This window comes from Pseudomonas sp. RC2C2, from assembly GCF_018390435.1.
GTDB classification, from domain to species: Bacteria; Pseudomonadota; Gammaproteobacteria; order Pseudomonadales; family Pseudomonadaceae; genus Aquipseudomonas; species Aquipseudomonas donghuensis.
The window spans coordinates 1,259,353-1,317,023 of sequence record NZ_JAHBAX010000002.1 but is presented as its reverse complement, the minus strand read 5'-3'; the positions used below and the strand labels follow the sequence as shown (position 1 = coordinate 1,317,023).

Sequence of the window (57,671 nt, the reverse complement as noted above, 5' to 3'; positions counted from 1 at the left end):
ACGGCTTCGGCCAGCCAGGCGGTGCTCTGGCGCAGGTCGTCATTCTGCGCGGCGGTCACCGAGGCGGCGTAGTAGTGGTCGGGGCGCGGCTGGCGCTTGAGGGCCTCGCGCTGGTAGTTCATGGCGGCGTCGATCTGGCTTTGGCGCCGGGCAATGGCCGCGCCCAGCGCCCAGTCGTCGGCCGTTACATGCGGTGCCTGGTTCCAGTACTTTTCGGCCTGATACGGATCGTTGGCATTGAATGCACTGCGTGCGGCGGTGAGGCGCGCGTTGTCGGTCCACTCGCTGTCGGCCAGGTGCTTCCAGATTGGTTGCGCAGCGTAGGAATCGCCCGAGGCTTCCAGGGCGTAGGCCAGCGGCAGGCGGCTGCCGCTGTCGCCCAGGCTTTCGGCGGCCTGGTAGTAGACCACCGCCGCACCAGGGCGCTCGGGCATGGCGCAGTGGCCCAGGGCGCGCAGTTGGTCGACTTGGGTGGGGTTGGCGGGCGTTGCCTGACGCAGGCGCTCGCACTGGCCGATATCGGCTACGCCGGGGGCGGCGTAAAACCACAGCAAGACCGTGGCCAGTTGCATCGGCCCACGCAGGTGCTGGTTGATCGAGTGATGACTGACCCGCTTAGGTAGCGCGGCATCGTCCTGATGCAAGTCGAGAGCCGCGAGCATGAGCCGGGTCTCCTCCTTCTGCCAAGGGGCTGGGATAGGGGTGTTGCAAGCCGAGGGGCATGCCCTGCTGGTGCGATTGGCGGCACTCTGCAGTGCACGGCCAGGCGGCGGGGCAGCAGGGTAATCAATTTGTGCGCGAGTTTGAACGGATTTAATTCGCTCCAGCGCAAATAGCGCTGCCCAGCCAGTCCAGGAAGGCCCGCAACGCAGGTTCGCGCTCACGCCCCGGCAACCACACTGCGCTGTACTGTGCGGCCGGCAGACGCACTTCATCGCGCCACGGCTGCAGCAAGCCCTGGCGCACGCTGTCGGCGACCAGCACATTGCTCGCCAGCACCAGCCCATAGCCGGCAGCGGCCGCCTGCAGGGCATAGTGTTCATCGTCGTAGCGATGAAAGCGCGCCCGCTGCAGCCAGTCTTCACAGCCGGCCAATGCGCACCAGCGGGCCCAGTCGATGACCACGCCACTGACCGAACTCCACGGTACCTCAAGCAGCGACAGGGGCTGATCCGCAGGTGGCTCCTGCCAACCGGGCGGGGTATAGACCGAGAAATGCTCGGCCAGCAACGGCATCCGTTGCAGCCCGGGGTCGGGATTGAATTCGGCACGCAGGGCCAGGTCGAAACGCTGGTCGCGCTGCAGGTCGACCACCTCGCTGCCGGTCAGCACCCGGACCTGAATGTCGCCATGGCGATGATGGAAATCGCCCAGCCGGGGGATCAGCCACAAGCTGGCAAACGCCGCGGTGGTGGTCAGGGTCAGTTGCTGGCGATCGCCGGGTGGTTGCAACGCTTCGAGGCTGCGCTGCAGGTTTGCCAGGCTCTGGTGCACCTGCAGGTACAAGCGCTCACCGGCTTCGCTGAGCCTGACCCCCTGCGCGCTGCGCTCAAACAACAGCAGGCCAAGGTGCGACTCCAGGCGCTTGATCTGGTGCGAGACCGCCGCCGGGGTGACCGCCAGTTCGTCGCTGGCAGCCTTGAAGCCGCCCAGGCGGGCCGCCGATTCGAACGTGCGCAGGGCAGTCAGGGGCAGTTTGGCGAACACGGTGCTCAAGCCAATTGAGGGAGGCTCAATTTAGCTCAATTGAACCGCCGTCTCAACGCGGCTAGGGTGGGGCTTCATTGACGTTCAGGGAGGCAGACATGCAAGGCAAGGCGCGCAAGATCGTTCAGGCCATACTCTACGAAACCATCGCCGTGCTGTGTGTGGCGCCGGTATTGTCCTGGGCCTTCGATGCCGGCATGGCCCATTCCACTGTGCTGTCGCTGATCCTCTCGGCGGTGGCCCTGGCCTGGAACATGTTCTACAACTGGGCCTTCGAGTATTGGGAGGCGCGTCAGGCACAGCGTCGGCGTACCCTGTGGCGGCGTTTTGTGCATGCGTTGGGCTTTGAAGGCGGGCTGGTGTTGATCCTCTTGCCGGTGGTCGCCGGCTGGTTGCAGATCAGCCTGTGGGCGGCGCTGTTGACCAACCTGGCGCTGTTCCTGTTCTTCTTCGTCTATGCCTTCGTGTTCCAGTGGGCCTTCGACCGGCTCTTCGATGTGCCGGACTCCGCCCGCGAGCCTGCTTGACTTTGTCTGCGCGGCTGCGCTAGTTTCGCTGCCATGAATACATTCCTGCAGTTGCCTCAGCACAGCATTATTACCGCCATTATCGTTTTGGCGGGCTAGCTGGCACTTGCACCGAACCCGCCCTGGAGGCGGGTTCTTTCTCTCTCTCCTGGGCACTTTAAAACACCAGGAGTCACTGATGACCAGCCTTGCCGTAAGCCCCCGTACACCGTCCGCACCGCTGAACCTGCTGTCTGACTACGTGCGGCGCATTCTTGCGGCACCCGTGTACGACCTGGCGATCGAAACGCCCCTGCAAGCGGCGCCGGCCTTGTCGCGCAGCCTCGGCAACCAGGTGTTGCTCAAGCGCGAAGACCTGCAACCGACCTTTTCCTTCAAGATCCGCGGTGCCTATACCCGTCTCAGCCGCCTGAGCCCGGCCCAGCGCCAGCGCGGGGTGATCACCGCGTCGGCCGGCAACCATGCCCAGGGGGTCGCCCTGGCCGCCCGCGAGCTGGGCATGCGCGCGACCATCGTGATGCCAACCACCACCCCTGAGCTCAAGGTTGAAGGCGTGCGTTCGCGCGGCGGCCAGGTGGTGCTGCACGGCGAGAGCTTCCCGCACGCGCTGGCCCATGCCTTGAAACTGGCCGACAGCGAAGGCGCGACCTTCGTGCCGCCGTTCGACGACCCGGACGTGATCGCCGGGCAAGGTACCGTGGCCATGGAAATCCTCCGCCAGCAACCGGGCGAGCTGGATGCAATCTTCGTCCCGGTCGGTGGTGGCGGCCTGATCGCCGGCATCGCGGCCTACGTCAAATACCTGCGCCCCGAGGTCAAGGTGATCGGTGTCGAGCCGCACGACTCCAATTGCCTGCAAGCGGCCATGGCCGCCGGCGAGCGGGTGGTGCTGGCTCAGGTCGGCAGCTTTGCCGAGGGGGTGGCGGTGGCGCAGATCGGTGCCCATTGCTTTGAACTGTGCCGCCACTATGTCGACGAGGTGATCACTGTCAGCAGCGACGAGTTGTGCGCGGCGATCAAGGACATCTACGACGACACCCGCTCGATCACCGAGCCGTCCGGCGCCCTGGCGGTGGCCGGAATCAAGAAGTACGTGGCCCGCGAAGGCGTGCAGGGGCAGACTCTGGTGGCCATCGATTCCGGCGCCAACGTCAACTTCGACCGCCTGCGCCATGTGGCCGAGCGTGCCGAACTTGGCGAACAGCGCGAAGCGATCATCGCCGTGACCATCCCCGAGCAGCCGGGCAGTTTCCGCGCCTTTTGCCAGGCCCTGGGCAAGCGCCAGATCACCGAGTTCAACTACCGCTACTATCCGGGCAAGGAAGCGCGGCTGTTCGTGGGCGTGCAGACCCACCCGCAGACCGATCCCCGCGAGCAGTTGCTGGCCAGCCTGCGCGAGCAGGGCTACACGGTGCTGGACCTGACCGACAACGAACTGGCCAAGCTGCACGTGCGCCATACCGTCGGTGGCCACGCCGGGCCGGGTGCGGACGAGCGCGTGCTGCGCTTTGAATTCCCCGAGCGCCCGGGGGCCTTGCTGGGCTTTCTGGAGCGCCTGGGCAAACGCTGGAACATCAGCCTGTTCCACTACCGCAACCACGGCGCCGCCGAGGCGCGGGTGTTCGCCGCCCTGGAAGTGCCGCAGGACGAACAGGCCAGCCTGCCCGAGGCGCTGGACGCCATGGGCTACCGCTACTGGGACGAAAGCGACAACCCGGCCTACCGGCTGTTCCTCGGCTGAGCCAGGCCTTGCCCCAGATCAACACGGGGCAGGGCCGACAGGTGGATCCTCAAGGCAAAGGTACATTGCATGAGGATCTCGCCATGAGCAGCACGTTTTTCATCCCCGCCGTCAATATCATGGGCATCGATTGCCTCGAAGAGGCGATGGCTGCCATTGCCGGGTATGGCCTGCGCAAGGCCTTGATCGTCACTGACGCGGGCCTGGCCAAAGCCGGCGTTGCCGAGCGCATGGCCGAAATGCTGGCGATGCGCGACATCGACTCGGCGATCTTCGATGGCGCCAAGCCCAACCCGAGCATTGCCAACGTCGAGCAGGGCCTGGCGCTGTTGCAGCGCGAGCGTTGCGACTGTGTGATTTCCCTGGGCGGCGGCTCGCCCCATGACTGTGCCAAGGGCATCGCCCTGTGCGCCACCAACGGCGGGCACATCCGTGACTACGAAGGCGTCGACCGGTCGGCCAAGCCGCAACTGCCGCTGATTGCCATCAATACCACGGCCGGTACGGCCAGCGAGATGACCCGCTTCTGCATCATCACTGACGAAGCGCGCCACGTGAAAATGGCCATCGTCGACCGCAACGTCACGCCGCTGCTGTCGGTCAACGACCCGGCGCTGATGGTCGGCATGCCCAAAGGCCTGACGGCGGCCACCGGCATGGATGCCTTGACCCACGCCATTGAAGCCTATGTATCGACGGCGGCCACGCCGATCACCGATGCCTGCGCCATCAAGGCCATCGAGCTGATCAGCGACAACCTGCGCCAGGCCGTAGCCGACGGCAGCGACCTTCAGGCCCGGGAGAACATGGCCTACGCCCAGTTCCTCGCCGGCATGGCATTCAACAACGCTTCCCTGGGATACGTGCATGCCATGGCTCACCAGCTCGGTGGCTTCTATGACTTGCCCCATGGTGTCTGCAATGCGGTGCTGTTGCCCCATGTACAGCGCTTCAACGCCAGCGTCAGTGCCGCGCGCCTGCGTGATGTGGCCAAGGCCATGGGCGTGGAGGTCAGCGCCATGAACGCCGAGCAGGGCAGCGATGCGGCCCTGGCGGCGATCGAGAACCTGTCGCGGGCCATTGATATCCCGGCCGGGTTGGCGCTGCTGGGGGCGAAGGAGGCGGATATTCCGACCCTGGCCAGCAATGCCTTGAAGGATGCTTGCGGCCTGACCAACCCGCGGGTGGCCAGCCAGGAGGAGATCGAGGCGATCTTCAAGGCAGCTTTTTGATCTGATGTGCTAGCAAGCCAGCTCCCACAAGGTCCTGTGTACACCGAACCTGTGGGAGCTGGCTTGCCAGCGATGGGCTGCGCAGCAGCCCGCAGGTCTTCAGACCACCAACGACAGCAGCATGATAAAGATGATGCCGACCACCGACAGGATGGTCTCCATCATGCTCCAGGTCTTGAAGGTCTCGGCCACGGTCATGTTGAAGTACTGCTTCACCAGCCAGAAGCCGGCATCGTTGACGTGGGACAGAATCAACGACCCCGCGCCGGTCGCCAGCACCAGCAGCTCGCGGTTGACCCCCGGAATCATGCCGATCACCGGCGCGACGATCCCGGCCCCGGTAATGGTCGCCACCGTCGCGGAACCGGTGGCGATGCGAATCACCGCCGCCACCAGCCAGGCCAGCATGATTGGCGATATCTGCGCCTGTACGGCCATCTGCCCGATCACATTACCCACGCCGGTATCCACCAGCATCTGCTTGAAGCCACCACCGGCACCGACGATCAGGACGATTGCCGCCGTTGGCGCCAGGCTCTGGTCGAGCAGCTTCATGATCTGCTGGCGGGAAAAACCGCGCGCCGCGCCAAAGGTGTAGAAGGCCAGGAGCAGGGCGGCAAGCAGGGCGCTGATCGGGTGGCCAATCAGGTCCATCCACTGACGGACGATATGCTCGGCCGGCAGTACCACGTCAGCGAAGGTTTTCAGCAGCATCAGGAACACCGGCAGCAGCACGGTGATCAGGGTGATGCTGAAGCTAGGCAGGTTGTGCTGGTCGGACTCGCGGGCGATCTGGTCCATCAGCTCCTTGTTCGGGTTGCCCGGGATGTACTTGGAGATGAAGTTGCCGTACAGGGGGCCGGCGATGATCGCCGTGGGCAGGGCGACGATCAGCCCGTAGAAGATGGTCTTGCCGATGTCGGCATTGAAGATGCCAATCGCCAGCAGCGGCCCCGGGTGGGGCGGCACCAGGCCGTGGACCACCGACAACCCGGCCAGCAGCGGAATGCCGATCTTGATCAGCGACACCCCGGAGCGCCGGGCGACGATGAACACCAGCGGAATCAGCAATACGAAGCCGATTTCAAAGAACAGCGGAATACCCACCAGAAAGGCGGCGAACATCATCGCCCAGTGCACCTTCTGTTTACCGAAGGCACGAATCAGCGTCTGGGCGATCTGGTCGGCACCGCCGGAATCGGCCATCAGCTTGCCGAGCATGGTGCCCAGGGCCAGGACGATGCCGACAAAGCCGAGCACGCCACCGAAGCCGTCCTGGAATGATTTCATCACCTTGGCCACCGGCATGCCGGAGGTCAGGCCAAGAAAGCCTGCGGCCAGGGTCAGGGCGACAAAGGGGTGGACCTTGAAGTGGGTGATCAGCAGCACCAGGCCGATGATGGTGATCACCGCGTCGAGCAGCAGGTAGGTATCAGTTGCCAAACCGAACATGGTTCAGTGCCTCATCTTGTCATTTTTGTGGGCGTAACGTTTGCAGCGTTTACGGGGCGAGACAGCGCTATCTTTGGTGAGCCGAGAAAACAGCCAGGGTCAGGCCGTTCGCGCCAGCAACGGTTCACCGCAGGGCTTTAGCCACTGGTCTACCTCGATGGCCAGCTTGTCCACCGGCAGGGTGGCGTCCAGTGGCAGGGTCAGTGGCTCGCCATGGGGCGGTTCGAGGGCGGCGAACTGGCTTTCGATCAGGCTGGCGGGCATGAAGTGGCCGGGGCGGGCCAGTACCCGGCGTTCGGCTTCTTCGGGGCTGAGTTCGAGGAACACGAAGCCCAGGTCCGGCACCGCGTGGCGCAGGGCATCGCGGTAGCGTTTTTTCAGCGCCGAGCAGGTGAGGATCGGCCGTGCGCCGCTTTTGAGGGTACGTTGCAGTTCTTCACCCAGAAGGATCAACCAACCCGCACGGTCGTCGTCATCCAGGGGAATGCCGGCGCTCATCTTCTGGATGTTGGCGGCAGGGTGAAAGGCATCGCCTTCGATCAGGCGGCCGCCGCTATGGCTGGCGATGGCGGCACCGACGCAGCTCTTGCCGCAGCCAGCTACGCCCATTACCACGATTGCGGACAAGGGGGGATTCATCGGTACCTCCTGCAGGGCAAGATAGCGCTATCTTGAAGTGAGACCGCTAAAGTCTCGGGCGCTTCCCACCCAGATGTTATTGATCTTGTAAAAGCAGTCTGGATGCTCATTCCTGGCCTCATGCAGTTTTGCATTGCCTGTGGTCTGAGACAGCGCTACCTTAGTGCCCGTTCCCCATTCTTTGCAAGTCGAAAATAAAACCTGTCATGACCCGCATTGGCTCCCGTACTACCGGTCGTCCCACCTTGGCTGAAGTGGCCAGGCTTTCCGGGGTTTCCCCGATCACTGCTTCGCGGGCGCTGCGCGGGGTCAGCACGGTTGCCCCGGAGCTGGTCGAGAAGGTCCAGGTGGCCGCTGCCAGCCTTGGCTACGTGGCCAATCCGGCGGCCCGGGCGTTGGCGTCGGCGCAAAGCCAGTCGATCGTGGTGTTGATCCCGTCGCTGTCCAACCACCTGTTCATCGACACCCTGGAAGCCATCCATGAGGTGATGCGACCGCGTGGGCTTGAGGTGCTGATTGGTAACTATCACTACGATATTGCCGAAGAAGAGAACCTGATCCGCAACTACCTGGCCTACCAGCCACGCGGCATCCTGCTCACCGGCTTTGATCGCAGCGACGCGGCCAAGCAGCTGCTGGCAGCCAGCGGCATACCTTGCGTGCACATGATGGAGCTGGGCGGCGATGCCCAGGCCATGTCGGTAGGTTTCTCCCAACAGGAAGCGGGCAGGGCGGCTGCGCGGCATCTGCTTGAGCGCGGCTGCAAACGCCCGGGATTTATTGCCGCACAACTCGACCCGCGGGTGATGCAGCGCGCCGAAGGCTTTCGCCAGGCCCTGGCCGAGGCGGGCCTGGATGCCCATGCGCGGGAAGTGCTCGCCCCGCAGCCGTCGTCGATCGGCCTGGGGGGCGAACTGTTCGCCCAGTTGCTGCAACGTCATGCGGATGTCGACGGCATCTTCTTCTGCAACGACGACCTGGCCCAGGGCGCCATTCTCGAAGCGCTGCGCCAGGGCATCAAGGTGCCGCAGCAAGTGGCCATGGTCGGTTTCAACGACCTGCCCGCCTCAGCGTACATGGTCCCGCGCCTGACCTCGATTCGCACCCCGCGCGCGGCCATTGGCCGTTGCGCCGCCCAGGCGCTGCTGGGCCTGCTCGACGGCAAACGCGCGCAGGTGCAAAGCCAGGACCTGGGCTTTGAACTGATGGTCCGCGAAAGCAGCTGAAACCGCCAGTCGGCGGGCGTTGCACGGTGATGTCATAGTGCTTGCACGGTGCTAATCGCGATCTATGCTCAGCACATCCCGAGCATGGAGTGTTGCAAAATGTTTGATTTGCATCGTAAGTCCGATCTGGCTGAAATCGAGCGTTGCACCCAGGCCTTGGGGCACATGAGTGGCAAACTTGCGGCGATCAGCCGCTCGATGGCGATGATTGAATTCAGCCCCGACGGGGTGATCCTCGACGCCAACGAAAACTTCTGCAAAACCCTCGGTTATAGCGTCGAGGAGATTCGCGGCAAGCATCACCGCATGTTCTGCGAAGAAGCCTTCACCAAGAGCGAGGAATATCACCAGTTATGGCGTGACCTGGGCCGCGGTGAACCGCGCAGCGGCACCTTTGCCCGTGTCGACAAGCAGGGCCGCGAAGTCTGGCTCGAAGCCAGCTACATGCCGGTGCTCGGCGCGCAGCAGCAAGTCACCGGCGTGATCAAGGTCGCCTCGGACATCACCCAGCGGGTGCGCCACGAACACGAGACCGAAAGCCTGATCAATGCCATCAGCCGCTCGATGGCCATGGTCGAATTCACCCCGGATGGCAAGGTCATCGAGGCCAACCAGAACTTCCTCGACACCATGCATTACCGCCTGGACGAGGTGGTGGGCAAGCACCACAGCCTGTTCTGCCACAAGAGCGAAAGCGAGTCGGCGGCCTACAAGGCCTTCTGGGCCTCGCTCAACCGCGGCGAGTACCATTCCCACCGCTTTGAACGGGTCAACAAGCTCGGGCAGATGGTCTATCTGGAGGCTTCCTACAACCCGATCTTCGACACCCGCGGGCGGCTGTACAAAGTGGTCAAGTTCGCCAGCGACATCACCCGTCAGGTCAGTACCCAGCAAACCGCCGCCGAATCGGCCCACGCCACTTCGGTGCAGAACGACGCTTGTGCGCGCAAAGGCTCACAGGTGGTGCAGCAAACCGTGCAGGTGATCGAGGAAATCTCCCAGGACCTCAATGCCGCCGCCCGCAGCATCGATGCGGTGAGCAAGCAGTCGGAGCTGATCGGGCAGATCGTCCAGACCATCCGCAGTATCGCCGACCAGACCAATCTATTGGCACTCAACGCCGCCATCGAAGCGGCGCGGGCCGGCGAGCACGGGCGCGGGTTTGCCGTGGTGGCCGATGAGGTGCGTAACCTGGCGGCACGTACCAGCAAGGCCACCCTGGAGATTGTCGAGGTGGTGCGCCAGAACCATGACTTGTCGTTGACCGCCGTGGCCAGCATGCAGTCAAGCCTCAGCCGTACCGGCCTTGGCGTGGAACTGGCTAACGAAGCCGGTGAGGTGATTCTGGAAATCCAGCAGGGGTCCCAGCATGTGGTCGATGCGATCAGCCAGATCAACTCGACCTTGCAGTTGCACTGAGCCGCTGGTTGAGCTGCCCGTCGAGGGTCTGCAGGCTGTGTTCCAGGGCCTTGGCCAGCACCTCTAGATCGGCGCTGCTGGCCTCGCCAACACAGGCTTGCTCGAGCGCTTCGCAGCGCCTTACCACGCCACGGGCCTTGAGCATCTTGGCGCCGCCCTTGATCCGGTGGGCCAGGGCGCGCAAGGCATCGCGCACAGGTTCCGGGCCCAGGGCACGCAGGGCCTTGAGGTCGTCGCTGTTGCTGTGCGCCAGTTCCCGCAGCAGGCGTTCGACCAGTTGCGGATCGCCCAGCGTCAGGTGCTTGAGGTTGTCGACATCGAAGCCGCTGGCATGCTCCGGCTCCTGCGCCTGCGCGGTAACTGCTGGCGCCGATGTCGGGCTGGTCACTGCGATCAGATGACGGCGCAACTCATTGAGACCGATCGGCTTGAACAGGCAATCGTTCATGCCGCTGGCCAGGCATCGCTCGCGCTCCTCAACCTGGGCATTAGCGGTCAAGCCGAGGATCAGGCAGGCGCGGCGTTGCTGCAGGTGTTCCTCGCTGCGCAGCCGGCGTGCCAACTGATGGCCATCCATGCCGGGCATGTGGCAATCGGTGATCACCGCATCGAACTGCCCTTGCAGCCACAGCCCCAGCGCGGCCTGGCCATCGCTGGCCTGGCTGACCTGATGGCCGAGAACACTGAGCTGGCGCTGCAGCAGCATCAGGTTGGCGGGGTAGTCGTCTACCACCAATATGTTCAAGGCACTGTCGGCCAGCGGTTGCTCGATTTCTGCCAGGGGCGCTTGCGCCAGGGTCGCAATCGGCAATTGCAACTCGATGTCGACCCGCGTGCCGACGCCCGGGGTGCTGGTCAGGCTCAGTCGGCCACCCATCAGCTCGCACAGGGTACGGCTGATCACCAGGCCCAGGCCGCTGCCCTGGCGTGCCTGTTGTTCGCCCACCCGGGTGAAGTTGTGGAACAGGCGTGCCTGGTCTTGAGCACTGATGCCGATGCCGCTGTCTTCAATGCTGAGCAAGACCCGTCGCACCTGCCCGGGCTGTTCCGCGCCCCAGCGCAGCGTGACCTTGACCTGGCCCTGCTCGGTAAACTTCAGGGCATTGCCCAGCAGGTTCGACAGCACCTGCTTGAAACGCAGCGGGTCAACCAGCACACCCTCGGTGACCGTGTGCAAGTCCGTCTGCAACATCAGGCCCTTGAGCCGGGCATTGCCTTCGAACACCCGTACGGTAGCGGCAACCAGCGCTGTCAGGTCGGTGGCGGTGGCGTTCAGTTCCATGTGTCCGGATTCGATCCGGGCGATGTCGAGAATGTCTCCGATCAGCGCCAGCAGGCCGTTGGCCGAGTCGAAGGCGACCTGCAGCGAGGCGCGATCGGCACGGCCCTGCTCGGCATCCTTGAGCGCAAGCTCGAGCAGGCCGATCACCGCGTTCATCGGCGTGCGGATTTCATGGCTCATGGTCGCCAGGAACGTACTTTTGGCCCGGCTGGCGTCGTCGGCCTGGTCCTTGGCCAGGCGCAGTTCGTCGAGCAGGCGCTTGCTGAACCCCAGTTCGTGCTGCAGCGCTTGCTGGGCCTCGCTGCGTTGGCGGATCAGGTTGCGCAGGTAGCGGTTCCAGAACACCACCACGGCGATCATCAGGCTGGCGACGATGAGAATCCGCAGGATCAGTGAGCGGTAGTTGTACCAGGGGCTGTCGCTGATCAGTGCGTTGGTGCGCCAGCGGTTGGTCAGTTGCGCCAGTTCGTCGGGCGGGATGCTGAGCAAGGCCTTGTCGATGATCGAGCGCAGCACCCTGGCGTCCTTGGGCGTTGCAAACGAGGCGGTAATCGGCCGGTCGCCATACTGGGAGGCGATACGCAACCGATCCTTGAACAGACGGCTGATGAAGTAGGCCGCGTTGATGCGCGAGCTCAGTACCAGGTCGACCTGTTTATCCTCCAGGGCTTCCATCAATGCCAGCGGGCTATCGACCTCGATCAGCGTCAGCGTCGGGTAACGCTGCAGCAATTGCGCCTTCAAGGGGGTGTCGCGAATGACCGCCACGCGCTTGCCATCCAGCTGTTCGGGGTTTTGCCCGAACTCGCTGTCGGTACGGCACACCAGCACCCAAGGGTCGGTCAGGTATGGCCGACTGAAGTTGACCAGCCTGGCGCGCTCGGGGCTATAGACCAGCGTACCGGCCAGGTCGGCTTTGCCCTGTTGCAGCAACGCGATCATGGTCGCACCGGCATCGGTCTCGATGAACTCGAACTTCAGCCCCGTGCGCAGGCTGATCTGCTCCAGGACGTCGGCGGTTATGCCGCGAACCTGCTGCTGGTCATCGTAGAAACTCAACGGCGCAAAGTATTTGTTCACCAGCACACGGGTAACCGGGTGCTGTTCGATCCAGCGCCGCTCCTCGTGGCTCAGGGTCAAGGCGCCGCGATCAAGCAACATACTGGTGCTGCCGCTGCTCCAGCGGCGCAGGATGTTCAAACGCTCGGTTTCACTGGTGACCGCCAGTGAACGGTTGAGCAGGTGCAACAGCCTGTCGTTGCCGCGGGCCAGGGCAAAGGCGAAGGTTTCCCGCTCGTGCTTGACGAAGTGGGAAATCTGCACGCTGTCCTGAAAGCTCTTGCCGATCAGGTAATCACTGCTGATCGCATCACCGAGAAAGGCGTCGGCCTGGCCCAGCGAGACGGCCGACAAGCCGGCCATGGTCGAGGTGTACAACTGCAGGCGGGCCTTGGGGAACAGATGCCGGACTTCTTCGTCCGGCAGGTAGTGATCGACCATCGCCAGGCGCAGCCCATCCAGCTCGTCATCGACGGCGCGGGTCTTGCCCTGGGGCGTGACGATCACCGGCAGATCATCGGCATAGGGCTGGCTCAGCACTAGCTGGGCATCGGCGGCTTCAAAGCCATTGGAACTGCCGAGCAGGTCGATGTCCCCGGCATGCAGGGCGGCGATCGCCTCTTTGCGGCTGGCGTAGCGGCGCACGTCGAAGGGGATGCCCAGCAGTTCGCTGATCAGCCCGGCATAGTCGGCGGTCAGGCCTTCGTATTCGCTCTGGCTGACATTGATATCGAAAGGCGGGTAGTCCGGGCTCGAGGTTCCCAGGCGCAGCACGGCTTTTTCCTTCAGCCAGCGCCGATCATCCGGCGACAGCGCTACGCCTTCGCCACCCACCACTGAGCGGGCCAGCAGCGTGCGCGGTTCACCGGGCTCATCGGCCAGGCTGCTGTTGAGCAACAACGCCGGCAGGCAGACCAGCAGCAAGAGCAGAAGAGCGGGGCGCAGGGTCATGGCCGGCTCAGATCACAAGATTGCGATTTGCCAGACCCATAAGGTCGACGAAAGATCCTACCTGAAGCTTCTCCATGATCCGGCTCTTGTAGGTGCTGATGGTCTTGGGGCTCAGCAGCATGCGAATGCCGATGTCGTTGTTGGAAAGGCCGGCGGCGAGCATGCGCAGCACTTCCATCTCGCGGTGGGAAAGGCTGGCCAGCCGCTCTTCTTCGCTGCCCAGCGGGCCGCGGCTGGCGGACATGTCAGGGAAGGTCGAGTAGCCCTTGAGCATGGCTTTCAAGGCAAACACCAGTGCGTCCAGGTCTTCGTCCTTGTGCACGAAGGCCGAGCTGCCGGCATCCAGGCAGCGACGGGCGAACAAGGCCGCGGGCTGACCGGTCAGGACCATGATTTTCGGCGGTTTTTCCAGCAGGTGCAGGCGTTTGATCACGCCCAGGCCATCCAGGCCGGGCAGGCCGATATCGAGGATGACCACATTGGGGCGCAGTTCGCGGGCCATCTGCACGGCGGCCACGCCGTCCCCGGTTTCACCCACCACTTCGTAGCGTTCGCGTTCCAGCAGAATACGCACCGCAAGACGAATTGTGGGGTGATCATCGACGATCAGTACCGTGGGCATTGGCGCAACTCCTTGACGAAGAGGGTAAGCCGTTTCCTGAATCATTCAGGAAGACGAAACGGGCCGGAGCCGGCGAGTCGCCAACGATACGTCGAATCAGGATGCAAGAGTATGGGAAGTATAGAGGCGTTGAAAATTGTGGTAGGAATTGTCGAATATTCCTACATATTGACTAGAGAGACCGCTACACGGACTGTCGCTAACCGATGTTGCCGGGATTGCGATCGCTTCGCGCTCGATCGCTGGCAAGTCAGTTCCCACAGGTCGGGTGCATGCAAGTCCACTGTGGGAGCCGGCTTGCCGGCGATGGGGCAGCAAGGCTGCCCTGCGGTCAACGCCGGGTTCAGAACGACGTGGTAAACGAGGCGAAGTACGCCCGGCCCGCCTCGTTGTAGGTCAAGGCCCCGGCTTCATCGGAGTTGCCTTCGCGGTACAGGCGCTTGTCAAACAGGTTGTTCACGCCCACGCGCATGCTCAGGTTCTTGGTGAATTCATAGCCCCCGCTGATGCCGACAATCCCGTAGGGATCGACGTCCTTCTGAACCTTCTTGTCCAGGGCTTCATTGGCCCGAGCGTTGTAGGTAGGTGCTTCCTGTTTGCCGTAGTAGGTGCCGTTGAGCTGGAACGACAGCTTGTCGGTGACGTTCCAGTCCAGGGTCGAGTTGACCGTGTACTCGGGAATGATGCTCAGCGGCTCGCCTGTTTTCTTGTCTTCGGACTCGATCATGTAGGTGAAGTTGGTGTTCCAGTCCAGCGCTGGGGTCAGCTCGACGAACAGGTTGCCCTCGACACCTTGCACCACGGCCTTGCCGGTGTTTTCCCAGCGCAGGATGCGGCGCCCGTTGGGCAGGCGGAACAAGGTCTGGTTGCCGGCTTCGATCTTGTTCTTGTAGTCGTTACGGAAGTAGGTTGCGCTGGTGCGCCAGGTGCCCTTGTCGTAGGCCAGGCCCAGTTCCTTGTTAACGCTGGTTTCCGGTTCGAGGTTGGCGTTGCCCAGCAGGTAGCAGCCGCCATTGTTGACTTCGCTGGAGTTGCAACCTGCGCCACGGCTGTACAGCAGGTAATTGGGGTTGGCCTGGTACAGGTTCGGGGTTTTGTAAGCGCGGGCGATACCGCCCTTGATGCTCAGGGCCTCGGTGATCTGGTGCGAGGCGTTCAGGCTCGGGCTCCAGTTGTTGCCGTAGTCCTCGTGGTGATCAAGACGCAGGCCAGGGGTGACAATGGTGTTTTCGCCGACTTCGATGTTGTCCTCGGCGTACAGGGCAAAACTGCGCGCGGTGGATTTGGTCTGGGTACGGTCGAAGTTCGGCAGTTCAGCGCCCGGGTCATAGCTTTGCGGGCGCAGCGAGCCCGGGTCGTTGAGCGATTCATAGAGGTATTCGCCGCCCAGGGTCAGCACCTGCTCCAGGCCGATGCTCAGTGGCAGGTTGACCTCGCCGGTGGCGCGGGTATTGCGCAGGCGCGACTCGAAGCGTCCGGCACCGCCCGATGGCGCACCTTCGCCCCAGCCGGCCAGGCCTTCATTGAGGCGGTCGTTACGGGTCAGGTCATAGGACAGCGACGCGGTGGAGGTACCCCAGTCATAGTCACCGCGATGGGTCACGGCAAAGCTTGAGCGCTGCATGACGTTGGTTTCCTTGCCCACCTGGCTTTCGACGAACTCGCCGCCGGCGTTGAGCATGGTGTCGCCGGCAAAGATGTTGCCCTGGCGGCTGTAGCTGGACTCAAAATCAAGGGTGTTGGCCGGGTCGATCTTCCAGCTCAGCAGGCCGTTGATGTCCTTGTTGCGCACGCCTTCGCGGCCGGCCATCAAGGATGAATCGAAGGCCTGGTGCGCCGAGTTGATCTTCATGTCATCGGCGTCGGTTTTGTTCAGGTTGCCATAGACGCGGAAGATCAGGCTGTCGGTAAGCGGCCCGCTCAAGCTGAAGTTGACCCGCTTGCCCGTGCCTTCGGCATCGTCCTCGGGGAGCATGGTGTACAGGGTCATGGAACCGCGCAGGTCCTGGGTCGGGCGCTTGGTGATGATGTTGACCACACCGCCCATGGCGCCGGAGCCGTAGCGCGCGGCGGCCGGGCCGCGCAGGATCTCGATGCGTTCGACTTCTTCGGCCGGTACCCAGTTGGTTTCGCCCCGGGTGTCGCGGTCGCCGCTCCAGCCATAGCGCACGGCGTTGCGTGAGGTAGAGGGCTTGCCGTCGATGAGGATCAGGGTGTTTTCCGGGCCCATGCCGCGCAGGTCGATCTGACGGTTGTTGCCGCGGGCGCCGCTGCTGCTGTTGCCGGTGAGGTTGACCCCGGGTTCGCGGCGGATGATGTCGGAGAGGTCATTGACTGGTGGGCGTTTCTTGATGTCTTCAGCGGTGATGATCGACACCCCGGGAGCTTGCTTCAGCTCCTCTTCGGCGGTGCCCAGTACCCGGGTGTTCTCCAGCTCGATCGCTTGCCGGCTGCCGTCCACTGGCAAGTCGGTCGGCTGCACCTGGACTTCGTCCGGCTGCAGTTCCAGCGGGGCTGCGGCGATTGCCGTGGAACCCAGGGTCGCCAGCAAGGCAATGCTCAAGCGGCTGAGGTTGAAGCGCGACACCATGTCAGATTTCTCCTGGAGCAAAGGGTGAGCGACCGGGACGGAAGGGCCCGGTCGCTCGGGAAGTCGAGAATGATAAGAATTACCATTCGCGTGTAAACCCTTAAGGAGAAAAATAAAATATTAACGAAGCAGGACGCACAGGCTCTGCTATACGGGGTTCAGCCCATCGCCGGCAAGGCCGGCTCCCACGGGGTTGTGGGTGCACCAATCTATTGTGGGAGCCGGCGTTGCCGGCGAAGCGATGGTCCAGACACATCAAGTTTAATTGACCTGCCACCTGAGTGTTTCGATCGAGCTAGCCTGAAAGCTCGATTTTCAGGAGACCCAACATGGACAGTCCAGCCTCCCATCGCCTGAGACGTGGGCGAGTATCGACACTTGGCGGCTTATACCTGCTGACCAGCATCACCGAAAACCGCCAACCGGTTTTTACCGATTTTCACCTGGCTCGGCTGATGGTTGAGCAACTGCAATATGCACAGCGTCAAGCGTTGGCTAAATCCTTGGCCTGGGTGATCATGCCCGATCACCTGCACTGGTTGATCGAGCTGCGCCAGGGCACCCTTGCGTCACTGGTACGCCGGGTCAAATCTCGCAGTACCTGCCTGATCAACAAGGCCAGCCGGCGCAAGGGTCGTTTATGGCAGCACGGTTTTCATGATCGGGCGTTACGCCGGGAAGAGGATGTTCAGGCGGTGGCTCGCTACATCGTTGCAAACCCGTTGCGGGCTGGTTTGGTGTCCAGCATTGGTGATTATCCGCATTGGGATGCAATCTGGCTTTAGAGGCCTGGGGCTGCTGCCGCAGCCCATCGCCGGCAAGGCCGGCTCCCACAGGGCGATGGCCGCGCAGCGGCCTGGTCGTTAGCCGTTACTCGCGTCCGCGCATGAAGAAGCCGGCGACATACTTGCGAAAGGTGTCCAGGCTCTTGAAGTCGGCATAACGCTTGAACGTCTCGCCCTCCGGCTCCGGCCCCAGCGGCTGCTCGGTCAGCGACACCGACAGCACCCGGTCCTGGTCGGAGCTGAGCACCAGCGCGTCCATGCCCTGACCACCGAGCACCGGCCGGCGCATGATCACCTTGACGCCCTTGCTGGCCATCCAGTCGATCAGCGAGATGAGCATCTTCAACGGCTCACGCTCTTCATCGCGATACACCGGGAACAGTTGCCCACGCGACAACACCGGCACGCTGGCAACATGAATCAGCTCATAGAAATGACTGCCGGCACTGGCCGGCGAGTAGATCGCCAGGGCCAGCAACGGCCCCGGGGTCTTGCTGCCGCCCCAGAGCAGGTGATGGCCCTGGAAGTCGAAGCCGTCTTCACTGCGGTCGTTGAATACCTTGCGCGCCTTGATCTGGCTGACGCAGTCGAGCAGCAGGCCATGCCGGCGATGGTTGCCAAAGGCCGTAGACTCACGCAAACGCGCCTTGAGCATCATCATGTGCTTCATGTCCAGGCGGGTTTCCAGGTAGTTGCTGGCCGGCACCCGCTCGATCAACGGATAACGGCTGGCGACCCCGCGCAATTCGGCGAACTGCCCGGTGAGGTCTTTTTTCAAGTGGGTGGCATAGACGTTCAAGCCACTGGCTTCGATCAAGGTCAGCAGCAGCGACAGCAGCCGATGCTGCTCGCGTTTGTCGCCACTGCCTGCAGACTCGCCAGCAGCGCCGCCGGCCGCTTTGAAATCACCGATCAGGCGCAAGGGGGTGTCCGGTGCGAGCCAGGCAGCCGGTGGCGAGTCGTTGTCGCTGTCGCGGCTGCCACTTTCCCGCTCATCCTTGATGAACGCGCAGTCTGGCGCGTGCTCGGCCGTGCCCGGGTTGTTCTTGAGGAACAGCGTGCCGGTGTTGCCATTGAGGTTGACGTTGAGCACCGGCATTGCTTTGGGCTGGCAGTCGCAGGCCAGCCAGTGGCCGGCGGCGCGCACCTTCATCAGCAACTGGTTGGCCTGCAACAGGCGCGGGCCTTCCAGGCCGCCCTGGACAAAACCACGCAACAGCGCGTCTTCAGCAGGGGTGAGGGTGCGCACCAGCGCGGCGTTTTTTTCGATGATTCGCATGGACAATCCTGGCCAGCCTTCCTGTGCCTGCCACCTTAATGCAAAGCCCGGCTGGCGAACATGCCCGCCAGCCGAGCCAGGTGCTGCTTACTGGCCGCCAAACAGCTTGGCGGCGCGGGCGCGGATCTCTTCCACGCTGAGGTCTTCCTTGTGGGTGGAGACGAACCACAGGTTGCCGAACGGGTCTTTCAGGGTGCCGCTACGGTCGCCGTAGAACTGGTCTTTGACTTCGGTGACCTGGGTGGCGCCGGCAGCGAGGGCCTGGGCAAACACTTTGTCGGCGTCCTCGACATACAGGTGCAGACCAATGGCGGTGCCATTGAGCGACTGGCTGCTGGTCAGCCCACCGGACTGGTCGCAGGGGTCGGCAAGCATCAGCGAGGAATCGCCGATTTTCAGCTCGGCATGGCCGACGCGCCCGTCTGGGCCGTCGAGGCGGAACATCTCGACGGCGCCGAAGGCCTTCTTGTAGAACTCGATGGCCTTGGCGGCATCCTTGATGCCCAGGTAAGGGGTAATGCTGTGCTGTCCTTCGGGGATTGGTTTGACTGCCATTTTATTGATCCTCCTTTAAGGCGCCGCAGGGAATGGCGCGAAACTGTATATTTATACAGTTTCGGCAATTGGGCAAATCAAAAGTCGCGGCGCTGGACGAGTGGCAGTCAGAAAATGTAATCGGTGGTCAGGAAACTCGACTCGCGGTTACGGATGATGTCGCTGATCAGCTGCTTGTTGCTCTCCTGGAACTTGGTCGCCACCAGCGTGCGGATGGAGAACACCCGCAAGGCGTCATGCACCGACAGGGTGCCTTCGGCGGAGTTCTTGCGGCCGTTGAACGGGTAGGTGTCCGGGCCGCGCTGGCACTGGGCATTGAGGTTGATACGGCCGACCTGATTGGCGAAGGTATCGACCAGCCTGCCGACTTCGGCCGAGTCGGTGCCGAAGATGCTCAGTTGCTGGCCGAAGTCGGAATCGAGCACATAGTCGATCACCGTCTGCAGGTCGCGATAGGGCACCACCGGCACCACCGGACCGAATTGTTCCTCCTGGTACACGCGCATCTGCGCATTCACCGGGTACAGCAGGGCCGGGTAGAAGAACGAGCCACGGCTGGCGCCACCGCCTTCGTTGATGACCTTGGCACCCTTGTCGACGGCATCGGCCACCAGGCCATTGAGGTAATCGATCTTGCCGGCCTCGGGCAGCGGCGTCAGGGCCACGCCCGGCTCCCAAGGCATGCCCGGCTTGAGCGCGGCCAGCTTGCGCTGGAATTTGTCGAGGAAATCATCGACCACGTCTTCATGGACGAAGAGGATCTTCAGCGCCGTGCAGCGCTGGCCGTTGAACGACAGGGCGCCGGTGACCGCCTCGTTCACCGCGTTGTCGAGGTCGACCTCGGGCAACACGATCCCCGGGTTCTTGGCATCCAGGCCCAGGGCTGCGCGCAGGCGGTGCGGGCGTGGGTGAAGTTTTTTCAGGTCGCTGGCGGCCTTGTTGGTGCCGATGAAGGCGAACACATCGATCTTGCCGCTGGCCATCAGCGCGCTGACGGTCTCGCGGCCGCGGCCATAAATGACGTTGATGACCCCGGCCGGGAAGCTGTCGCGAAACGCTTCAAGCAGCGGACGGATCAGCAGCACGCCGAACTTGGCCGGCTTGAACACCACGGTGTTGCCCATGATCAGCGCCGGGATCAGGGTGGTGAAGGTTTCGTTCAGCGGGTAGTTGTAGGGGCCCATGCACAAGGCCACGCCCAGCGGCGCGCGGCGGATCTGGCCAAGGGTGTCCTGCTCCAGTTCAAAGCGGCTGGAGCGGCGGTCCAGCTCCTTGAGGGCGCCGATGGTGTCGACGATGTAGTCGCAGGTGCGGTCGAACTCTTTCTCCGAGTCCTTGAGGTTCTTGCCGATTTCCCACATCAACAGCTTGACCACCGCTTCACGTTGTTCACGCATCTTGGTCAAGAAGGTCTCGACATGCTGGATGCGTTCGGCCACCCGCATCGTCGGCCAGGCGCCACGGCCTTTGTCGTAGGCATGCACGGCGGCGTCCAGGGCGGTGAGGGCGGTATCGGCGTCCAGCAGCGGGGTATTGCCGAGGATCACCTGGCGCTCCTCAACGCCTTCCTTGAGCCACACCGGGCTGCGGACCGTGGCCAGCGGCCCGTGCCATTGCTGCAACTGGCCGTTCACCAGGTACTCACGTTGCACCAGGGGTTCACCCAGGCGGTACGCCTCGGGGATCTCGTTGGCGGTGGGGAACAGCGTATCGAGCAGACGGTCCATGGGCGCAGCACCTCTTTTTCTGTAATGGGTGAAACGTTTCAGTCCGAGCATAACGCCAGGGCGCTAAAAAAAGCCAGCCTCGCTCAACATTGCGCCCAAGGCGCCGATACAGCGTTAATCCGATGTGAATTACGGACCTATGAGCACAAGAATCCTCGCCCTTGATGACAACCTGGTCCTGCCGACGAACCTGCGTACCACCCTCAATCGCCTGCTGCCGGTGGGCTTTGCCCTGATCGGCATCGGCCTGTCGGTGGTGCTCGGGCGTCTGGATGTACAGCGCCAGGAAGCTGAAGTGATCGCCAATGCCAGCGCGCGCCTGTCGGGCGTGCGGGCTAGTATCGAGGCGCAGCTGCGCTCGGCGTTCGGTGAGACCGAGGGTATTGCCCAGCTACTCAGTGCCGATGGCGAAATCAGCCCCGAGCACTTTCACGACATGGCCCGCCAGGCGATCGCCTCGGTGCCGCACATCCGCCATATTGCCCTGGCCCCGGGTGATGTGATCGCCGACGTCTACCCGCTGCACGGTAACCAGAGCGTACTGGGCATGGATTACCGCCAGATGCCGGAGCAGTACCCGCTGCTGCAGCGCGCCCGTGACAACTACAGCCCGGTGCTGGCTGGCCCGGTGCAGCTGCGCCAGGGCGGGCGTGGGTTGATTTACCGGCGTCCGGTATTCCTCAAGGGGCACAAGGGCGTGAAACTATACTGGGGCAACGTGTCGATCGTCGCCGATATCGACCGCTTGCTCAGTACCGCCGGGCTGGACCTTGACCCGGGCTTCGAGCTGGCCCTGCGCGGCGCCGACGGCCAGGGTTCGGCCGGCGGGATGATCTGGGGCGACCCGAAGCTGTTCACCCAGCACCCGGTGACGGTCAATGTCGATGTGCCGGGCGGGCTCTGGCAACTGGCGGCCAGCCCCCTGGGCGGCTGGCCGTCCATGAGCCTGTTCGTCTCGCCGTTGTTCCTCTTTGCCCTGACCTGTACCGGCCTGTTCAGCGTGTTCGTCGCCCAGCTCAATCGCAGCAACCGCCTGATCAACCTGCGCAACCTCGAACTCAAGCAGTCCCAGGCCCAGCTCGAACGCCTGGCCCATTATGACGCGATCACCGGCTTGCCCAATCGCCTGCACTTTCATCAGCAACTGCTCGAGGAGATCAACCGGGGCCAGCGCCTGGCCGTACTGGTGCTGGATATCGACGGTTTCAAGCAGGTCAACGACAGCCTTGGCCACGCCATGGGCGACCTGTTGCTGCAACAGGCCACTGCACGTTTCATGCAGATCATCGAAGTGCAGGACAGTGTGTGTCGCCTGGGCGGAGATGAGTTCGCCTTTGTGCTCAAGGGGCCGGAGGCTGATTGCATCGAGCGCATCCAGAGGTTGCTGCAGGCCCTGCAACTGCCCTTCGACCTCAAGGGCAACGCCGCCCTGGTCACCGGCAGCATTGGCCTGGCCTGGTGCCCGGAGCATGGCCAGAGCGTCGATCGCCTGCTGCGCCATGCCGACACCGCCATGTACGCGGCCAAGGAGAGTGGGCGCAACGCTTACCGCCTGTACCAGCCGGAAATGACCCAGCGCCTGCAGGCGCGCCTGGACCTGGAGCACAACCTGCGCCGGGCCCTCAAGCACAATGAGTTCGAGCTCTGGTACCAACCCAAGATCGACCTGTTCAGCGGCCGCGTCGAAGGCGCCGAAGCGCTGCTGCGCTGGCGTGATCCAGAGCACGGGCTGGTATCGCCAGCGCAGTTCATCCCCCTGGCCGAACGCACGGGGCTGATCATCCCCTTGGGTGAGAAGGTACTGGATCTGGCCTGCGCACAGATCGCTGCCTGGCGCGCCGCCGACCGCCTGCCCGGGCCGGTGGCGATCAACGTCGCAGCCTTGCAGATCGAGCGCAGCGACTACGTCGCCAGCCTCAAGCGCTCGCTCAAACGCTACGACCTGCCGCCGACCTTGCTGGAGGTGGAAATCACCGAAAGCCTGCTGATGGAAAGCCAGCAGCATGCCTGTGCGGTCCTTGCACAGCTGCAGGAATTGGGCGTGACCACGGCGGTGGACGACTTCGGCACCGGTTACTCGTCACTGGCGTACCTGAAGATGCTGCCGATCGACCACCTGAAGATCGATCGGGCGTTTATCAAGGATCTACCTGAAGACGACGATGGCGTGGCCATTACCCGGGCGATCATTGACCTGGGCCACGCCTTGGGCTTCAAGATCACCGCCGAGGGCATCGAGACCGCCGAGCAATATGCGTTTTTGCGCAATGCCGGGTGTGATCAGGGCCAGGGCTTTTGGATGGGGCGGCCGATGCCGGTGGCCGAGTTTGATAGCTGGCTGGCCGCGCGTACGGCCCGCCAGCATGGCAGTCACTCTTCGTTGGGCGAGTCGCGATAAACAAGCTGTGTCAGTTCGCTGAGCAACTGGTGCTCTTCGGCCTCATGGCGGCGACGTATGAGTTGCTCGTTTAGTAGACGCTCGCCGGGGTTGGCGATTTCTTGCTGGACGGCCTGCAAGCGTTGATTCAGTTCGTCGCCCAACTCATCAAAGCGCTCGGCAAAGTGCAATCGCAAGTAGGTAGTCCAGTCCCGGTTAAGGTACTGGTGCTGTTCATTACGGCGCAACACCGCCTCGACCCCGGCGTCGCTGTCGGGGGTGAGCGCCAGCAACTGTTGGTGCAACTGCTCGACCCAGTCGGCGGGCAGTTGTTGCAAGGTGATCTGAATCGAGTCGGTGGCCAGTGCTTCGGCCGGCAGCGGCGTTTGCGCGATGATCATCGTCGGGTCTTCGGCCAGTTGCCGCAAGGTCCAGTAGTAAAGCGCCTCGAGACGCTGGGCGCGCGGCGCGAACTGTGCGTCCTCCAGCGGTGTTTGTCGCTCGACATGCTCCTGGATGGCCTGGCGCCAGGTACGCCGCTGCATGACCTGCAGCAGGTTGCGGCCGAGTTGCCGGGGGTCGTTGCCGCTGAGGGCGAGGACGCCATCGACCATGTCTTCCAACAGCAGAATGCGTGCGCCACCGGCATACTGGGCGAGCCACTCATCGACAGGCGGCTGTGTTTCGACCACCTGCAGAATCCGCCACAGGCGCCTGCGCGTGGTGGCCGGCGCCAGCAGGTAGCTGAAGCTGTCATAGAGCTCGCGCAGGCGCCGGACGAAATCCAGGCGTTGCGGTACCTGCAGGCGCTCCCACAGTAGTACTTGATCGTCCGATGCCTGAAAAAGCAGATCGCTGTAGGCATCCTGAGACACCAGCAGATCGACCCGGTTATCGGTGAAGTAGCGTTGGATTTGCAACGCTGTCTCTTCCGTGAAAGGGTTAAGTTCCAGCTGTAACGCATGGCCGACCGCCCGGGGTGGGTCGAAGTGCTCTGGCAGGTGCGTCAATAGGTTATTCGACAGGTCGATCAGGGTTGGGGCCTGCAGGTTTTCCAGGCCGCCCGGCAGCTCCGTCAGGCCACAGCCGCTCAGCGTGAGGTGACGCAAATAGAGATGTCCGCCGAAGTTAGGGGCGGAGGCTATTGGGTTGTTATCCAGGTACAGGTGCTGCAGGTTCGGATAGGTTGCCAGCCTGGCCTGGTCGCGTGCTGTCCAGGCCAGCTGGTTGTCCCCCAGCTCGAGCGATACCAGTTGTTCACCCAGGCCTTGGGGAACTTCGCTCAATTGGCTACCGCGCACTGACAGGTTGCGCAGGCGTGGAAAGTGCTGGGTGAACCCCCCGGGCAGCTGGCCCAGCGGGTTAAAGTCGAGCGACAGCAGTTGAACGTGAGCGAAGATACCGGGCTCGAGTTGCGCCAGGCCGTCAAGGTCTGCGCCAACCAGGTTCAGCTCGTCCAGGTACAGGGCAAACACCGGTTGCCCCTGGGCCGTGGGTGATGAATGCATGCGCTGCCAGGCTTCGATCAGATTGGGTATCGCTTCCTGGCGCTGCGGGTTGTCGATGGCCCACCTCTGTAGATTGTTGCGCAGGCGTTGCAACTGCATTTCAAGCCGTTGCAACGCTGCGGTGGGTTCGACGTTGGCGGCGCGCCAGCCTTCCATTGCTGCCCGCATCTGCGCTTGGCTGCTTCGCGGATACAGTGCCCAATAGCGTGCCATCAGCGAGGTGCTCGGTGACGTTGGCCCGTAACTCATCGGCGCGCCGCCGCGCAAACCGATAGAGTCCGACCAGCCTGGCTCGTACGACCACAACCATTGAGAAAGCTGGTCGCGGTTGGCCTGGGTCAGGCCCAGGATTCGCCTGCCAAGCTGGTCGCCGTCGCCGGCCTGTAGTGCCAGGGCCTGACGATCGGCGTCGGGCAGGGCATCAAGGATCGCCTGGTAGCGATTGCTACTTGATTCTGCTAGCGGCATGCCGGTCCGATAGGCGCGCCAACCGTGGGCATGCCGGTACTCGGCGGCTTTCACCAGCACCCGGTGCTCGCTGGCCTGCCTGGGGCCGACCTGTGCAATCAGCGGGCCGTCCGGATTGCCCCGGCGCAGTTCCAGGCGCAGTGAGTCCGGCCAGCCTGGCAAGCGCTTGAGGCAGGCAAATACCAGGCGCTCGCAGTCGTCGTTGGCCAGGCGGGGCTGGTACAGGCCCTCAAGGGCCCGCGGCAAGGCCAGTTGCAAGGTGCTGACCCCGGCCGGTGGGCCGGCGTAGTGCTTGGCGAAGGCGTCATCGAACGTGATGTCGCCAAGGCGATCGACCTCCGCATTACTAGTGTTTGCCGCCTGCAAGCGCTCAAGGCAGTCGAGGAGCAGCTCAGGGGGTTGCTCGTGTTGCACATGCACACGGCGCAGGGTGTCTTCGCTGGTGCCGCTGATCCATGCCGCCTCGCTCAGTTGCTGGTCGCTGTAGGCCTCGACCGGGTGCCCCAGGCGCCGCAGCAAGGTGGCCCGCGACCATTGCAGCGGCCGTTCGTACACATGCCGCCAGGCGCCCTGATTGTTGTGTAGCAGCGGCGGGTGGTAGGCCCCGGGGTCTTGGGGGTGGACGATCCGCCATTGCCGCGAAGCGGGATCCAGCTGCTGCTCGAACAGTTCGCCATCCAGGCGGAAGTAGTATTTGCCGTCGGCTACATATTGGCCCATGGCGTTGGCCCGTAGCCCCTCAGGCAGGCGAATGTCGCTGCGGTAGCTGGCCAATGATGGCTGCCACAGGCGCGGGCTGCCGTCGGCCCGTTGCACCCTGAGCAAGGATTCCAGCCACTGGCCATTGACCAGCTTGCCGGCCACGCCACCCGCCACCGCCAGGCCACCGGCGACTGCCACATTGAGGGCGATGGACTGCAGGTGCGCCAGGGCCGTGTCGATGTCGCCATCCTCCCAGGCCTCGACGCCCTCAAAGGCGCTGTACAGCAGTTGCGCGGCGAATACCCCCATCATTACCTGGCCCAGGCCCGGGACAAAGAACGCGGCCAGGTTGAGGAAGTTCAGCCCCAGGTCTTCCAGGCCTTGCAGCAATACCTCACGGGCCTTGTCGTCGACATCGGCGGTGGGTACCGCCAGCAACCGGGCTTCGTTGCGCAGGCGATTGAGCTGGGCGGTCTGCTCATGGTTGAACAGCTCACCCTTGATCAATTGGCGCTTGACGTGCAGGTTTGCAAAGGCGGGTACTGGCCAGTGCGCATCAGCCGCTGCGTTCGCGGCCAGGGTGCGCTTGAGCACGCTGGCAAAGTGCGCGCGTTGCTCAAGGGGCACAAAGCGCATGAACACGGCGCGAAACTGCGCGTTGCACAGTTTGTCCTTGAGCGCGCGTTGCAACGCTTGCAGCGAGGGGTACTGTTGCACGGCGTGGGAAGTACCCGGCAGGCAAAGCAACACCGGGCCGACAGTCCTGAGCCTGTGGCGATCCAGTACGCCCTGACGTGGGGAAAAGATCGACAACGGATTGAACAGCGCCAGCGGCGTAGAGAGTTGCGCTGACACCTGGGCAATTCGCTCAGCCTCGGACTCGGCAGGGGCAAGCACCCAGACATCATGCAAGGCGATGCCGAACAGGCTCAGCGACCAGCAGTGCACTGGCTGTGTGCCGAGCTTCAGGGACTTGCTGCCGGCGAGCAGGTGGTCGAGGGTGCTCTTGCCGGCGTCACTGAGGCGCTTTTGCCCATGGGCCAAGAGCAGGTCCAGGCGCAGTTGGTCCTTGCTCACCTGCTCGAACGCGTTGCGTACCTGCCTGGCCTGCTCGCCATACACCAATAGCGCGTCGAGGTGATCCTGGTAGCGCCGGCCCAGGTCGAGCCGTCGGCACTCGGCAGCGAAGGCCAACCCACTGATCGCCAGGGCCTGGCCGCGCGCGTCGCGGATGGCGCTGGGTGGGTCCAGGTAAATGCCACTGAAGTTGTGCAGCGCGTATTGCAACAGGCTGGCGGTGGGCCCGGTGATATCGCGGCCGGTCAGCAGGCCACCGATGTTCGTGGTTACCGGTGTCAGCGTGCTGCGGATGACATCCATCTCCAGGCCGAAGGCGTCTTTCAGGCGTGCGCTGAGCAGGGGCTCGGCGAAGGCCATGACGCCTTGCAAAGGCTTGAGCAGGTGATGCAAGGCGTCGCGCGAACGGCGCAATTGCGCCTGGCTGGCGAGCACGGCCAGGTGCTGAGCAACGGGGGCGCCGGGGATCGCCTCGGTACTCGCCGCGTGCAGGCTCTGGCGCAGGTGCTGCCAGTTTTCCTGGTGGGCGTGGTGGGCCCAGCCGGGTAGGCGCTGGCGGAGGAAGGCGTGGTGCGGGTTGATGTCAGGCATGCGGGTGCTCCTTTGGCGAGTAAGCCATCAGCAAGCCCCCGCACGCCTGGCATCGGGTGGTAGTTATTACTCTGCGTGGGGTTCGAACTCGATATTACGCGTCAGCTGTCGCATCAGCGCATCGAGTCGCTGCAGCTGCTGGTGCTCCAGGTCCTGGGTATACACCTGCAATTGCACGGGGTCGTCAATCATGCCCGCAGCCATTTCCAGTGTGCGTGCGTACTGGGTTTCCAGCTCGATGAAGGCCGGGGCAAAGTGCTGGCGCAGCAAGGCGGCCCACTCGCCATGGACAAAAATCCGCGTGCCTGTGTAGCGCTGCAAGACGGCGTTCAAGCCTGCTTCGGTGCCCGGGTTGAGCTGTTCAACGTGCTCGCGCAGCGGCTCCAGCCAGCTGCCTGGTTGTTGCTGCAAGTAGGGCTCGATCAGCTCGATGGACACCGGCTCGCCATTCAGCGGCGTAGCTGACATGACCAGCGTCGGGTCGTTGCCCAGCTGTTGCAGCATCCAGGAGAAAAACGCTTGCCGAATCGGCTCGCGGTTCGCCGTAGCGGCGGCATCGCCAAGAATCAACGCCGTACTGGCCTGGTCGGCGGCGTTGCGCACCGCCTGCAAGCGCACCCGCTCGACCACCACCTGTAACAATCGTTCGGCACGCAGCGTAAAGGTAGGCGCCGCCATGGCAAAAGCGCTTTGCGCCTGCGGCTCAAGGGCCAACAGGTTGCGGGCAATCTCCGGCACCATCAGCGCCTGATTGGCGGGCGCCTGCTCGAGCCACGCCAGTACCCGCCACCAACGGCGCAGAGTGGCATGGGGCGCGGTTAAATAATCCAGCCGTCCGTACAGCTCGCGCAGGTGGCGAACGAAGGGCCGTGGTGCGTTCAGTTGCAGGCGCCGCCACAGTGCCAATTGCTCGGGTGTCGCCGTGAACAACAGGTCCTGGTAATTGAAGTCGGAGACCATCAGGTCGACGCCGCTGGTTTCGAAGTAGTGCTCGATGCGGGTCAGGGAGACCTCATCGAAGGGGTTGTTCTCCAGGCGCAGCGCCCGTGCCACAGGCTCCGGCACCATGAAACCGACCGGCAGGCGTTGCAGTCGATTGGCGCTCAGGTCGATCAATTGCGCCTGGTGCAAACCGGGCAGGCCGGGTGGCAGCGCGCGCAGTTGCGCGTGCGACAAATCAACCCTGCGCAGTTGCCTCAGGGCGGTCAGGTCCGGTGGGGTTGCCAGCGGGTTGGCCGACAGCTGCAATTCCTCAAGGTTGGGGTATTGCTGCAACGCCAACTGGTCGGCAGGCGACCAGGTCAGTGCGCTGTCCGACAGGTCCATCACCCGCAGCTGCGCACCCAGGCCAGCGGGTACCCGGGACAGTTGGGTGCTGCTCAACGACAGGCGCTGCAGGTTGGGAAAATGGCGGCTGAAGGCCCGTGGCAGTTCATCCAGCGGGTTATCGTCCAGCGACAGCTCGCGCACGTGGGCAAATGACGCTTCGATGGCTGGGAAACTGCTCAGGTCTGCGCGGGTCAAGCCGCTCTCGTCCATGTTCAGCTGGAACACCCGACTGCCGTCGGGCAAGTACCGAAAGCGCTCCTGCTGCCAGACGCTGATCAGCTCCCGGCGCAGGGTTTCGCGGGCTTCGTTGCCCATGGACCATTGCACCAGGTCGTGCCGCAGGCGGGTGAATTGCGCCTCCAGGCGCACCAGCTGTTCGGCGGCATTGAGGTTGACCGCCGCCCAACTGTTCAGCGCCGCTTGTGCCTGGGCGTCGCTCAGCGCCGGGTACAGCCGCCGATAGCGCGCCACCAGCGAGGCCAGGGCCTGATGGCCCTGCGGATAGCCGCGACCACTGCCGCCGCGCAGGCCGCCCCCTTCAGCCCAGGTCAAGCGCGGGTACGACCACAGCCATTGGCTGAGCTGGTCGCGGTGTTGCAAGGCCAGGCTGCGCACCTGGGTTTTTAGCGCGTTGCTGTCGGCTAACGACATCGCCTCACGGGTATCGGGGGGCATTGCATTGAAGGTGGCCTCGAACAGATCATCGACCCTTGGCCCCGGTTGCGCGCCATCGAACGCCTGATAACCGCGCGTGGTCTTTACCACCACCTGGCGCTGGGCTGCCGAGCGCCAGCTGGCGGCCATCGATGCGCACATAGGTTTTATCCGCGACAAAGTACTGGCCCAGCGCTGGTCAGCGCAGCGTCCTAGGACCTATCCTACGCATTCTGTCGACCTCACAAGCTTGCCCGAGTCAAGCCAGCACACTAGGCTCCGTCGGTCACTGACACATTCAGTGACCGGGTTTGGCGACCCGGCATTCACTCGTGAGGCTTCCAATGCTGGCTGGCGCCGTCGACAGACGTGGCCGTCTGTTTTATGGCAGCTGTGCGTGGGAGGGCTTCGGCCCTGCCGGGTTTCCGAGTGTTCCGGTTCGCCAACCCGCGTACAGCTGCCACCCATTTGTTTGGCGACGAATGCGTGGTGGCTCCATTAACACTCGGAGTTGACCATGAAAAAGCCTGTTCCTGATCCACCATCGCTGCACCTCGTTGAAACCATCGAGACGCCCGTCAAAAGCTGCCCTGAACACCCCCCTCTGTTTTGCGTACGCGCTGGCGTGAGTGCCGAAGATGCACTGGTGCACGCGTTGCTGTATTTGCGCTGTGCCAGTTCGACCATTGCTGAAGCCCTGCAGTACAGCAGTGACGCGGGGAAGGGCTTTGTGTGGTCGACGCAGCACTCGGTGGAGATGGCGGTGGCGTTGATTGATGCGGTTTTGGATGGGGTGGAGGTGGGGAAGCAATCTATTTGAGGGTGTACGGCAGAGGCTGCTTTGCCTGGCTGGTTGCATGATAAAACTATCTTTTTTGCCAGTAGCAGAGCTGCGGTAGGAAGGGCACCCTGTTTGGGCCTGTCAGATTTTCTGTGTGCGGGTCGGTAATGGCCTGCCATCAGGCAGGCCTTGATTTCACCACGTCGGCCTGATGAACCGATCTCCGTACAGAATCGCAAACTGATTCATAGCATTCTTCCAATCATGAGCCGCTTTTCCCCAATTGGCGGTGATATTTCGTAGTCCCAACCAGATCAACTTTGTCGCCGCATCGTCCGTGGGGAAGTGGCCGCGAGTATTAATGATCTTGCGTAGTTGGGTGTTGATGCTTTTGATGGCTTTGGTGGTGTAGATCACCTTTCGGATCGCTGGCAGAAATACGAAAAACGAAATCACACGATCTCAGACACGCCTTCAAGCCGCCGCTGCCAGCGCTTCTGGCATGTCCTTGAGGCCGCCAGTGACAGCGATGAGCACGTCTTCGACACCACGCGTTTTGAGCTCATTGAAGACCTTTGTCCAGAATGTCGCGTCTTTAGTCGATGGGTTTGTATCTCTGAGCATAACCCCACTACAGAGGAAAGCCGGTGCGCTAGGTTTTCCACAGTCAGCGCGTGTGTGCTTAGAGAATGCTGTTAACGCGCTGGCAGTTTCTTCTCCGGGGCTAGCCTGTACTTGGAGACTGTATAGGTTAGTCGTGATCAATAGAAAAAAAGTGGATTTGCTATGAGTTTTATAATGAAATGCTCAGCGCGAAAAGTAGGTGTGAGCGAATAGCGGCGTGAATTAGTGTTCAGTTGTTATTCCATGCTTTGAGAAGGAGCACAACTGACAAAAAATGCTAGGTGGCACGTTTCAACTAATGCCTTGATATCTATACGCCTGGCATTTTACTAGTAGATAACTCTTGATATTTCTTGATTTTTACCGAACCACCCATCTGGGTTTTCACGCTACCTTATGCCTTCCTTTGAGGGGCTGAACTCTAAAAACTCGGCGCTTACAGCGCGGCAGTTGCAGTGCTCGGGATCTTGAAAAAACTAGCACTTTTAACAGTTGACAATTCTCTTCGCAGCATGCATGTGGGCACGCCTTTCGATTAAAAACTAGCATTTTTACTAGTAGCCAGAAATGAAAACGAAAAATACATTGTCTTGGCGGTTCAAATAGGGCTTCGGGCGTTTCTGGGCACTGGGTTTGCCGGCGACTGGACTCATGGAGTATCAGACTCTCGCTTGCCGACAGTGTGTCAATTGCGGCCCTGGATAATGTAAATCAGGAGACACCAAGCATGAGTGTATTATCCCGGATAACTTCTGCTGCTAGTGCATCCCTATTCGCGGGAGCTTGCCTGGCAGCCCCAACGGCGGATGAGGTAGGGCAACGAGTTGCGACGTCGTTAACCCAGCTTTATAACAATACAACCAAAGACTGCGGCTCACTCTCTCGAGCAGCCTATCTTTGTTCAGGTGTAGTGATTCGCGCAACTTATCCTTCTAATGATTATCATACTTGGGACTACAGCCCTTTATAGGAAAAATCAGGGGCCGTATCGTTTTCTTACTTGAGGAAGGATGCTGAATTCAGAAGACTGGTGAGTAATCTTAATAGCGGATTTATTTTGTACAATACAGATATTGCCCCGCCAGGGAGGTTGGCGCTTGATTATTTGTGTTACTTCCCCGTTGATGGCGGAACTAACGGGCGAAATAACCGTGGCTGTGGGCAGAGCAATAAAGGCCCCGTGAGTGATCGGTGTGATAAGCAAGGTGTTACTACAGGGTCAGAGTGGTATAACAAATTTAACAAAGAAAATAAAGATAGACTTAGTCAGTGCAGTTTCTACCTTGCCGATGATGCAGCAAGCTACTCGGCCAGCACGTTTTGGGCGGGACTTCAAGGCGGTCGGTTGGCTGTGGACGAGACCATTACACAACAAAACGAACTGCGCATCGCTACTTGGCCAACATCCCCCCCGCGGGACGTTTCCCATTAGAGCCTTCTTTTACACCTCAGGGGGGCTGGAAAATGCGAAAGCTGCTCAGTTGGACTATCAGACAACCTCCGGTCATTTTGCACCTATTATCCAACTAACATTGCCAACCCGTTCTGCAGAAGATGCAACTTTCAAATATAACAGTGCTGATCAGGTTGCCGCGCCCAAAGATACAGACACGGCGGAACTGACCAATAAGTGCTCAAGCTATATTCAAAGTGCGAGTTGGATAAAGCGCTACGACCCAGGCACTGAACAGGATGAATGGACGCTTTCATTGGTGCCTACGCCATGCGGCCGAGAAATTAAGGCTGATCAAACACAAGCATTTTACGACGAATTAGTTCAAAAATACGGATCCGATGCAGAGTGGCAGGAAAACGATGGTGGTGGTATGCGTCGGCAATTGGTCTGCCATTTGACGACAACCCGAAGTAAAGAGATGTGGAACCTAGAGCCTTTCCGTCCTGAAGTCTCTCATCAGGATTCCGTGGCCGCAGGTTGCAATGCTATTGCAAAGTTTATTAAGTCGGCCACCTGGATCAATCGATATGATCCTGGTACACAGAAAAATGAGTGGACGCTTTCTGTAGTTCCTAGCGTTCGGGGACGCAACATCACACCAGCAGACACCGATAATTTCTATAAGGAACTGCTTGCTTTAAAAGGGCAAGATTGGCAATGGCGTGACAACGAAAAGTCCTCGGGAAGTATGCGTCGACAACTGGTGTGCCTTGTCGATAATTACCGTAGCAAGCAAGAGTGGAATCTTGAGCCTTTCCGTCCATATGTAACGCATGAGCAGGCCACGGCAAAGCATTGTAATCCTCTTTAACTAAAGAAGCTTGGTTGCCGGTCGGATCGTCAATAAGTGCCGGCTTTTGCGAAATCAAAAATCGGTACTTCGACACCAGTTGACACCTGAACAGGAGCTACAAATGAACTCTAAAATAATGACCTTGGGCGTGCTTTGTACGCTGCCCATCTTCAACGCCTATTCAGATTTACAGACCAAACCTCTGCCTCCGCAAGATACCGTGCGACGGATATTATCCAATTACAACAGTGTAAAAAATGACTGTAAAGAGTCTGATACCGGCGCTGCCCGAGGGCACTATTACTGCAGTGGTGTAAGCATACGCATGGTTAACGACGGTCCCTTCAATCCTTGGGATTATAGCAATTGGGCAATTCAGACGGGAGCCACGTCATGGACATGGTTAAGACGCGATCTAAGTATCACTATGTTGATGCACCCGGCTGGCTTCATTATGCGAAACCCGGCCGACTCGGTTGCACTGAAGCTTCCGGTCAAAGAGGACGGGTTTACCTGCATTTATTCGTTTGATGCGGGTACCGGACCTGACCGAAAATGGTACGGTTGTGGGCAGTCTGGTGCCGGCGTTCCCAGCAATGCGGGAAAGCCGCCTATTAACAACAAGAACGGGCAATGGGCTTATGGTTCTTGTAAAGATCAAGGGGTTAGAACCACTCAAGAATGGATAAATACATACACTACCGGATGGTTCCGCTCTATCCAAAAAGAGCAATGCTCTTGGAGCGCAGAGGATCCTGCTGGCTGGGATGAGATGATTAAGATCCATGAGTATAGAACCAATACGGATTTGCTTAATCCTTACGCTATTAATACCGCTACGAATGAGTTCATGTTGCGCAATGCGTCCGCGACTAACGATGGTTCGCTCAATATGCAATACATAGATGCTTTTGTGTATAACGCAAAAAGCAACTACAACTACCAAACTATGGGGGATACTGCTGCGCAGAAACCTGAGGACGGGCTTACCGTTGCCAGGAACTTTCAGAAAAAGCTTTACGCGAAGGGCTACCACGTTCCGATTATATGGGTAGACTTCACTAAACCCGCTACGGAACGTTTCGGGTATTCAGCTGCTGACCAAGCCATACCTTTCGACACCAGTACTGAAACGGGTGGCCCAGATATTCCAGCAGCTCAATCGGGGACATATATTGCGTCTACCCAATGGGTCGAGCGCTTTGACCCTGGCACGCAAAAAAACGAATGGTCCCTGCAAGTTACTCCCACTGAGCGCGGCCGGAACATTGGCCCTGAAGAGACAGAGGCAATGTACAACGAATTGTGGGTGCGGAACGGCAGCAATCAACAGTGGCAGGAGAACGAGATGGCTAAAGGAAGTATGCGTCGACAACTCGTATGTCTCTTGACGCAATACAGAACTAAAGATCAGTGGTTTCTCGAACCCTTCCGACCTTATGTCACACACGAAGAGTCTGTAGCTGCAGAATGTAACCCCGTCGCTGCTTCAAGCGCTGGCCATTATATCTCGCAAGCTAAATGGGTCCTACGTTTTGATCCCGGTACTGGTAAAGACGAGTGGAGCCTGGAAGTGACCCCAACAGAGACTGGACGGTCAATCAGAGAGGATCAGACCGAAGCAATGTACAATGAATTGGTTGCACGTAACGGCCAGGACCCTCAATGGCGTGATAATGAAAAGTCTCAAGGTAGTATGCGTCGTCAATTTGTTTGTTTGTTGACTGCATATAGATCCAAGCCGCAATGGTACCTTGAACCGTATCGTCCTTATGTCACGCATCAGGATGCCGTTGCTGCGGGGTGCAACCCCCTATAAATGGCGGCACAGGGGGCTGCGCAGGCCCCCTGTGCACTTTTACGCAGCTTCTTCTTTTGGCACTCCCACTGTGGAGTGTCTTAGTCCTCTCAGGCGAGTCTGTAACATAGGTTATATATTTTTGCAGGTTATATCGCATCGAGCCGGCTGGTCGAGCAATGCTTAGTTGCAGAAAGTGCCGGCTCTTATGAGTGCACCACGCAGCCTGCATTTATAGTGCAGTATTAGATTTTGACTTCAGAACGAAGGCTGCGTGAGCTAATTCTGGCCAGAGGAACAGTTGGGGATCTGATGAGCGGGACCTCAGGGGAGGGGTACCTATTATTTTTGTCAGGTGCGAAGGACATTTTTTAAGGCACTCTCTGTTTATCGATTTTGGCGACCCTTGATAGAGTACTAGGTAGCTAGGCGTTGAAAAAGATCAGTGAAATGCTGTGCATAAAAAACTGTAAAAAGTGAACAAGGATGGGCGGTGGCGTAATGATGGCGGGCTGGATCGACAAATGGTTGTCTATTCTTTACTGCTCGAAACGCTATCTTGCTCAATATATTCTCAATTTTTGCTACGCCTTAGGTAATTCCCAGGAGAGCATCATGAGCGAAATAACCGTTCAGTTGACTATGGTACAAGGAAGTCCGGTATTTTTGTGGGTGGGTGAACAGTATTTTGCTGTGAACACCGACAAAAGCTGGCACATTATTGAGCGCGATAAAAATTCGGTTTAGCTTTAAACCCATGCCGAATGGCCAAGGATATTCCGGATCTACGGTAAATGCCAAATTTTTCAACGACCAGCTGAACAAAGGCGTGAAAGGTGACATTGTATTCTGGAGTGCGGACGGTTCGGAATATCAAAGAATAAAAAGCGGTTAAAGCAAAAATTTCAGTTTCCAAGTAGGTGCAGAATACAAAGTAGAGTTCTTATCAGTGTTGACCGGCTTGACCGTTATCCATCTAATGGACGATGTAAATTATTGGGCGACGTGACTGGAAGTGGATACACTCAGTACGTCTACAGAGGCGCTGACCTATGCCCTTCTGTCATCAGTAAATGGCGACAAAGTTTTAACCCTTGGTGGTGTCAGGCAGGAGTTGGATAAGACGCACGGCATTCACTACACTAGCATCAGTTCACTCGCTTTTCTTAACGACAAGACAAGTGCCGCTGCAGCGAAACCTTTTTCCAGTGCGATGGATAAAGTGTATTTTGCAACCGCGTGTAGTCTCGTGGCTAATCCATCTCAACGTCAAGGGTGGTCAAACAACAATAATGGAAAGGTATTCAATGATGGCCATGTTACACCTATGCCTTTGGGGGATAAATCGCTTGCGACGTTTGGTGTGGGAGTACATGGATATATTGGTGCCCAATGGGAGTCCGGTCCACGATCGCAATGGTCAATTGACTGGGCCTCGGTATTGATTGGCATTGTATTTAGCAGAAGGGGAGGAACAGAGATGAAACCCACGTAATAGGCAATCAGCGCTATAGGAACAATGGAATAGTCTGTCGCCGACCAAGCGGATTGGCGACAGACTAAGCGCGTCCACCTACTTGCTCGTAAATATTAATGCTCCTCTAGGGTGGTGAGGTTAAAATCCTACGGCTTCAAATTGTTTCTGTCTGTAACTCACGATCGCCATTCAAAGCTTTATACCCCACCCGCGGCACCCCCGCCAACCTTAGCTCCACCAACGCCTTCAACGACTCCCCACTCCCCAAATACGCATCCCCAAAATCATGCCCCCCCAACGCACTCGGGTGCGCCACCACCTCCAGCAGCCCCTGCGCCGGCGCCAACCCCGCGCGTAAATCCGCAGGCGTGCACACATAATCCGCCGTTGCCCCCGCCAACTGCTTCAAGCGGCGATTAAGCAGCGTCTTGAACACCCGCTTGAGCGGCCCGATGTTGTGCCCCAGGTTACGCGCCAACCTCACCGCCACGCCCTCACGCGCAGCAAACCGGGCCACAATCACCCCGATCGGCCAGATGTTATGCACATGCTGGTGCGAGTCGAGGTGGCTGGGCATCAGGCCCTGGTTCAGGCAGTGCTGCCACTGCGCCTGCAGTTCCTGCTCGACCGCTTCGCGTTCGGCGCGGCTCAGGCGCAGGGTGCGCTGTTTCAGGCGCAGGTCGAATTCGCCGTTGGGCGCGCAGAAGCGTGGCTGCTGGCGAATCGCTTCGCTCAGCGGCCGGCCGTAGGTGAGGTTGAAGTGCAGGCCGATGCGCCCGCGCAAGGCCGGCAACTGCGCCAGGCTGCAGGCGGCGCTGAAGGCCGGCATGTTGGCCATGGCCGTGGCCGAGCTGATCAGCCCGGCCTGGAAGGCATGCAGGATGACCGCGTTGGTGTGGGCGCTGAGGCCGAAGTCGTCAGCGTTGACGATGACCTGTGAGGGCATCCGGGTTCTCCTGTGGTGAGTCGGGCTCGGCGGCTGTGGCCGAGGGTGTTTGGCGCAGGCGCTGCAACTGCGGCTTGAAGCGCTGCCACAGGCGCAAGGCCAGGCCCAGGGCCAGGCCGCTGGGGCGCCAGCTGTAGAAGCTTTGCCGTTGCTGTTCGAGGGTGGCGCTCATGCGTTCGTGCAGTTGGTGGCTGGAGTTGTTCAGGCTCACCCGCGAGGCGTCGACCCATTCCCAACCGTCGTCCAGGCCCCAGTGAATCCATTCCTCCAGCAGCACGCGGCCACTGCCAAGTTCGGCATGGGCGGGGACGAAGGCGAGGTTGTAGTCGTACACCCGGCCGCGCTCGAACACACCCAGGCGGTAGCTGATGCAGCGGCCATCGAGCTCCAGCAGCACCAGGCGAACCAGGCCCTGGGCCGCCAGGGCGGTGAAGGCCTGGTACATCCATTGGCGGCGCAGGCGGCCAGAGAAGATGCCGACGTCGTTGTCGCCTTTCCAGCTGAGGTCTTCGACGGCGCTGATGGCATCGAGTAGTGGCGTGATGGTGTTTGCATCCGGGACAATCCTGCGTACCTGGGCGCCGCAGGCGGCAATGCGCTTGCGCGCGCGGCGCAGTTTGTAGCGCGGGTCGCCGCTGATTTCCTGGCGATCTTCGGGCACGATGCGGTGCACCGGCACCCGGCAGTTCAGGCGCTGTTCATGGGTGGAGCTGCGCCGCGCCCAATGTCTGAGCAGGCTGTGGGCCACCGCGCCGGCGGGCACTTCGTCCAGTTGCAGCAGGGCGTGGGGCAGTTGCTTGCGGATTGCCCGTAGCACCTGCGCGGCCGCCTTGGCCGGCAGGTCGCAGAGCAGGGCGATGCGGTCGCTGAGCGGATAACCCAAATGGCGCACCACCTGCACCGTCAGTGGCCCGAAGCGCTCATGGCTGCGAATCAGCGGCAGGCACAGGCTCAATCTGCCCTGATCGCGGCCCACCAGTACCTGCAACTGTTGCCCGGCTGTCAGCGCCGCTTCCGCCGCACGCAGCCAGTCGAGGTGGTTGAACGGCGTGCTGTCGGCCAGTTGCTGGCGCAGTTGCTCGTAGTCGGCGGCGGGGAAGTCCGCCGCCGCCAACGACGGGTACCACTGCAGTTCAAGGTTCATGGGCTCAGGTCACCGTGGCCGGGGCCGCGCTGGCTTCAGGTTTGCGCAGGGCCTCCAGGCGCGATTCGCTGTAGCGCGTTTCGCGGAAGAACTTCCAGCGCCCGAACAGGCAGTACACGTGCATGATCCGCCCCTGTTCCTTATAGCCCATGCGCAGGTGCAGCTTAAGCGCCGGGATGTTGTGGCTCTCGCACACGTCCACCACGGTGTCGCAACCCTGGGCAGCCATGGCTTTCCACAGCTCCAGCTGCACGTCGACCGACAGTTGCGAGCCCCAGTAGCGGCGGATCATTTCGCCTCCAAACTCGAAGAACTGCCCAGGCTCCACCGGGAACCAGCAGCCGTAGTAGTGGCGATCGTGGTAGTGGCGCAGGCTGCCCCAGATAAACGCCACGGTGTCGCCGGCGTCATCGAGGAACATCAGCCCGGTGTGGCCTTCGCCAGCCAGCTCGCGCATGGTCTCGATGCGCTCGCCAAAGTGTTTGGCGAAGGCCCGCACGTTGTGCACGGTGATGGTTTCGACGCGCAACGCCGGGTAGGGTTTGAGCTTGTGCGGCGGCACGGGGCTGACCAGGTCACGCTCCATCCACAGCAGTTCCCAGTGGTAGAACAGGTAGCGCTTGACCCCAGCGCGAATAGTATTGCGCAGTCCTTTGCGCTTGATGCGATCCTGGATTTTGCTCAAAGCACTCATGGTGCCTCCTGTTGCTGGCAGGTGAGGTGCGCGCTTATGACGCGCTCCAGGTCAGGGCGAACAGGGTCTGCCCCGGTAGTTGAAACTGAATACGGCCGCGTTCGCAGGTAAAGCGCGCGCTGCGTGGTTGGTTGTCGGGGCCAAACAAGGTCAGGGCGCCTTGCAGGCAGCTTTGCTCGGTGGCCAGGCTCACCTGCTGCAGGCGCTCGCCCTTGTTCACCCCGAGCAGGCTGCGCTGCTTGCCGCGGGCCATGGCCAGGGCATCGACTTCGAAGGCGTCGTTGTCCAGGGCCAGCACCTGGTCGAGCCAGTGCTGCTGGATGAACTGCTGGGCCAGGCCCACGGGCTTGAGTTCAAAACCGTTCTCGCCCAGCACCCGGACCATGCCCTTGGGCCACTCGGGCTCATCGGCAACGTGGAACCAGTTGAGCATGTCGAGCAGGCCGTCCTGGGAGGCGTTGATCACCACCGACGCCCACCACAGCGCGGTGAAGTGGGTTTCCTGATCGTAAGGGCTCAAGGTCGAGCCGCTGGAGACGTTAGTCTGGTCGAGCAGCAGCGCCTTGTTCGGCCGGCCTTGGGCATCGAGGCCGACCAGGGCTGCGGCCTGGCGTACCGAGTCGCGGTAGCTGCGGGTGGCCAGCAGGTCGCGGACCATCCATTCGTGCCAGGCCAGGGCGTCGATCTGCTGGCCGTGGTCTTTGAGCAGGCGCCGCGCCCAATCGAGGCCGATGCGCGTTTCGCTGCTGCTGTGCAGGGGGCCGTTGACCAGCCGCGAGCTTGCCGGCATGGCGATGCGTACCCCGGCCTCGCGGGCCCCTGGGCTGTGTTGCACGTGCTCAGCCATGGCCTGGAAGTAGCGGCTGAAGCTCGGGTAGTCGCTGTAGTTGAGGTTCGGCTCATCGGCGAAGGCCAGGTAGTGCAGGGTGCTGCCGCCCAGGTTGCGGGTGGTGTTGAGCCAGTCGTCGAGGCCGTCGTTGCTGGTGCGGTTGGCGGCCAACACTGACTCGCGGCCGGTGCCGGCCAGCAGGGTGATGTCTTGTTTGATCGCATAGCGTTGCTGGTAGAAGCGACGGAACTCATTTTCGTAGCCGGGTTGGCGCGCCAGCAAGTCGGCAAAGCTGTAATAGCCGGCGGCTTGCGGGCGCAGGGCGTCGAGCGCGGCATAGCTGGAGGGTGGCGGCAGCACATAGGGCAGGTTGACGCCCAGGTCCGGGGTACGGCCCAGCACCTTGTGGCCCAGGGTTAGCATGACCTTGCCCTCGGCGTTGTGCAGCGGCCCCAGTTGTTCGGCCTGTTGGGCGAACAGGTTGGCGCTGCCGTCGAGCCAGAACGCTGCCTTGCCGCGGCCTTGCAACTGCAGGCGGAAGGTTTGCGCGTGACTGGACACCGGCAGCGGCAAACGATCGAACTGCCAGTAGGCCGGGTAGGGCTTGAGCGCCAGGCTCAGTTGCTGGTTATCGCCCAGGCGCTGCACCTGCAGACCGCGCACGCCGCCGTGGTATTTACCGGCCAGGGTGGCTTTTTCGCCCGCGGGCACACGAAAGTACAGCTCCACATTGGGCCCGACTTCGGCACTGAAGTGCACCTTGGCCGGGGCGAACAGGGCGCGGGTGCTGTCGGCGTGCTCGATGCGATACCGCCTGAAGCTGTAGCCGGGGATTTCCAGCTGGTAGTCGCTGGTGCTCGCCGCCAGTGGCCATTGCACCCGGCCACGGGGTTCATTGGCCTTGATCGGGCGATCGGCCTGCAAGTGGCCCTGGCCATTGAGCAGGAAGATGTGTTCGGGGTTGGCGTCGGCCTGCCAGGCCGGTTGCCAGCTGACCGTCACGGTGTCGGCCTTGGCCGCCTGCAGGTACAGGCTGCCATCGCGCAGGTCGCCCCAGTGCAAGGGCACAGCCTGCACGCTGGCGCTCAACAGCACGCCGCTCACCACCAGGGCCATGGGCTTCATGCTGGCCGCCGTTGCAGCATCTGCCGCAGTGGCGCCAGGTCGCTGGGCAGTACCAGCAAGGTTTGCCAGAACGCCACGCGACTGAGTTTGCAGTACAGCAGCAACATCGCCAGGGTCACCGCCAGGTAGGCGATGGACGAGGCCATGGCGGCGCCGACGATGCCGTAGGCGGGAATCAACAGCATGTTGAGCACCAGGTTCAGTGCCGCGCCCAGGCCCATCATCAGCGATACCGTGCCGGGGCGGTCCTTGCCCAGCAAGTCGAGGCGCAGGATGCTCGCATAGCACAGGCCGAACAGCCCCGGCAGCAAGGCCAGCAAGGCCGGGTAGGCCGGTTGGTATTCGGCGCCGAACAGGGTGACGATCAGCCACTCGCCGATCAGCGCCATGCTCAGGCAGGCGCCGAGCATCACCGTGGCGGTCAGGCGCAGGGCCAGCGGGGTGAGCTTGTCCATGCCGGCGTCCTGCTGCAGCAGGCGCTTCATCAACGGCGTGGTCACCGCTTCAGGGACGATCAGCAACAGTTCGGCCGCCGCGCTGGCCATGGCATAGTGGCCGAGGGCGGCGCTGCCGAGCATGGCGCTGATGAACAGGTAGTCCGAGCGCAGGATCACCTGCTGGAACAGCACGTCCGGGTGGCTTTTTGCGCTGTACGAGAGCAGCTCGCGCTGGCCGCTGCGATCCCAGCACAGGCGGATCGAGTGCTGCTTGCCGAGCCAGTACAGGCCCAGCAGCACCACCAGGCTCAGGCCCAGCAGCCAGCTGATCAGCGCCGCTTCCAGCGCCGCGTGCTGCCACATCCAGAACAGCCCGACAAACAGCAGCAGCGGCACCAGCGACTCGGTCAGGCGCAAGGCGTTGAAGGCGCCGACGCCGCCGGTGGCGTTGTGCAGGGTCAGCAGGCCGCTTTTGAGCACCGTCAGCGGCACCGCCAGCAGCAACAGCCAGGCCAGCAGGCCGAGCTGGGTGGTCACTTCAAGTTCGTTGCCGAACGCCCGGGCCAGGGCCACGCAGATCAGGGTCAGGGCGCCGGCCACCAGGCAGCCGTAGATCAGCACCTGGCTGAGCAGCAGGCCCATGCTGCGCTGCTTGGCCGCCTGGTAACCGACGGCGGTGTTGAGGCCGCCGCTGGTGGCGGCGCTGATCAGGTCGGGCAGGGTACTGAGCAGGGCGAACAGGCCGCGCTCGCTAGGGCCGAGAATGCGCGCCAGCAGCACGTTGCGCATCAGCCGCAGGGCGATCATCGCCAGGCGCGTGCCCATGCTCAGCAGCAGGTGGCGAACATAGTGGCTGCGGCTCATGGGCGGCCCCCGCGGCTGATCCGCCAGGCCAGCAAGGTGGGCCGGCTGGCGGTGCGCTGGCTGACGCTGATGCGTGGCAGGGCCAGGGGGTCGTCATGGCCCTGGCAGATCCCCGGGCGGGTGCTCAGGGCAAACGGGTAGCAGTGCGCCGCCAGGCGCTCGCGCACCCGTGCATCGTGGTCGCCGTTGGGGTAGCAGTACACCGGCAGCGGCTGCTTGCAGCCTTGTTGCAGGGCGTAGTGGCTGCGGCTCAGTTCCTCTTCCAGGCGCTGGTCGTCCAGGCCCGGCAGCAGCGCGTGGCTGGCACCGTGGGGGCCGAAGCTGATCAGCCCGGAGTTTTCGAGGTGGCGCACCTGGTTCCAGTCCAGGGCCTGGGGCAGGGATTCGGCCGGGCAGGCATCGGTGAGATGATGCAGGGCGATCGGGCTCAGGGTTTTCAGGCTTTGCAGGTATTTACCCAGGGCCCTGCTGCGGGCATGGGCCTGTTCGTTCATGAAGTAGGCGGCCGGCAGCGGCCTGCCGATCTTGCGCAACTGCTCGATCAGCGCCCGGCGGGAGATTTCGCCATGGGTGCCCCAGAGGGTTTCGCCCAGGCTTTCCCACCAGAAGCGCTGGCGGCTGCCGATGTAGTCGGTGGACAAAAAGATGCTCGCCGGCACCTGGTATTGCTGCAGCAGCGGGAAGGCATTCAAGGCGTTGTCGCGCCAGCCGTCGTCGAAGGTCAGGGCGACCTTGGGGCGGCCGCCGTTGCGCGGCTGCTCGTGGGTTTTGAGCAGGTCCATCAGGTGCACGCAGTCAAAGTGACGTTGCAGCCAGCGCAGCAAGCGCTCAAAGGCCTGGGGGCCGACGCACAGTTCGTTGCGATGGGGCAGGGCGGCGCTGCTGTCCTCGGCCAGCACCCGGTGCAGCATGAGGATCACCCCGGCGCCGCGCAATTGGCTGCGACCCTTGGGCGAATTGAGGTACAGCCAACCGCTGGCACGCTTGATACTGGTTTTTATCGGCATGTCAGGTGCTCATCGAGTCTGGTCGGGGGTCCATTGGTTGTAGCTGTGCCCACGCAGGAACTGCCACAGGCCGACGCTCATTCCGGCCAGGGTCACCAGCACGAAGGCCGCCAGGCGAAACGGCTTGGGCAGGCGTTGGCGCACATCCAGCAGGCCGGCGATGGCAGCGCCATAGCCGAGCAATTGCGCGGCCAGGGTCAGTTGGTAAAAACCGTGGCCGTCGAGCAACCACAGGTTGGTCAGCAACAGCGGCAACAACAGCACCGGCGCCAGACGGCGGATCAGCTTGTGGCTGATCAGGGCAATGGCGTACAGACCATGGCGCAGCGGGTTGAGCAGCTCACGACGGGCGGCCAGGCTGATCAGGCCGCCAACGGTGACGCGCTGACGGCGGCTGAACTGGCGCTCGGCCTCGTCCACGCCCTGGTCGAGCACCAGGGCCTCGTCGACGTAGACCACGCGCTTGCCGGCGACTGGCGCGCAGGTGTTGATATAGAAGTCGTCGTTGACCCGCGCCGGGATCGGCTGGTACAGCTCGCGGCGTAGCGCCTGCAGGGCGCCGTCGGCGGACACCGTGCAACCGGTGCGGCTTTCCACCCGCCGCAGCCAGGCTTCGTAGTGGCGGTACAGGCTTTCGCCCAGGCTCAGGCCCTTGCCGGGCACCGGGATGATCATCTTGCCCACCGTGCCACCGACCTGCGGGTCGGCAAAGGGCGCCAGCAACGCCGCCAGGGTGCCGTCGATCCAATGCACATCGGCGTCGGTGAACACCACGATGTCGCCCGTGCACTGGGTGACGGCGACGTTGAGCACGCTGTTCTTGCCCAGGCGCGGCAGGTCCAGGACCTGGATGCGCGGGTCGTCGAAGCCGCGCGCCAGGGCCACGGTGCGGTCAGTGGAGCCATCGCTGGCGACGACGATCTGCAAGTGTTCGGCCTGGTAGTCCTGGGCCAGCAGGTTGCGCAGCTTGTTGTCGATATTGCCTTCTTCGTTGTGGGCGGCCACCACCACGCTGACCCGTTGCGGCGCCAGCGGCGCAGGTGCATGCCGGCGGAACAGCGGCCCGACCAGGGTCAGCAGCAAGGGGTAGCCCAGCCAGGCATAAAATGGCAGTAACAGGCACAACCAAAAAATCAACTCAGCCACGGGCGGGCCTCCTGGCGTTCCAGTTGAACAGGCTGAACACGAAGGCCGCGCCGGCCAGGTGCAGGCGGATCCAGTGCAGGCCCCAGAGCTGCAGGGCAAAAAGCGGGTCGCGGTGTGTCAGGCTCTGGCGCAGGCTCAGCACCAGCGCCGGGGCACTGGCGATGAACAGCATGAACAGCGGCAGGCGCGGGTAACCAAAGAGCAGCGCCGACAAGGCCAGGGCATCTAGCATCCAGATACTCAGCGACAACAGCGGAAAGCGCAGCAGGCGCAGGCTCGGTCCGTTGCTGCGCAGCAGTTGCAGGTTGCTGCCCTGGCGCCACAGCTCCTTGCCCAGCCACTCGCTCCAACTGCCTTCGAAGCCCCAGTGCAACGCCACCGGATTGCGCAGGGCCAACAGGCGTGCGCCGGCCTTGTTCAGGTGCCAGGTGAAATCCTTGTCTTCGCCGGTGCGCAGGGTTTCGCTAAAACCTCCGACCTTGTCGAACCAGTGGCGCTGCATCAGCAGGTTGGGGGTCGGCAGCCATTGCATACGGTGCAGTGCCGGCAAGCCTGCGCGCAGGGTGCGCCGTTGCCAGGCGCGGGCGAACCAGGGCGCCTGGCGCGGGGTGTCGCAGTCCAGGGCAAATACGTCGCCACGGCCTTCGGCATGCAGGTCGAGCAGCAGGCTCAGCCAGTGCTCGGGTACTTCGATATCGGCATCGAGAAACGCCAGCCACTCGCCGCTGCTGGCCTGCACGCCGCGATTGCGCAGGGCGCCAATGGTCAGCCCGGGCAGCTCCAGCACCTGGGCACCGAGGCGGCGGGCGATCTGCGCGCCGTCGTCGCTGGAGCCGTTGTCGAGCACGATCAGCTCGCACTCTAGGCCGGCATCAGCGGCGGCGGTGAGCGCCGACTGCAGGGTTCGGCCAATATGCCGGGCCTCGTTGAACATCGGTACTATGACACTGACTTTCATGCCTTCACCTGTTTCAGGCGTGCCTGTTCAGCGTTAACGCGCAACACGCTGGACAGCGCCAGCATGATCCATAGGTACTTGTGGTTGGGCGCGCTGAGGAACATCAGGAACAGGCTGATGGCGAGCATGCTCATGCACAGGTGGGTGAGCAGGTCGGCCTGGTAGTGGTCGCCCTGTTGCAGCCACAGGCGCCGGGCATGCCAGACGTTATAGAGGGCCAGCAGCACCATGCTGGCGAACAGGATGCCCGCGGGGACGCCGACTTCGCTGAAGATCTCCAGGTAGGTGTTGTGCGCCCGGCGGTACAAATCGCCGACCTTGCGGTTGGCCGAGAAGGCCTTGGCGTAACCGGTGGTGGCATAGTGCAGGGGGAAGGTGCCGGGACCGCTGCCGAGCAGCGGATGCTCGCGGATCATCTTGCTGCCGACCACGATGTACGAGGAGCGCCTGCCCAGGGAATCATCCTTGAAGGCGTTGACCCCGGACTTGAGCAGCGCCAGCGACTGGATGCGCGCCACGTAGCTTTCCGGCATCAACGCCACCAGCGTGGGCAGCAGGATCGCCAGGCCGAGCATGGCAAAGCCCAGGTGCCGCGGGCGCAGGTGGGCGACCTGGGTGCGGTAGTGCACCAGCACGATGCCTAAGCTGATCAATAGCACCACCAGGCCCGAGCGCGAGTTGGTCTTGGTCATGCCCGCCAGCAAGAGGATGCAGCAGGCGATCCAGAGCAGCTTCTGCACCCGCCCGGGGCTGTTGAACACCAGCCACAGGGCCATGGGCACGGCGATGGCGATGAACATGGCAAACACGTTGGGGTCTTCCAACAGGCCCGCGGCGCGGCCTTCGTCCTGGTACTTGGCCGAGACCATGGCCATGATGCAGGTCAGGCCGACGCTCAGGGTCACCAGCCGGTACAGCATCGGCAGGTCGAGTTCGCGGCCGATCAACAGGGTGATGCCGAACAGCAGCAGGCCTACCGCCAACTCACGCACATGGCCCAGGGACATCTCGCTGCTGTCGCTGGCCAGAAAGCTCAGCAGGTACAACGCCAGAAAGCCCAGCAACAGGCGCCACATGGTGCTGCGCAGGCGCTCGGCCGGCAGTTGCTTGATCGCCAGTTGCAGCACCAGCACCAGCGCCAGCGCGGCGCCGATCAGCTTGGTGGCGGTCAGTTGGCTGTCCTTGAACAGGCCTTCGAGCGGCACCAGGGTGATGATCGCCAACAGCCCCCAGGCCGGGCGCCTGTACAGCGCCAGCAGGCCGGCCAGGCCGATGACCGCGCCGGGCGCGAGGAATGGGTAGGGGCTGGCCAGCAGCGCCAGGCAGGCAATGGCCAGCAAGCCGATCAGGGACAGGGGAATGATCATGCGCAGGTCTCCGTGGCCGCGCCCAGGTATATCCGGGCCCAGCGTTGCGCCAGCGTCGGCAGGTGATAACGTTCGCGTTGGGTGTGCCGCGCCCGGGTAATCAGCTCACCGGCCTGGGCCGGGTCGAGCATCAACGCCTCAAGCTGCATTGCCAGCTCATCCACCGCCAGGGGCCGGGCCAGCAGACCGCTGTGCCCGTGTTCGATCACATCAGGAATACCGCCAACGCCAAAGGCCACCACCGGTACGCCATCCTGCATGGCTTCGAGCAGGATCATCGGCGTACCTTCGGTGCGCGAGCTGATCACCAGGGCATCCAGGCGCGCCATCCAGGCGCGCATGTCGGCCTGATAACCCGGCAGGCGAATACGCTCGCTCAAGCCGGCGGCATCGATGCGTGCCTGCAGGGCTTTGCGCTCCGGGCCGTCGCCGAGCATCACCGCAGCGAGCTGCGGATGACGCTGGCACAGCGGGATCAGGGTATCGAGAAACAGGTCCGGGCCTTTTTCGCGGCTCAAGCGCCCGACATAACCGGCCAGCCAGCGACCGTCGCCATGGCGGCGTTCGGGCAGCGCTTGGGCGTCGGGCAAACCGTTGGGAATCACCTGCAACTTGGCTTCGGCAACCCCCGCCTGGCGGTGGATGCGCTTGATGCTTTCGGCCACGCAGATCACCTGGCCGATGGTGGCGGTGCGGCACAGCTGCAGGCTGATCCAGGTATACAGGTGTTGCTTGCGGCTGGTGGGGGTGAAGCCGTGCTGGGTAGCGACCATGGGCAGGCGCCACAACCTGGCCCCCAGCCAGCCGAACAGCAGGCCCTTGAAGTTGTGGCTGTTGATCAGCGGCTGCTGGTCGTGGCGCTGGCGCAATTGGCCGAGCAGCTCGCCCATACCGTCGCAGGTCTGGCAGGCCACGCCGGCGGCGCGAAAGCGCGCCACCAGTTGGTCCGGGGCTCCGAGGAACAGCACCAGGTGCTGTCCGGGGGTGGACCGGCAGTGGTCCAGCAGCATGCGCTCGACGCCGTAGAAGCCACCACTGCTGAGCAGATGCAGGATGGGCCGCATGGGCGTCAGCGCAGCGTTCAATTGCGCACCCAGTGCACCAGCCGCGGCAGCGACCAGCCCTTGTAAGGGTTGGGAGTTTCCGGGGTCTGGTCGTTGATCACCAGCAGTACCGGCAGGTCCAGTTGATGGCTGATTTGCGCCGGATGCTTGAAGCGCCGGTCAAAGAACTCTTTGACGTACACCAGGGCAATGGCCAGCAGCAGGCCGGTGAGCATGCCGAACGGCACGATCAGCAGCGGCCTGGGAAACGCCGGCTCCGCAGGCTCATACGGCGCGCTGAGGATCCGCGCGTTGGACAGACCGTTGAGCAGGTCGGCCCCACGCGACTCTTCGTAGCGCTGGGTGTAGGTAAAGTAGGCCTTGTGCAGGGCGTCGATCTCGGTGTCGAGCTGGCGCGCCTTGCTCTGGGTCTCTTGCAACTGGTGCACGCGGCCTTTGAAGTCAGCGATGCGCTGGGTCTTCTGGGCGATCACGTTCTGCACCACGGCCAGGTCCTTTTCACGCTCCTTGATGCGGTTGGCGACGATCTTGAGGAACTGCTGGCGGGTCTTGGCGATCTGTTCGCGCTGCAGCAGCATCTGCTCGCTGCCAGGCTGGAACACCGCCAGGTCGCTGACGTAGGTCAGCACCAGGGTGGTCAGCTGTTCACCGAGCTGCTTGATCTCGCGGTCCTCGAACGCCACGTTGTCGACCGTGGTGGTGAAGGTGTAGGGGAAGGCGAAATCGCGCATGCCAGCGTTGCCGGCCGCAGCCAGGCTGGTTTTCAGGTACTCCAGCCACTGCTGGCTTTGCAGCAGGCGGTCGCGGTACAGGTTCAGCGCCTGTTCTTCGGTGTTGATGGCGTTGAGGCGGAAGGTGATTTCTTCTTTGGGGTCCGAGGAGCCGATGCTCTCGAGCATCCCCAAGCGCTTGCCTTCGAGGTTATCCATGCGCACCTGGTACTGCAGTTTCTTCTGCTCGTAGAACTGCTCGGGCAGCTCGTTGGACTGCAGGTTCTGGCGGTTGTGCAGGTAGTTGTCGAGCAGGCGGCTGACGAACAGCGTACCCAGTTTCGGATCGGGGAAGCTGTAGGTCACCGAGACCACGTTGGAGCCCGGCAGGGTTTCGATTTTCAGGTCCTCGATGGCGTCATCGGTCAGGGTGTCGAGCTCGGTGTCGCGCACCGGGTCGACTTCCAGGCCGAACAGCGAGCGCAGCGGGTTGACCACGTACTCGCGCAGCGGGTTGGTAATGATGTTGCGGATCGGCCCGAGCACCATCCGTTGCATCAGGCTTGGCGGAACCTCGTACTTGCCCTCGGCGCGCAGCTGGCTGATGGTTTCGCGGATCAGGGTTGGCGAGCGCAGGATGTTGCTCTCGGTTTCCATGTCGGCCAGCGACGGTGGGATGAACTTGTCGGTCTCCTGGGCCAGGGCGGTGTTGGTATCGCTCTGGGACAGTTTTTTCGACTGCACGATCACTTGCGCCGTAATGTCGAAGCTCTGTTTGAGCACCAGCGGCAACAGCAAGGCGATCACTGCGAAGACCAGGAACACACGTTTGACCAACTGGCGGTTGGCAAAGAAGATCCTGAAGAATTCATGCAGGTAGTTTTCTTTTGTATTCATGCTCGGATACCCGCCTGGGATTAGTTGTTGTCGCTTTCTTTGTTGTCAACGCGATAACCGAAGCTGAAACCGACCCCCTGGAACAGCACCACGTCAGCCAGTTGCCGGGCCAGGTCGCCGGCGCTGGCGAGCTTGGTCTTGGGCACATAGAGCATGTCGTCCGGCTGCAGGTAGGCGACTTGCGCCGCGCTGGCGTCCAGGGCCTCGTCGACGTTGTAGGGCACGGCCTGCACCTGGTTGCCGTTGCGGCGCATGATCACCACCGAATCGAGCCGCGCCTTGACGTTCGGGCCTCGGGCCAGGGTCAGGGCTTCGAGCACTGACACCGGGCGGCGGATCGGGTAGGCGCCGGGCTGGCCGACTTCACCCAATACGTAGATTTCGTTGACGGCGGTGGACTTGAGCATCACGTCCACGGTCATCCGCCCCGGCAGGTCGGCATAGCGCTTGTTCAGGTAGGTCTGCAGCTGGGTGACGGTCATGCCCTGCAGCGGTACCGAGCCGATTTCCGGGAAGCTGGCCTGGCCGTCGCTGCCCACGGTGATCTCGCGGCTCATGCCGGTGGCGGGGTGGCTGAGGGCGCTTTTCAGCTGCTGCTCGTTGGTCAGCGGGCTGATCACCTGCACGGTGACGTTGTCACGCCCCGGCTGGAACAGGTGCTTGTTGCGGTAGGCCTGCTGGATGGTCCGCCGCGCTTCATCCGGGGTTTGCCCGGCGATGTTCACCGAGGTGTTGGCCCGTGGCAGCTCGATGGTGCCGTCCGGCAGCACCAGCTGGTTGCCGTTGAGCGAGCTGGCCGCCGGGAACTGCAGGCCCACGGTGTCACCGGGCTGGATGCGGTACGCCGCCGAACCGCTGGTACTGATGTGGAAGATCACATCGAGCACGTCCTGCGGGCGTAGCACCTGCTCGCTGCGCGGCAGTTCGGCATCCTGGGCGTTGGCCGGGTTGGCGGTCATGATCTGGACCGGCATCTGCCGGGTGTCTTGATTGGCGCAGCCGGCCAGGGTCAGCAGGCACAGCGCGAACGTCGTGTATTTCATGTGAGGCTCCTGGGCTGCTGGCCTAAAGGTTGTTGTACAGCCACTTGGGCATGTAGTACTTGCGCCGGTTGAACACGCTGCCGATCAACCTGGCGCCGGCTTGGGTCAGGCGCTGGGCGGTGGCCTGGGCCACTTCCCAGCGGGTGTCTTCGGCGCACACCACCAGGATCACGCCGTCGACCAGGGTGCCGATGATCAGGCTGTCGGCACTGGCGTAAACGGCCTCGCCGTCGATCACCACGAAGCGGTAGTGCTCGCTCATGTGCTTGAGCAGCACACGCAGCAGATCGGGGTTGAGCCGCTCCTTGCCGCGCTTGTAGGTGCCGGCCGGCAGTAGGTCGAACGGCTGGTCGGACAGGCGCACGATGCAGTCCTGCATCAGCGGCGGGGTGTCCTGGTCAAACATCAGGTCGCTGAAGCCGCGCAGTTTATGCAGGGCCAGTTGCTGGCTGAGGTTGTTGCTGCTTGGGCTGCTGTCGACCAGCAACACCGGGCCGCCACTCATCAACGCCAACTGGCTGGCGAAGGCCAGGGCGCAGGTGCTGGTGCCGCTGCCGGTGTTGGCAGCGGTGAGCAGCAGGATGCGCTGGTCTTCGTCGAGCACCGTGGAGGTCAGGTTGGTTTCGCTCGGGGTGGCGATCGTCAGACTTCTTGAAGTAGAACCGTCCATTCAACTTGCTCCGTGGCCGCTGAAGACTTTGAAGGGAGTCTTGAGGAGGATCTTCAGATCCAGCATCAAGCTCTGTTCGTTGATGTAGCTCAGGTCCAGTTCGACTCGCTGGTCGAAGTCTATGTCGCTGCGTCCGGATATCTGCCACAGGCCGGTCATGCCGGGGTGGATGCTCAGGCGAGCGAGGTGGTTGTCTTTGTAGCGATAGGCGTTGAACGAGGTGGGGCGCGGGCCGACCAGGCGCATGTCACCGCGCACCACGTTGAACAGGTTGGGCAACTCGTCCAGGCTGCTGCGCCGCAGCCACTGGCCGATCGGGGTGACGCGCGGGTCCTTGTCGATCTTGAAATCGATGGCATCGGCGCCGTGCTTGTTCAGGTGGCGCACCGAATCCTTCAGGGCTTCGGCATTGGCGACCATAGTGCGGAACTTGTACATGCCGAATGCACGGCCGCGGTAGCCGGTACGCTTCTGCACGAAGAACACCGGGCCGGGGCTGCTGAACTTGACCAGCACGGCCAGCGCCAGCAGCAACGGCGAAATCAGCAGGAGGATGCACAGGGCGCCAAAACAGGCGACCACCCGGTTGGTGCGCGACAGGGTCCAGGGACGCCCGCCAGCGCGGCCGGTCATCCAGCCACGGCCTTGCATGTGAATCGCCGCGTCGATGCGCTGGCGATGCGCGGGGTCCATGCGCTTGTCTTGATACAGTGCCTGCAGTTGCGCACTTTTAGGTTGGCCTGTCATACCGCCCTCCGCTGATGCACGGGCGCCTGCCCGTTTGCCCGCGCTACGTCCTGGTCAGGTCGCGGGTAGTACTGATGAAACCAGGCAATAAAACGCCCGAGCCCTTCATCCAGAGAAACCTGGGGGGTGAAACCGGTGACCTGCTCCAGCGTGCTGACATCGGCACAGGTGGCTAGCACATCGCCCGGTTGCAAGGGCAGCAGCTCGACCTCGGCCTTGCGCTGCAGGTGTTTTTCCAGCAGCGCCACGTAGTCGCTGAGTTCCACCGGGCGCTGGCCGCCGATATTGAACAAGCGCCATGGCGCCGGGCTGCTGGCCGGGTCCGGATGCTCGCGGTCCCAGGCCGGGTTGGCTTGTGGCGCCAGCGGGATCAGGCGCACCAGGCTTTCGACGATGTCGTCGATGTAGGTGAAGTCGCGCTGGTGCTGGCCGTAGTTGAACAGCTGGAGCGGCCGGCCCTCGGCAATCGCCCGGGCGAACTGGATCGGCGACATGTCCGGGCGGCCCCAGGGGCCGTACACGGTAAAGAAACGCAGGCCGCTGGCGGGGATGCCGAACAGGTGGCTGTAGCTGTGGGCCATGGCCTCGTTGGCCTTCTTGGTCGCGGCATACAACGACAGCGGATGGTCGACGGCATCCTCGACCCGGTACGGGATGTGTTGGTTGGCGCCGTACACCGAGCTCGACGAGGCATACAGCAGGTGCTGCACCGGATGGTGGCGGCAGCCTTCGAGAATGTTCAGGAAACCGCTGAGGTTGCTGTCGATGTAGGCCCTTGGGTTTTCCAGCGAGTAGCGCACACCGGCCTGGGCCGCCAGGTGAATCACCACCTCGGGTTGCTCGCTGGCGAACAGTTCGGCCATGCCGACGGCATCGTTCAGGTCAAGGCGTTGCAGGGTAAACGCGCCGGCTTCGGCTTCGACCCAGCGCACCCGCGCTTCTTTGAGCGCCGGGTCGTAGTAGTCGTTGAAGTTGTCTAGGCCGATCACTTGATGGCCGTCGCGCAACAGCCGCAGGCTGCAGTGAGCACCAATGAAACCGGCGGCGCCGGTGACCAGGATCTTCATGGCGCCGGTACCTCGGGCTGGACCTGGCGCAGGCCGATGCCGCTGTAGCTCAGGCCGAAGGTGGCGACCTGCTCGGGGTTGTACAGGTTGCGTCCGTCAATGATCAGGCGGCTGCGCAGCTTCTTGGCCAGCAGGGCGAAGTCGACCACGCGAAAATTCTTCCACTCAGTGCAGATCACCAGGGCGTCGGCGTCTTCCAGGGTGTCGTCGCGGGTGGCGCACAGTTGCAGGTCTTTGCGGTAGCCATAGAGGCGCCGGCATTCGGCCATGGCTTCCGGGTCGAAGGCGCACACGGTAGCGCCTTCGGCCCACAGCGCTTCCATCAGGTAGCGGCTGGGCGCTTCGCGCATGTCGTCGGTGTTGGGCTTGAAGGCCAGGCCCCAGACGGCAATCGACTTGCCGGCCAGGCTGCCGGGGAAACGCTGCTTGAGCTTGGCGAAGAGGATCTGCCGTTGGGCGTCGTTGACGTCGCTGACACTCTGCAGCAAGCGCAGGGGCATACCGCTGCGTTCGGCAGTGTGCAGCAGGGCGCGCAGGTCCTTGGGGAAGCACGAGCCGCCAAAGCCGCAACCGGGGTAGATGAAGTGGTAGCCGATGCGTGGGTCGGAGCCGATGCCCTTGCGCACGGCTTCGATATCGGCGCCCAGGTGCTCGGTGAGGTTGGCCAGTTCGTTCATGAAGCTGATGCGCGTGGCGAGCATGGCGTTGGCTGCGTACTTGGTCAGCTCGGCGCTGCGGTTGTCCATGAACATGAGCTTTTCATGGTTGCGGCAGAAGGGCGCGTAGAGTTCGGCGAGCTGGTCGTGGGCTTGGTCATCGGCAGTACCGACGATGATCCGGTCCGGGCGCATGCAGTCGGCCAGCGCGCTGCCCTCTTTAAGGAACTCGGGGTTGGACACCACCCGCACCTTGAGCGCGCCCTTGCCCAGGCGCTGCAGTTCTTCGCGGGCCAGGGCGGTGACCTTGTCGGCGGTGCCGACCGGTACGGTGGACTTGATGATCAGGGTGCGGTCGGCCTCCATCAGCCCGGCGATTTGCCGGGTCACCCCCAACACATGGGAGAGGTCGGCCGAGCCGTCTTCATCCGGCGGCGTGCCGACGGCGATGAAGATCAGTTCGGCGTGGCTGACGGCGTCACTGGCTTGCGTGCTGAACAGCAGGCGGCCTTCCTTGATGTTCTCTTCGAGCATGCTCGAGAGGCCGGGTTCGCTGATGGGCGGTACGCCTTGGCGCAGTTGATCGATCTTATGGGTATCGACATCGACGGATAAAACCCGGTGTCCCACATCTGCAAGGGCTGCAGCTTGTACAAGACCGACATAGCCGGTGCCAAACACACTCACGTCCATGTCGGCGCGCCTCGTATGGAGTAAGGAGGATGAAACAGTGGTGTGATTTCGGTATAGCCCACCCGTGGAAAACTGTGTCAATCAAATGGCATGTTTCGTCGAATTTACAGTCGTCGCGATTTGGACTTTTTGCGATCAAGCTGTTCTAAATCCGAGGGTTAGCATTGCTAAGCACTGGCCAATTGCCGCATCGCAAAACGATGAACGGTCGAAAGCCGTGATAAACAAGGTGTTCATGCATGCAGTTGCTACGCGAATGCAACGTTTTCGCGTTTTTGAATTGTCAGAATTGACGCTGCCAAGTTTGGTCAGAAAATTGACGTTGTTCCGGTTTGCGCTTTGGGGGAGCGCTGCTAACGTGTCAATGTCCACGGCAATTTCAAGGTTTCCAGGTGAGGACGAGATGCACAGATACTTCAAGGAACTGCTGCTCGCGCTCTACCTGCTGAGCAACTACCCCTATTACCTGGAACGCTTTGAGGCCATCGGCCTGAACCCGGCATTGCTGCTGTATGCCGGCGTGCTGGTGCTGCTGGTGCTGGCCTTGCTGCTGAGCGCGAACATTCGTCAGGGCTGGTTACGCTGGGGCTTTGCAGGGGTGTTCAGCGCCAGCGCGGTGTTCTTCGATGCCTACACGCGCATTACCGCCGACTACCTGACCTACAGCGGCTTTATCTCGATGGTCTATTCCGGTGGTTTTATCGGTGAGGCCATAGAGCAGTACCACAGCGTAATCCTCCGCGTGTTGGGCAGCTCGCTGCTGTTGCTGTTGGGCCTGGGGCTCAAGCCACGGCACAGCGTGCCTGGGCCCGGGGCACTGCCATGGGTGGCGCCGCTGCTAGGCATCGCCTTGCTTACCGCGATTCTGTTCGTGCGCGCCGGCGAGGGTGCGCGCGGTTTGCCGATCATGTACACGCCGCTGGCGTATTCCAACCTGATGCTCTACGAGTCGCTGCACGACAGCGTCGGCCCCCGTGAACCGGTGACCCTGGCGCGCAGCGGCCCGGCCCTGGCCCGTGACATCGTGCTGATCATCGACGAAAGCGTCTCCGGCAATTACCTGGACCTGAACACCGCCCATGGCGTACGCAGCCAGCTCAACCAGGCCCGCCCCGGGGTCAGTATCTTCAACTATGGCTATGCCGCCTCGATTGCCAATTGCAGCTCCGACACCAACGTCACCCTGCGCTATGGCGGCACCCGCGACGACTACCTGCGCATCAACTCGACCTTGCCGTCGATCTGGCAATACGCCAAGGTCGCAGGGCTTGGCACCGTGTACATCGATGCCCAGCGCACGGGCGGCAACCTGCAGAACCTGATGAATGCGGCGGAAAAACGCGATATCGACCAGTTCATCCAGTTCGACAGCACCCCGGTGCGTGACCGCGACATGGCCGCCGTGGCCAAGCTCGGTGAGCTGCTGGGCGACGGCAAGCCGCAGCTGATCGTGATCAACAAGGTCGGCGTGCACTTCCCTGTGCACGACAAATACCCCGACGACTTCTTGACCTACCGCCCGGCCTTGCCGCGCGGGCAGTACACCGACATCACCGACACCGGCCGGCGCGATGGTTTCTCCGGCCAGCCCGAAGACTGGGTGCTGTACCGCAATTCGTACATGAACAGCCTGTTGTGGAATGTCGGCGAGTTTTTCAATCGCTTGTTTGCCAACGCCGACCTCAGCCAGGCGGTACTCATCTATACCTCCGACCACGGCCAGGACCTGCACGAGCGCGGCAACCCCGGCCTGAATACGCACTGCGACAGCAACCCGGTAGAAGAAGAGGGCCTGGTGCCGCTGGTGGTGATCCAGGGCCAGGGCTTGCAGACCCTCGACTGGCAAGCGCACCTGGCGAGCAACAAGGATCGTTCCAGCCACTACAACATCTTCCCCACCTTGCTGCAGTTGCTCGGTTACGATCCGGCCGGCATCGCCCCCATCTACGGGCGTTCGCTGGTGGTACCAACGAAGGACGACTTCAGCTTCAATACCCGCTTCAATGCACGCCTGGGGGCCAAGCCGGTGTTCAGGCGTATCGATCTGAGCCAGGTGGTCGTGCCCCAGGGCGGTCCGGTAGCGACCCAGGCGCAGATGCCGGTCGGCCAGGCCGACTGATCGGCCACAGGTTTACACCGGGGGGTGCAGGGCTCTGAAACCTTCGGCTTCTTCCACCAGCCAGTCATGCACCGCGCGTGCCCCTGGATGCGCCAGGCCACCGGGCGGGTACAACAGCACATAGCGCTTGTGGTTGGCGATCGGCAGGCCGAACGGCACGATCAACGTACCGCGCTCCAGCTCGTCGTTGAGCAGGGTGCGCCGGGCAATCGCCACGCCGATGCCGGCAATCGCCGCCTCAATGGTCAGGTGGTTGCGGTTGAACGTGTGCCCACGGCGCACATCCAGGCCGCTGGCGCCAATCCCTTCCAGATAGAACTCCCACTCGGCGTACTCCGAACTGCCACGCCAGGCGGTGATGTCGTGCAGCAGCGGATAGTGCGCCAGGTCCGCCGGGCCGTGCAGCGGTGGGCGGCCGCGCAGCAGGGAGGGGGCGCAGACCGGGAAGATCTGCTCGTCGAGCAAGGGCGTTGAGTGCATGCCCGGGTAGCTGCCGTCGTTGAGGTCGATGGCCAGGTCGAAGTCGCCTTCATGCAGGGCCTGGCTGCTGTCTTCGGCCACCAGGCGCAGCTGGATGTCCGGGTAGCGTTGCTGCAAGCGCGGCAGGCGCGGGGTCAGCCATTTGGCCAGGAACGACGGGATTGAACGCAGGCGCAGGGTGCCGCGGATTTCGCCGGCATCCAGGCGGCGCAGCTCGGCATCGATGCTGCCATAGGCTTCGCTGACGGTTTGTGCCAGGCGCTGGCCCTCGGCGGTCAGCTCCACGCCGCGCGCGCGGCGCAGGAACAGGCGAAAGCCCAGGCGCTCCTCCAGCTGGCGAATCTGCTGGCTGACCGCGCCGGGGGTGATGTGCAGTTCTTCGGCGCAGCGGGTGAACGATAAGTGCCGCGCCGCACAGGCAAACACATGCAGCCAAACGTACATCTGGCCATTCATTTGTCGCTTCATTGTTTAGCTCTGCTAAAGGCTTGCTTAGAAAGTTTCGTTGGTCAAGACGGCAGTGACCGGGCAGTATCGCGCAACTTCGCGACACCCATCAATTTTTTAACAGCGCCGTTGC

The 57,671-nt window shown here is 62.2% G+C and carries 41 protein-coding genes and 3 pseudogenes (1 of these 44 running past the window's edge); 14 read left to right on the top strand and 30 right to left on the bottom strand.

What is annotated here, in order from left to right:
- A pseudogene (locus tag KHO53_RS24640) lies at window positions 1-527 on the bottom strand (NfrA family protein) (its annotated part extends 1,147 nt beyond the left edge of the window); the annotation flags it as partial.
- Between the two features lie 286 nt (window positions 528-813).
- Window positions 814-1,707: a LysR substrate-binding domain-containing protein gene (locus KHO53_RS24635; protein WP_026001433.1), complete on the bottom strand. Its 894-nt coding sequence runs from the start codon at window positions 1,705-1,707 to the stop codon at window positions 814-816.
- A 98-nt stretch (window positions 1,708-1,805) separates the two neighbouring features.
- Between KHO53_RS24635 and KHO53_RS24630 the strand changes: the two genes are divergently transcribed.
- From KHO53_RS24630 to yiaY, 3 genes are all read left to right on the top strand, one after another.
- The gene (locus KHO53_RS24630; protein WP_010225275.1) at window positions 1,806-2,234 is read left to right on the top strand and encodes a PACE efflux transporter; all 429 of its coding nucleotides are present in this window, start codon (window positions 1,806-1,808) and stop codon (window positions 2,232-2,234) included.
- A gap of 178 nt (window positions 2,235-2,412) precedes the next feature.
- A complete protein-coding gene (gene ilvA, locus KHO53_RS24625; RefSeq protein ID WP_010225277.1) occupies window positions 2,413-3,975 on the top strand; it encodes a threonine ammonia-lyase, biosynthetic in 1,563 nt (520 codons plus the stop codon).
- An 83-nt stretch (window positions 3,976-4,058) separates the two neighbouring features.
- Entirely contained in the window at window positions 4,059-5,207 is a 1,149-nt protein-coding gene (gene yiaY / locus KHO53_RS24620) for an L-threonine dehydrogenase (protein ID WP_100783405.1), read from the top strand.
- Window positions 5,208-5,306: 99 nt separating this feature from the next.
- On the opposite strand, the gene KHO53_RS24615 is transcribed toward yiaY, so the two are convergent.
- Window positions 5,307-6,659 carry a GntP family permease gene (locus KHO53_RS24615; protein ID WP_010225279.1) on the bottom strand — a complete coding sequence of 451 codons (1,353 nt, stop codon included), beginning with the start codon at window positions 6,657-6,659 and terminating at the stop codon, window positions 5,307-5,309.
- A gap of 99 nt (window positions 6,660-6,758) precedes the next feature.
- Window positions 6,759-7,298 (bottom strand): gluconokinase, encoded by a 540-nt coding sequence (locus KHO53_RS24610; RefSeq protein WP_036997074.1) that lies wholly within the window; start codon window positions 7,296-7,298, stop codon window positions 6,759-6,761.
- Between the two features lie 206 nt (window positions 7,299-7,504).
- Here KHO53_RS24610 and gntR point away from each other — a divergent pair, with 206 nt between their 5' ends.
- From gntR to KHO53_RS26090, 3 genes and pseudogenes are all read left to right on the top strand, one after another.
- Window positions 7,505-8,524, top strand: a complete 1,020-nt coding sequence (gntR, locus tag KHO53_RS24605) for an HTH-type transcriptional regulator GntR (protein ID WP_010225281.1) — start codon at window positions 7,505-7,507, stop codon at window positions 8,522-8,524.
- An 84-nt stretch (window positions 8,525-8,608) separates the two neighbouring features.
- Window positions 8,609-9,406 (top strand): annotated as a pseudogene (locus KHO53_RS26095) (PAS domain-containing protein); the annotation flags it as partial.
- A 42-nt stretch (window positions 9,407-9,448) separates the two neighbouring features.
- A complete protein-coding gene (locus tag KHO53_RS26090) occupies window positions 9,449-9,943 on the top strand; it encodes a methyl-accepting chemotaxis protein (RefSeq protein WP_371128680.1) in 495 nt (164 codons plus the stop codon).
- Here KHO53_RS26090 and KHO53_RS24595 read toward each other — a convergent pair.
- The 3 genes from KHO53_RS24595 to KHO53_RS24585 all read right to left on the bottom strand — a co-directional run bounded on the left by KHO53_RS24595 (window position 9,918) and on the right by KHO53_RS24585 (window position 16,447).
- Entirely contained in the window at window positions 9,918-13,235 is a 3,318-nt protein-coding gene (locus KHO53_RS24595; protein ID WP_036997078.1) for a transporter substrate-binding domain-containing protein, read from the bottom strand. The genes KHO53_RS26090 and KHO53_RS24595 overlap by 26 nt on opposite strands.
- A 7-nt stretch (window positions 13,236-13,242) precedes the next feature.
- A complete protein-coding gene (locus KHO53_RS24590; RefSeq protein WP_036997080.1) occupies window positions 13,243-13,857 on the bottom strand; it encodes a response regulator transcription factor in 615 nt (204 codons plus the stop codon).
- A gap of 343 nt (window positions 13,858-14,200) precedes the next feature.
- A complete protein-coding gene (locus KHO53_RS24585) occupies window positions 14,201-16,447 on the bottom strand; it encodes a FepA family TonB-dependent siderophore receptor (protein ID WP_213571140.1) in 2,247 nt (748 codons plus the stop codon).
- A 329-nt stretch (window positions 16,448-16,776) separates the two neighbouring features.
- Here KHO53_RS24585 and KHO53_RS24580 point away from each other — a divergent pair, with 329 nt between their 5' ends.
- Window positions 16,777-17,232, top strand: coding sequence for an REP-associated tyrosine transposase (locus KHO53_RS24580; RefSeq protein ID WP_010227025.1), 456 nt, complete (start codon window positions 16,777-16,779; stop codon window positions 17,230-17,232).
- 85 nt (window positions 17,233-17,317) lie between these two features.
- Here the strand turns inward: KHO53_RS24580 and KHO53_RS24575 are convergent, their stop codons facing one another.
- The 3 genes from KHO53_RS24575 to KHO53_RS24565 all read right to left on the bottom strand — a co-directional run bounded on the left by KHO53_RS24575 (window position 17,318) and on the right by KHO53_RS24565 (window position 20,793).
- Window positions 17,318-18,511, bottom strand: coding sequence for a DUF8534 domain-containing protein (locus KHO53_RS24575; RefSeq protein ID WP_010227024.1), 1,194 nt, complete (start codon window positions 18,509-18,511; stop codon window positions 17,318-17,320).
- 87 nt (window positions 18,512-18,598) lie between these two features.
- The gene (locus KHO53_RS24570) at window positions 18,599-19,066 is read right to left on the bottom strand and encodes a VOC family protein (RefSeq protein ID WP_010227023.1); all 468 of its coding nucleotides are present in this window, start codon (window positions 19,064-19,066) and stop codon (window positions 18,599-18,601) included.
- Between the two features lie 107 nt (window positions 19,067-19,173).
- Entirely contained in the window at window positions 19,174-20,793 is a 1,620-nt protein-coding gene (locus KHO53_RS24565) for an NADP-dependent glyceraldehyde-3-phosphate dehydrogenase (protein ID WP_100783473.1), read from the bottom strand.
- 139 nt (window positions 20,794-20,932) lie between these two features.
- On the opposite strand from KHO53_RS24565, the gene KHO53_RS24560 reads away from it, so the two are divergent.
- On the top strand, window positions 20,933-23,191 hold the full coding sequence (locus KHO53_RS24560) for a putative bifunctional diguanylate cyclase/phosphodiesterase (protein WP_010227021.1): 2,259 nt from the start codon (window positions 20,933-20,935) through the stop codon (window positions 23,189-23,191).
- On the opposite strand, the gene KHO53_RS24555 is transcribed toward KHO53_RS24560, so the two are convergent.
- Entirely contained in the window at window positions 23,164-27,516 is a 4,353-nt protein-coding gene (locus KHO53_RS24555; RefSeq protein WP_213571138.1) for a dermonecrotic toxin domain-containing protein, read from the bottom strand. The genes KHO53_RS24560 and KHO53_RS24555 overlap by 28 nt on opposite strands.
- Window positions 27,517-27,582: 66 nt before the next feature.
- Window positions 27,583-29,661 (bottom strand): leucine-rich repeat domain-containing protein, encoded by a 2,079-nt coding sequence (locus KHO53_RS24550; RefSeq protein ID WP_213571136.1) that lies wholly within the window; start codon window positions 29,659-29,661, stop codon window positions 27,583-27,585.
- 355 nt (window positions 29,662-30,016) lie between these two features.
- Between KHO53_RS24550 and KHO53_RS24545 the strand changes: the two genes are divergently transcribed.
- Window positions 30,017-30,319: a DUF3077 domain-containing protein gene (locus KHO53_RS24545; RefSeq protein WP_159388727.1), complete on the top strand. Its 303-nt coding sequence runs from the start codon at window positions 30,017-30,019 to the stop codon at window positions 30,317-30,319.
- A gap of 156 nt (window positions 30,320-30,475) precedes the next feature.
- Here the strand turns inward: KHO53_RS24545 and KHO53_RS24540 are convergent.
- Window positions 30,476-30,883: pseudogene (locus KHO53_RS24540) on the bottom strand (transposase); the annotation flags it as partial.
- Window positions 30,884-32,088: 1,205 nt separating this feature from the next.
- Between KHO53_RS24540 and KHO53_RS24535 the strand changes: the two are divergent.
- The 4 genes from KHO53_RS24535 to KHO53_RS24525 all read left to right on the top strand — a co-directional run bounded on the left by KHO53_RS24535 (window position 32,089) and on the right by KHO53_RS24525 (window position 36,446).
- Window positions 32,089-33,171: a DUF2599 domain-containing protein gene (locus KHO53_RS24535; RefSeq protein ID WP_213571134.1), complete on the top strand. Its 1,083-nt coding sequence runs from the start codon at window positions 32,089-32,091 to the stop codon at window positions 33,169-33,171.
- A 103-nt stretch (window positions 33,172-33,274) separates the two neighbouring features.
- Window positions 33,275-34,972, top strand: coding sequence for a DUF2599 domain-containing protein (locus KHO53_RS24530; RefSeq protein ID WP_159388725.1), 1,698 nt, complete (start codon window positions 33,275-33,277; stop codon window positions 34,970-34,972).
- Between the two features lie 594 nt (window positions 34,973-35,566).
- A complete protein-coding gene (locus KHO53_RS25825) occupies window positions 35,567-35,698 on the top strand; it encodes a hypothetical protein (protein ID WP_258701686.1) in 132 nt (43 codons plus the stop codon).
- A 268-nt stretch (window positions 35,699-35,966) separates the two neighbouring features.
- On the top strand, window positions 35,967-36,446 hold the full coding sequence (locus KHO53_RS24525) for a hypothetical protein (RefSeq protein WP_213571132.1): 480 nt from the start codon (window positions 35,967-35,969) through the stop codon (window positions 36,444-36,446).
- Window positions 36,447-36,582: 136 nt separating this feature from the next.
- On the opposite strand, the gene KHO53_RS24520 is transcribed toward KHO53_RS24525, so the two are convergent.
- Genes KHO53_RS24520 through KHO53_RS24445 form a run of 16 tightly spaced genes read right to left on the bottom strand, consistent with a single transcriptional unit; the run spans window position 36,583 to window position 54,492 of the window.
- Window positions 36,583-37,374 carry a carbohydrate deacetylase gene (locus tag KHO53_RS24520; RefSeq protein ID WP_213571130.1) on the bottom strand — a complete coding sequence of 264 codons (792 nt, stop codon included), beginning with the start codon at window positions 37,372-37,374 and terminating at the stop codon, window positions 36,583-36,585.
- A complete protein-coding gene (locus tag KHO53_RS24515; protein ID WP_213571128.1) occupies window positions 37,346-38,518 on the bottom strand; it encodes a GNAT family N-acetyltransferase in 1,173 nt (390 codons plus the stop codon). The genes KHO53_RS24520 and KHO53_RS24515 overlap by 29 nt, the downstream gene beginning before the upstream one ends.
- Before the next feature lie 4 nt (window positions 38,519-38,522).
- Complete coding sequence (locus KHO53_RS24510; RefSeq protein ID WP_010220527.1) at window positions 38,523-39,212, bottom strand: GNAT family N-acetyltransferase; 690 nt, start codon at window positions 39,210-39,212, stop codon at window positions 38,523-38,525.
- A 34-nt stretch (window positions 39,213-39,246) separates the two neighbouring features.
- On the bottom strand, window positions 39,247-41,166 hold the full coding sequence (locus KHO53_RS24505; RefSeq protein WP_213571126.1) for a hypothetical protein: 1,920 nt from the start codon (window positions 41,164-41,166) through the stop codon (window positions 39,247-39,249).
- Window positions 41,163-42,467: an oligosaccharide flippase family protein gene (locus KHO53_RS24500; RefSeq protein WP_213571124.1), complete on the bottom strand. Its 1,305-nt coding sequence runs from the start codon at window positions 42,465-42,467 to the stop codon at window positions 41,163-41,165. The genes KHO53_RS24505 and KHO53_RS24500 overlap by 4 nt, the downstream gene beginning before the upstream one ends.
- Window positions 42,464-43,474, bottom strand: a complete 1,011-nt coding sequence (locus KHO53_RS24495; RefSeq protein ID WP_010220530.1) for a polysaccharide deacetylase family protein — start codon at window positions 43,472-43,474, stop codon at window positions 42,464-42,466. The genes KHO53_RS24500 and KHO53_RS24495 overlap by 4 nt, the downstream gene beginning before the upstream one ends.
- Before the next feature lie 9 nt (window positions 43,475-43,483).
- On the bottom strand, window positions 43,484-44,620 hold the full coding sequence (locus tag KHO53_RS24490) for a glycosyltransferase family 2 protein (protein ID WP_213571122.1): 1,137 nt from the start codon (window positions 44,618-44,620) through the stop codon (window positions 43,484-43,486).
- Window positions 44,613-45,578, bottom strand: a complete 966-nt coding sequence (locus KHO53_RS24485; protein WP_100783105.1) for a glycosyltransferase family 2 protein — start codon at window positions 45,576-45,578, stop codon at window positions 44,613-44,615. The genes KHO53_RS24490 and KHO53_RS24485 overlap by 8 nt, the downstream gene beginning before the upstream one ends.
- Window positions 45,575-46,945 (bottom strand): O-antigen ligase family protein, encoded by a 1,371-nt coding sequence (locus KHO53_RS24480; protein WP_036997095.1) that lies wholly within the window; start codon window positions 46,943-46,945, stop codon window positions 45,575-45,577. Before KHO53_RS24480 ends, KHO53_RS24485 begins: the two co-directional genes overlap by 4 nt.
- On the bottom strand, window positions 46,942-48,030 hold the full coding sequence (locus KHO53_RS24475) for a glycosyltransferase family 4 protein (RefSeq protein WP_026001543.1): 1,089 nt from the start codon (window positions 48,028-48,030) through the stop codon (window positions 46,942-46,944). The genes KHO53_RS24480 and KHO53_RS24475 overlap by 4 nt, the downstream gene beginning before the upstream one ends.
- Window positions 48,027-49,616: a GumC family protein gene (locus KHO53_RS24470; protein ID WP_100783104.1), complete on the bottom strand. Its 1,590-nt coding sequence runs from the start codon at window positions 49,614-49,616 to the stop codon at window positions 48,027-48,029. The genes KHO53_RS24475 and KHO53_RS24470 overlap by 4 nt, the downstream gene beginning before the upstream one ends.
- Before the next feature lie 20 nt (window positions 49,617-49,636).
- Window positions 49,637-50,659, bottom strand: coding sequence for a polysaccharide biosynthesis/export family protein (locus KHO53_RS24465; protein WP_010226851.1), 1,023 nt, complete (start codon window positions 50,657-50,659; stop codon window positions 49,637-49,639).
- Between the two features lie 22 nt (window positions 50,660-50,681).
- Entirely contained in the window at window positions 50,682-51,329 is a 648-nt protein-coding gene (locus tag KHO53_RS24460; protein WP_159388718.1) for a CpsD/CapB family tyrosine-protein kinase, read from the bottom strand.
- Complete coding sequence (locus KHO53_RS24455) at window positions 51,330-52,076, bottom strand: sugar transferase (RefSeq protein WP_010226854.1); 747 nt, start codon at window positions 52,074-52,076, stop codon at window positions 51,330-51,332.
- Window positions 52,073-53,143, bottom strand: a complete 1,071-nt coding sequence (locus tag KHO53_RS24450) for an NAD-dependent epimerase (RefSeq protein WP_036997098.1) — start codon at window positions 53,141-53,143, stop codon at window positions 52,073-52,075. The genes KHO53_RS24455 and KHO53_RS24450 overlap by 4 nt, the downstream gene beginning before the upstream one ends.
- Window positions 53,140-54,492 carry a UDP-glucose dehydrogenase family protein gene (locus tag KHO53_RS24445; RefSeq protein ID WP_036997099.1) on the bottom strand — a complete coding sequence of 451 codons (1,353 nt, stop codon included), beginning with the start codon at window positions 54,490-54,492 and terminating at the stop codon, window positions 53,140-53,142. The genes KHO53_RS24450 and KHO53_RS24445 overlap by 4 nt, the downstream gene beginning before the upstream one ends.
- Window positions 54,493-54,895: 403 nt before the next feature.
- On the opposite strand from KHO53_RS24445, the gene KHO53_RS24440 reads away from it, so the two are divergent.
- Window positions 54,896-56,611, top strand: a complete 1,716-nt coding sequence (locus KHO53_RS24440; protein WP_010226861.1) for a sulfatase-like hydrolase/transferase — start codon at window positions 54,896-54,898, stop codon at window positions 56,609-56,611.
- 12 nt (window positions 56,612-56,623) lie between these two features.
- Here the strand turns inward: KHO53_RS24440 and KHO53_RS24435 are convergent, their stop codons facing one another.
- A complete protein-coding gene (locus KHO53_RS24435; protein ID WP_026001544.1) occupies window positions 56,624-57,559 on the bottom strand; it encodes a LysR substrate-binding domain-containing protein in 936 nt (311 codons plus the stop codon).
- Window positions 57,560-57,671: the final 112 nt, after the last annotated feature.

Bases quoted from the DNA above. Each gene is read 5' to 3' on its own strand.
- KHO53_RS24630 (WP_010225275.1), top strand. From the start codon at position 1,806: ATGCAAGGCAAGGCGCGCAAGATCGTTCAGGCCATACTCTACGAAACC.
- KHO53_RS24580 (WP_010227025.1), top strand. From the start codon at position 16,777: ATGGACAGTCCAGCCTCCCATCGCCTGAGACGTGGGCGAGTATCGACA.
- yiaY (WP_100783405.1), top strand. From the start codon at position 4,059: ATGAGCAGCACGTTTTTCATCCCCGCCGTCAATATCATGGGCATCGAT.
- KHO53_RS24470 (WP_100783104.1), bottom strand. From the start codon at position 49,616: ATGAATACAAAAGAAAACTACCTGCATGAATTCTTCAGGATCTTCTTT.
- KHO53_RS24480 (WP_036997095.1), bottom strand. From the start codon at position 46,945: ATGATCATTCCCCTGTCCCTGATCGGCTTGCTGGCCATTGCCTGCCTG.
- KHO53_RS24495 (WP_010220530.1), bottom strand. From the start codon at position 43,474: ATGCCGATAAAAACCAGTATCAAGCGTGCCAGCGGTTGGCTGTACCTC.
- KHO53_RS24450 (WP_036997098.1), bottom strand. From the start codon at position 53,143: ATGAAGATCCTGGTCACCGGCGCCGCCGGTTTCATTGGTGCTCACTGC.
- KHO53_RS24520 (WP_213571130.1), bottom strand. From the start codon at position 37,374: ATGCCCTCACAGGTCATCGTCAACGCTGACGACTTCGGCCTCAGCGCC.
- KHO53_RS24575 (WP_010227024.1), bottom strand. From the start codon at position 18,511: ATGCGAATCATCGAAAAAAACGCCGCGCTGGTGCGCACCCTCACCCCT.
- KHO53_RS24500 (WP_213571124.1), bottom strand. From the start codon at position 42,467: ATGAGCCGCAGCCACTATGTTCGCCACCTGCTGCTGAGCATGGGCACG.
- KHO53_RS24505 (WP_213571126.1), bottom strand. From the start codon at position 41,166: ATGAAGCCCATGGCCCTGGTGGTGAGCGGCGTGCTGTTGAGCGCCAGC.
- KHO53_RS24555 (WP_213571138.1), bottom strand. From the start codon at position 27,516: ATGCCTGACATCAACCCGCACCACGCCTTCCTCCGCCAGCGCCTACCC.
- gntR (WP_010225281.1), top strand. From the start codon at position 7,505: ATGACCCGCATTGGCTCCCGTACTACCGGTCGTCCCACCTTGGCTGAA.
- KHO53_RS24590 (WP_036997080.1), bottom strand. From the start codon at position 13,857: ATGCCCACGGTACTGATCGTCGATGATCACCCCACAATTCGTCTTGCG.
- KHO53_RS24615 (WP_010225279.1), bottom strand. From the start codon at position 6,659: ATGTTCGGTTTGGCAACTGATACCTACCTGCTGCTCGACGCGGTGATC.
- KHO53_RS24595 (WP_036997078.1), bottom strand. From the start codon at position 13,235: ATGACCCTGCGCCCCGCTCTTCTGCTCTTGCTGCTGGTCTGCCTGCCG.
- KHO53_RS24570 (WP_010227023.1), bottom strand. From the start codon at position 19,066: ATGGCAGTCAAACCAATCCCCGAAGGACAGCACAGCATTACCCCTTAC.
- KHO53_RS24550 (WP_213571136.1), bottom strand. From the start codon at position 29,661: ATGTGCGCATCGATGGCCGCCAGCTGGCGCTCGGCAGCCCAGCGCCAG.
- KHO53_RS24545 (WP_159388727.1), top strand. From the start codon at position 30,017: ATGAAAAAGCCTGTTCCTGATCCACCATCGCTGCACCTCGTTGAAACC.
- KHO53_RS24530 (WP_159388725.1), top strand. From the start codon at position 33,275: ATGAACTCTAAAATAATGACCTTGGGCGTGCTTTGTACGCTGCCCATC.
- KHO53_RS24445 (WP_036997099.1), bottom strand. From the start codon at position 54,492: ATGGACGTGAGTGTGTTTGGCACCGGCTATGTCGGTCTTGTACAAGCT.
- KHO53_RS24585 (WP_213571140.1), bottom strand. From the start codon at position 16,447: ATGGTGTCGCGCTTCAACCTCAGCCGCTTGAGCATTGCCTTGCTGGCG.
- KHO53_RS24440 (WP_010226861.1), top strand. From the start codon at position 54,896: ATGCACAGATACTTCAAGGAACTGCTGCTCGCGCTCTACCTGCTGAGC.
- KHO53_RS24560 (WP_010227021.1), top strand. From the start codon at position 20,933: ATGAGCACAAGAATCCTCGCCCTTGATGACAACCTGGTCCTGCCGACG.
- KHO53_RS24510 (WP_010220527.1), bottom strand. From the start codon at position 39,212: ATGAGTGCTTTGAGCAAAATCCAGGATCGCATCAAGCGCAAAGGACTG.
- KHO53_RS24610 (WP_036997074.1), bottom strand. From the start codon at position 7,298: ATGAATCCCCCCTTGTCCGCAATCGTGGTAATGGGCGTAGCTGGCTGC.
- ilvA (WP_010225277.1), top strand. From the start codon at position 2,413: ATGACCAGCCTTGCCGTAAGCCCCCGTACACCGTCCGCACCGCTGAAC.
- KHO53_RS24565 (WP_100783473.1), bottom strand. From the start codon at position 20,793: ATGGACCGTCTGCTCGATACGCTGTTCCCCACCGCCAACGAGATCCCC.
- KHO53_RS25825 (WP_258701686.1), top strand. From the start codon at position 35,567: ATGAGCGAAATAACCGTTCAGTTGACTATGGTACAAGGAAGTCCGGTA.
- KHO53_RS24460 (WP_159388718.1), bottom strand. From the start codon at position 51,329: ATGGACGGTTCTACTTCAAGAAGTCTGACGATCGCCACCCCGAGCGAA.
- KHO53_RS24465 (WP_010226851.1), bottom strand. From the start codon at position 50,659: ATGAAATACACGACGTTCGCGCTGTGCCTGCTGACCCTGGCCGGCTGC.
- KHO53_RS24515 (WP_213571128.1), bottom strand. From the start codon at position 38,518: ATGAACCTTGAACTGCAGTGGTACCCGTCGTTGGCGGCGGCGGACTTC.
- KHO53_RS24485 (WP_100783105.1), bottom strand. From the start codon at position 45,578: ATGAAAGTCAGTGTCATAGTACCGATGTTCAACGAGGCCCGGCATATT.
- KHO53_RS24435 (WP_026001544.1), bottom strand. From the start codon at position 57,559: ATGAAGCGACAAATGAATGGCCAGATGTACGTTTGGCTGCATGTGTTT.
- KHO53_RS24455 (WP_010226854.1), bottom strand. From the start codon at position 52,076: ATGACAGGCCAACCTAAAAGTGCGCAACTGCAGGCACTGTATCAAGAC.